Genomic DNA, 57,671 nt, shown 5'->3' with positions numbered 1-57,671 from the left:
CGGCTTGGACCACCTTGATGACATCGTCGAGCGATTTGTTCTGGATGTCCTCCTCGAGTTGATCCAGCGCTTCGCGGACCTCGCCGGAGACGTTGTCCTTCTGCGCGGTAATGGCGGGCAGCATGTCCAACGCCCGCTGCACGACATCGCGGACCTCGTCGTCGAACGCGCGAACCTGCAGCGCGGCTTCGAGCACTTCCCGTTCCGTCGGCGCTTGCCCCTTCGGGGTGGCGAGGTAGTGCACGACATGCAGCGGATATTGCATGAACGCCTGCATCACTTTGGTGTGCTCGGCGGCGGTGATCTCGGATTTCGCGGTGGTGACCGTCATGGCCTCTCCTTTGGTGGTGAACCGGCGACTTCGATGCTATTGACGTTGACTGCTGCGTTAAATAGGGGGTTTCCCGACATTTTGCAGGTCACGGGCGGCTGTGCTCGCGCGGTCGTGCGGAGGTGGTTGTCTGCGGCATGCCCGGCGCGCGCCGCCCCGCGCGCTTATCCTGGTAGTCGTTGGAGTGGCTGTCGGCTCAGTGAGGCGACGGGCCGAAGGAGTGGTCATGGCCGGTAAGTCGGGTAGCAAAATCAGCCCTGCGCTGCAGGAGCGTCTCGAATCGGTCGCACCCGACGAGGCGATGGAGGTGGTGGTGCAACTCGAGCCGCCACAGATTCCCACACAGGGATCGCGAGCCGAGCGTATCGACGCCACCAAGACCAAATTCGACCGCACCTTGACGGACTTGACGGGCAAGGTCTCCACAGCGGGCGGCAAGGTGCTTTCGGGGGCCTGGATCAACTCGACGGCACGGGTTCTGGCCACCCCCGACCAGATCAAGACTCTGGCAGGCGATGACCATATCCAGGCGATTGACTCGCCGGTCACGCTGCAACCCGACTGATCACGGCTGGTTACTTCAGCTGCAGCAGGCCGCGGCCCTGCTCGTTGGTGGTGAATCCCTTGAGCTTCTTCGTCGAGCCCAGCAGTTGATCGCGCACCTGATCCGGTGTGAGGTGGGGGTTCTGCTGCAGCAGTAGCGCGACCGCGCCGGTCACTTGCGGAGCGGCGTAACTCGTGCCGTAGCCGGCATCACCGAAGCCGCCGCCGACGAGGCAGCAGTCCAGTCGGGGCCCGTTGAGTTCGCCACCGGGTGCCACAAGGTGCGGACGGGTGCGCCGTAGCGCCGGTCCGCGACTGCTGTAGTCGCCGACCCGGGTGCCGTCGAGGGTGGTGCCGCCGACCACGATGATCCCTTCGGCTTCGGCGGGTGTGGTCATTGTCGAGGCGCGAGGTCCGTCGTTGCCCGCGCTCTTGATCACTACCATGCCCAGCGCCCACGCGTTGTCGACGGCGAGGGCTTCTCGGCTCTTGGTTTTGGAGACCGGTCCGGCTCCCCACGAGCAGTTCGCCACGGCCGCACCGTCTTCCAGGGCCTGCTGGATGGCCAGGGCGCCGGCGTGGTCGTCTGCGTGCAGCGCGCGGACGGTGGCCAGCACCTTGTAGTTGTAGATGGTTGCGCCGGGGGCGATGCCGCCGTTGGTGGGGTCGTCGCCGGCGATGAGGCCGCCGACGGCCGTTCCGTGAAAGTCCGGCGTTCCCCACGGCTCGGTGGTGTAGTTGCGCCGCTGCACGACGCGTCCCTGCAACGCGGGATGTTTGGCGGCGATTTCGGAGTCGATGACCGCCACCGTGATGCCGGCGCCGGTGAGGCCGGTTCTGGTGAGGTAGTCGGGTAGCCCGATGGCGACCTGGTTGACGGCGGCCGCTTCGGGCTGCAATTGGCGCGGCATGTCGATCGACGTCACCGCGGGGTCGGCTGTCACGTCGGCAAGGGCGTCGGGCCCCGCCCAGGTGCGCATGGTGCGGTTGAGCCAGCAGACTTGGGTGATCAGCGATTGGATCTGCGGCCAGCCCAGGAAGTCTGGTGAGAGCCCGACCGTCGTGGTCGACAGCCGCTCGATCTCGGTGTAGACCGACGACATCGCCTGGTAGCTGGCGGTGCGTACCCGGTTGACCGCGCTCGCGCGGTCGATGTGCTGCGGCTCTTTGGCCCGCGCGCCGCGGCCGCGGGATGCGGACCGCGCCGCGTCGGGCGTGTCGTCGAGCACCTTCAGCGTGGCGGGCGGATCGAATTCGACGACAGTGGCAAGCGGCTGCTTGCTGGGCGCCACGGCTGGCATCGCCTCCAGCGCCAGTCCACGCATGCCGGGACTGGGCTGTCCGGATGGTCGCCGGTAGACGGCCAAACAGAAAGCGTCGGAGGCCTTTTCGGCCAAGGCGCTGCCGTACAGCCGCTTGGTGTAGGCCCGCGCATCTTTGCGCTCTTCGGTGTCCGTCAGTGCCGTTGTCATTGGGGTGCTCCTTATCTCGCGGTCAGACTTCTCGGTAATCACCGGGTTCGACTTTGACGAATCCGCCGCCGCGCAGCGCCTCGGGTGCAATGGCCTCCGGTGTCACGTTGGTTCCGGTGAAGGTCTGATCGGGGCTTTTGAACGCGGTGCTCCAGTCGGTTTCGAAGATGGGCGTGAAGTATTCGGCGATGTCGGCGTCGGGCACCCACAGCCCGGCTTCCCTGTTCTTGGTGACCGCGAAGTCCGACCAGTTCTGGGAGCTGATCAGCACCGCGGCACGATCGACGATGACCATCTTGTTGTGGCAGTGGACGTATCGGTCGGTGTTGATGTAACGGATGTGTGTGCCCAGCCTGAGCCCGAAGTCATCGGCGAGCATTTCCAGGTTCTTGTGCTCGGCGTCCAAATCGCCCCTACTGAACACCCTGCCGAGCACGATGCGTACTTTCAGGCGTGGGTTGGCCTCGCGCGCGGTGGCGATGGCGCCCAGCAGTTCACGCACCTCTGGTTGCTTGGCCTTGATGTATTGCTGCTCGATGTCGATCGAGGTGGTGGCGGCTTCGAGCAGCGGGGGCATTACCGTCATGTAGTTGTCGGGGCTGGTCACCGGTTGCAGGCGCAGTGGGCCGCTGAGATTGAAGCGCTTGCTAGCGAACAGCTTTGCCGGCCGCTTGGTGGGGGCTGCCTCGAGCAGGATTGCCTCTGGGGGCGGCGCGGCTTCTGGCGCGAGGCCTCCCGCGGCGTCGGTGGCAGCAGCCATGTCCGCGCGCAGGATGTCGGTGAACAGTTTGGCCAGTGGCTTGGAGCGCACCGCCAGGCCGGTGTCGCGGTTACCGGTGCGAAAGTGGGGGCCGGCCACGCCGTCTTGTTCGTTGAGCGGGACGGAGTTCGCGCTGTAGTTGCCGCTTTGCACCAGGGTCCATTCGTCGTCGATGACGATGACCTTCTCGTGTGAGGATGCGAACAGGTGGATGTTGGGGTTCGCGCAGGATGGCGCCGAGACGGCGTCGACCCCGATGTCGGCCAGATCTGCGAAGAGTTTTTTCTCGTCCGCCCCGTCGATGTCGAGCATCAGCGCCACCTTCACTCCGCGGGCCAGCGCGTCGAGCACCAGCTGCTTGATGTATGCGGCGGTGAAGTCGTAGATGCCGATCAGGATGGATTTCTTCGCATTGTCGAAGAGCTGCTTGGTCACCGCGTACGTCGAGTCGGGTGAGGCGTAGGCGATGATGTCGCTTTGCACCGAGACGCTGGGAATCTTGCGCTTCTGGTATCCCCCGAGCTGACACTGCCGGGGCACCATCTCCAGCTCGATGAGCCCTTGTGCCTCTGGGTTGATCGCGCCATCGCGCGCGGTTGATTTGACGGCCCATGTCGGCATCGTGGTTATCCCCTGTGTCGGTGTCTGTTTCGGGTTGTGGCTAAGTGAAAGTGGTCAGGATCGCCGTCGCCGTGAGCGCGGCGGCCACTGGGCGCACGATGCGGTCGGGCCGCGACATGAACTTCTCCGCGACGATGGCCGCGGTCATCGGCAACATCAGCCACAAGGTGATCAGGTGACCGGCGACGAGCATCGCGCACATCAGCGCCCAGCAGGCGCCGATACACCATCGCGCGTGGGTCAGTCCGCGCGCCAGGCAGGCGACGTCGGCACGCCAGCCTTGCGGCGGCACCGGCCGCACGCGGTGGCATGCGCGCAGCGACCGCACCTTCCAGCCCGTCAGCTCCCACACTGCCGCCAGGACCAGTGCGATCGGCAGCAGCCACCGCGGCCAGTGGCCGACCTGCGACGCCACACCAATGGTCAAGGCCCCCAGCAAGATCCATGGTGCGAGGTATCCCGCAACGAACAGGGCCTGAGCGCGCTGGCGCCGGTGCCAGCGCGAGCCCAGTGCGATCGACCGTGCTGCGGGCAGGATCGTGGGCAGCATCATCGCGACCACCATCAGGGTCCAATGCGGCACCGATGGTGGTGCGATGGGTGTTTCCGGCCCGGATGGGAGCAGCACGCCATGGCCGTGGCCGGGCAAGTGTAAGGCGTGCTGGGCGAGATCGCCTGCACAGAGCGCGAACAGCGCCATCCACACCGCGACAGCGACCACGGCCAGCGGCCACTCGGGATATCGCCAGCGGGCATTGCGCGAGGCCACGATCAAATCGCGGCCAGCGGCGCGCAACGGGCTTTCTGTGGTCGTCATGGCGGCCGGGCTGCTATTGAAAGTGCACGCTGACCTGGCCGACGTCCACACTTCCCGGCCGCTGCTGGCCGCCCGGCGCCCGTCGATCAGCCTCCACCTCCACTGCCGGCGGGCGGACATATAGCGGTACGAACCGGACGCTGACGTGATCGCTCCACTGCCCCTTCGCTTTCAGGGCGCGGTAGAGGTCGGTGATGTCAAAGACCAGTTGCATGCCCTCCGGATGGTCGTGTCGCGGGTCGGGAAGCGCTTCGATGCCGAACGTGGAGGCCGTGCCGACGTAGTGGTCGTCGGGTGTCTCGGGGTCGTCGTCGGGGACGTTGAGATACACCGCGTAGGGCACGTGCGGAGTGTCTTTGCTGGTGAGGTCGCCGAGGCGCAGATAGACCCGGGTCGGCTCGGCTTCGGCCTCCAAAGGGCCTGACGGCGCGCCGATTCCGAAGCCGACGTCGACGGTGTCCCCGCTCAACTTCACCGATTTGTCGGTGGCGCCGACGAGTTGGGCGGGATGGTCGGGTTCGGGTTCCATGGCTTCCTCCCCCAGCGGCGCGGAGATGTCGTCATATTTGTAGTTCAGCTGTGTCGCGGGGTCGAGCACCTGAGACGCGGTCATCACGACGTCGTGGCCTGTCGCGTCGTGGAAGTGGAACTGCTGGCCGCCCAGCCAGTCTGGGTCGGTGGTGTTGGCCCGGCCCTGCCCCGATCCAAGCCACACCTGCCAGAGGCGGTCGATGTTCGCGTGGTGGAGCCAGAAGATCGGATCTGCGGGGGCGGTGTTGAGCTGGCTCATGTTCACCCCGACCGAGTTGTGCACCGAGCCGTGCGGGACCGCTTCCAGCGGGCCGGCACCGCGGGGCTGGTAATGCATGAATGCCGTCTTCGAGCCGCCGAAGCCGGGTGCGAAGTTGCTGGTTTGGAAGTGGCGGGGTCGAAGTGCCGTGTCAATGAGAACCGCTCTGGGGTCGAGGGTTTCGCCGTTGTTGAGGAATCGGGTGGCGTCGAACAACGGGTTGCGCTGGCCGTCTAGCTTCGGTTCGGCAAATGCGGGCGGCAGCGCCAGCGTTTGCTCGTCCTTGGAGTAGTTCCAATACGGCAGCGCCCAGCTCGCCTTCGTATCGGCGTCGATGGTCGCGTCCTGCGTGATCACCGCGCGCAGGATCGCCTCGTAGTGGAACAGGTACATCCGGTGCCACGGCAGAAAGAACCACGTGCCGTGCTGGCATTTGTTGAGGAAGTTGTCGTGTGCGGGAGCGCTGTCCTCCCAGTGGATGGCCCTCTGATAGCCCCACCTGGTCGGGTCGTTCTTGTGCGCCTGGTCTTTGTCGCGGGCTTGGAGCACACCGACGGCGCGTGCATAGGCGCGGATGACAGGATGCCAGACGTCCTGTTGCGACAGCGTCCAAATGTCCTGGCGAATGCGTGGCTTGGCCATGGGTTAGTCACCGTTCTGCATTGAGATACGGACGGCGAGGATCGTGGCTTGCGCGCAATTCAGTCGACGATGCCGAACGTTACTTCTGTTAAGCAACTTTCGAGGCCCCCTCGCCCGCAAGTGGATGCGGTCCCCTCCTACAGAGGATGACAGTGAAGGCGCGTGGGCACATGCGTATCCGACTACTTGTTTTTGGCCGCCGGCGTCATCGGCCAGTCAAAGGCGACTCGTCGGCCGGCCGTCGTCAGTACCGTCGCGTCTCATGAACGCCACCGCGGATCTCGCCGAGGGCGACCGACCGGCCGAGATGATCGAGTTGAAGGTGCACGGGGTGTCGGGAACCCCGGCGACCACACTGCTGGCCTACCCACCCGAACTCATCGAATGTGTCTACGGTGACCAGGACGCTGGTTTCCATCGGCGCAGAGAGCTTTTGGCCGAACCCCAAGTCGATGTCTCGGCGCAGCCTGGATTCGCCCCGTCCGGCCGACAGACTGAGGCGTTCTGCTGGGGCGGGTTGACATCTGGACCGGCGACCAGAGCACTTTGGCTGCTGTTCTTGCCCTTCATCTTCGTCAATCTGGCGCACTGGATGCTGCCGGCGACCGACCGCAAACGGTGCGCTCGATGGTCGGTACGGTTGTTGCGTCTGCTGGGCCTGACCTTGACGATGGCGCTGTCGCTGAGCCTGGTGTCGGTGGCCGTTGACATCGTGGGCTGGCAATGCGCGGGCCTACCGCAATGCGCGCAACGGTTGGGCCCGTTGACTTTTCTGTCATCCTGGCCAGCGGCGATTCGGCTGGCGGCGACGGCGGCTCCCGTGCTGGCAATGGCCGGGGTGCTGATGCTGATGCAGAAGCAGACTCCGCGCATCGGTGCGCCGCCACCGGACGCCTCCGACGTCTCACCCTCGAAGTCACCGCTGACCCAACCGCGCTTCTGGAACGGTGACCGATCGGTGACGCGGCTGCGTGACTGTCACCTGACCGTGTGGTTCTCGTTGGCCGCGGCACTGGTGCTGGCACCCGCGAGAACCATCGACGACGGTTCACCGAGGTGGCCGACTGCCGTGCTTCTCGCAGTGAACCTCGTATTTCTGATCACCAGCGTGGGGTTGACATTCTGCGACCAGGTGACCGCGCGAGGTGGCGACGGCCTACCCGGTGATCAAACCGACCGACCGTCGCAGGTGACACGATGGATGTGGGTGTCGTCGTTGATTGTGAGCCTCACCTCGCTGGGATGGGTAGCGGCAGGCGCGCTCTGGGCTGACCGCGCGCCCCAGGGCACGGCAATCCTCGGTGCCGGGTCGCTGCCCTACCTGGGTCCGGTCACCGAGTGGGTCATCGGGATCCAGGCGGTCCTGCTCGTGGCACTGCTGGCCACGACGTTGTTGTCCAAGCGGACCCCGGCGGCGCCTGAGCGCGGCTTTCGGCCCACGCTGCGAGGCCTGACCGCTCCGTGCGTCGCCCTGCTCGCATGGCTTATCAGCGGCGAAATGTCGGTAGCTCTTGGCTTTTGGGTTGCCCGGATACTCGGTGAGCCCGTGCAGTCAGCGCAAGCCACCGACGAGTTCACCCACCAGGCCGGGCAGCGGCTGCATGCCGCCGCCGACGCAATGCTCGCACTCGCGAGAACCGATGAGGGCAGCGGGTCTGCCCAAGCATCGTCGAAGGTACTCGGCGATTTCGTCGCCGCCGCCAATGGACCAGCACCGTTGCAACTGTTCGACACCTACTTCATCGGTTCCGCGGTCAACCTGGTGGTCATCGTCGTAGTGCTGTGTACCGCGTTATGCGTGGGCGTCATGACATGGCTGCGCGGACGCAAGCCCGACGCGGTGTCGAAGGTCTGGGACGACTACGGCGGACCCTCGGCGCAGACGCAGGCCGACCACGACGCACACTCCACGTCGACCACATCGACAGGGAAACGACGAAAAGCAATGGCGCTGATGGAGATATCTCGCGCCAAGGCGGTCGCTTCGACGCGAGCGTGGGCGGCGCTGACCGACCGCGGACCCCGCATCTTATTGTGGCTGATCATCGCCGCACTTGCCGCGACGGTGGTGTTCGTCATTTCCAGCGTGATCGCCACGTTGGTGAACCACGAACGACACGATCTGGCGTCATGGTTTGGCGGACACGATGATTCCGCATGGACAGCAGTCCTGGCGTTCGGGCAGGCGTTGACAGCGCTGGTCGCCTCCCTCGCAATCGGGTTGGCCTACCGTGCGTTCCGCGACCGTGAGACCCGGCGCCACGTCGCCGTGCTGTGGGATGTGGTGACGTTCTGGCCGCGGGCTTCTCACCCCCTGGGACCCCCCTGCTACGGCGAACGTGCCGTTCCGGACCTGTGGCTGCGGACATCGCTGCTGAGCACAAAGTCCAAAGTAGTCATTGCAGCGCACAGTCAAGGGACTGTCATTGCCGCCGCCGCACTCCTGATGAACAGCGATGCGCCAGACCCAGAGGCCCTCGGCGCAGATAAACGGCCACTGTTTTCCCGGCCCGTCGCCCTGCTCACATTCGGCTGCGTGCTGCGCCGGCTGTATGCGCGCAACTTTCCGGCATACTTCGGTTATCAGTCGCTGAATCTGCTGCGCGGCAAGGCTTCAGGGGATGGCGCGCTGGCGACGCGATGGATCGATTTGTGGTCGATGACCGATCCTCTCGGCGGCTGGGTCTTCGACGAGGATCTGTCCCCACCGGCCGGGATCCCCGTAGGACCGACCCTTGACCGCCGTCTTGCTGACGCCCGAGGACTGGGCCCTGAACCTGACACGGGACGATATCCGCCGATCTGTGGCCATTCGGGATTCTGGAGCCGGCCGGAATACGACGGCGCCCTGAGCGCACTGCAATCGCGGATCGAAGCGCAGCCGCGCTCACCGGTCGAACTCGAAACAACGCCGGGTGGACCCGACGAGGCCGGGCCACCGCTTGTTCCGTTGCGCTTTGCGGGCCCGTGCGAATAACTTGGCGGTGGCGCATGCAACCTCGGCCATGGGAGGTCGGACTGATTCGCCACTCGCGGCGCGCCAACATCGCGGGACCAATTCCCTCGCTCGGCCAACCGCTAACAGGCTCAAGTCGACAAAGCCAGATCCAAACCTGAGCTACTCCGTGAAGTCTGCAGGCGGCGGTTGGCGGCAAAGCATCGTAACCGCTGCGCCGCAAGCCGTTCGGGAAGCCAGACACCGGCTAAGGCTCGGCGAATATCACCATTACGCCGTGTGGGAGCCTTCTCGATCCGCCAGAGCAAGGACTCCCAGAGCAAGGGAACTGATTCGGCGGGGTGTCACGCACGCCACGTCATGCCCATACCTAGATTCGAGCGCCCAACTACGCGTTATAACGGATTGTTAGACAAGCACTTTCAGCTTGTCAACTAGATTGCATCTCGACAACGTTCGCGTTCGTTCTTCGCCGTAACACTTGTGAAAGCTCATCACCAGCATCATCAGCGCCGCCGCGCGATGACCGGCGGATCCGACCACCCGACCAGCACACCGTCGGTGCCGCGCCGGGTCCACAGCAAGCCCTTGCCGGGCCGCTGCGGCGCCGCGAACACCCCGGGCACGATCGCGCCGTAGGAGCGGTGGCCGTCCATGATCACCACCGGTGCCTGCATGTTCATCATCCGGCCCAGCACCCCGCCCTGGGACTGGTAGCTGAACGTGCGGATGTCGGCGGTGGCCACGATGTGCAGCCCCAGGTCGTCACCTTCGTCGACGTAGGCGATCAGTTTGGCCAGCGGGCTGTTGGCATGCGACCAGGAGGTGATGCCGTCGATTACGACGAAGAACTCGCGGCCCTCCCAGAACCGCTTGGTCGCCAGGTCGTGCTGGCTGGTTCCCGGCGGCGGGCGGCGCTTCTCCAGGATCGCGCACAGTTCGTCCACGACCGCGGTGACCGCGGTCGGGGTCTGCGCGTAGGCGCCCAGCCAGGTGTCCTCGGGCACCACCCCGACCGAGGTGCGGCGCGGGTCGATCAGGATGATCGTCGCGTCCTGGCTGCGGTAGGACGCCATGATGCCCTTCATCATCGCGCGCAGCCACGCCGTCAGCCCCGAACCGGCAAGCCCGGTGGCCACCACGTGCGGGTGATCGTGGAAGTCGATCGTCGCTGTGCCCAAAGTGGATTCGGCCAAACCGAACGGCACCATCCCGGGCTGCAGATCCAGCGCGCCCGCGAACACGTCGGCCAGCGGCACCGACTCGGGCAGCCGCACCACCGTGGTCGCCTTGTCCACCCCGGAGACCCGGCGCACGATTTCGCTCAGCGCATCACCCTCGACCGGGCCCCCGACCGGGCGGCCCTCGAGCTGCGGTGGTGTCGCCAGCACCGGTGCGCCGACCATCAGGTGATGGCCGTCGCGGGTCAACCCGCGACCGGGTAGATCGGGCACCTCACGCACCGGGTTGCGTTCGGGGTCGCGCGGGTCACGCTTGACCTCGGTGTCATGCTCGTTGACCAGCTTGAGCTCCAGGCGCTGACCGGTCTCGGCGCGCACCGCCGACTGCAGCCCCGACAAAGAGCTGGTGTGGGTGATGATCACCCGCACGCCGTAGTTGCGGGCCCGCTGCAACGCCAGCACCCGATCGACCAGCGCGGTGTGGCCCTCGGTGAAGTTCTTCCAGCCGTCGACGACGAGCACCACCTCACCGCCGGACACCCCGATGTCCACCGGGTTGGGTCCGAACTTGGCCGCACGCACCTTGCCCATGTCCAGGTTGCGGGTGGTGAACGCCTTATCGCGTTCCAGCACAATGTTTTCCAGCGTGGACACCATCCGCGACACGCCCTCGGCGTCGGAGACCGCGACCACCGACGCGACGTGGGGAAGGTCGGCGACCCGCGCCAGCTGCGGGCCGCTGGCCGCGATGCAGTAGAACTGGACCCGCTCCGGGCGATACAGCAGCGCACCGGTGGTCACCATCGTCATCACCGCCGTGGTGGCGCCCCGGCCCGGCGCGGCGACCACCAGCGCGTTGTCGTTGAGCATGTCGAGGCTGTACACCTCTTGGCGCGCGCCGCGCGGATAGTCGGCCAGCGCCACCGGCAGCACCAATCCCGGGTTGTTGCCGTAGTCCTCATACCAGGGCCGGCCGCGCCAGCGAGCCACCAATTCGTCTGCGGGCGTTGGGTCGCCGAGCACCGGAAGCCAGAGCGAGCGCGGCGGGCGCTCCTTGGCGGCCTGCAGCGAGTCGGTGATCGCGGTGGCCAGTTTGAACGGCGCCTCGACCGGGCGCACCGGCAGCGGGATCACCTCGGGTGCCGGCGGCGCGGTCAACCGGTTGTCGACGTCGCGCGCCTCGGCGGCGGTGAACACCCGCGGCGCGAACTCCGCACCGGAGCGCTGCGGAGCCGCCAGCACGCCGGCGTCGTCGGTCTTGGGCACGAAGTCCGCCGAGGTGTAGAAGTAGCGGAACTTGCGCGGTTCGCGCAGCGCCACCCGCAGATAGGCGGTGCCCTCCTCGCCTTCCGAGGCGATGTGGGCGGCGGCGTTGGAGCCGATCGCCGCGCGCGACTCCTCCTCGGTGCCGGTGCGTGCCGCGATGCTAAAACCCAAGAGCTTGTTGATATCCCGCAGGTTCTGGGTGTCCTTGGTCTGCCCGACCAGCTGCAGGAACACGTGCAGCGAGCGGCCCACCCGCGCGATGCGCAGATACAGCTTGCGGAACTTGGGGCCCCAGATCGGGTCGGCGAACACCTCGTTGTACTCGTCGGTGATCACCCACAGCGCCGGGATCGGCGGCAACGACGGATCCACCAGGCGGCGCTGGTTGTAGGTGGTGATGTCGGGGCAGTCCTCCAGGTCGGCGATGATCTTGCCGCGCCGGTCGATCTCGCCGTCCAGGGCGTCATAGAGCCGGCCCACCAGGTGGCGTTCCTCGGCCAGGTTGCTCACCGCGGCCACCACATGCGGGAAGCGCCCGATCATGCCCGCCGCCGACTTCAGCTTGAAGTCGGTGAACACGATGTTGAGCACCTCCGGCGAATGGGTCAGACACGCCCCGGCGACCGCGGTGATCAGGCCCTCGGACTTGCCGGCGCCGGTAGTCCCGATGAACAGCGAATGCATGCCCATGCCGCCCTGGGAGCCCTCGCGCAGATTGAACTCCGCGACCTCCCCGGTGTCGCTGTACACCCCGACGGGAAAGCGCATCCACGCCGGGCCCTGCGCGCGGGTGGCCGCCCACAGCCGGTCGGTGTCCAGCCGGCGCGGGTCACGAATTCCCAACACGTCCAACAACGTTCGTTCCTCGGCCGAGGAGGCGGAGATCGTCACGCTGGCCGACCCCGGGGCCCGGTAGCGGGCCAGGCTGCGGGCGAAGCGTTCGGCGTCATCGACGCTCATCGCGTCGGCGGTGGCGTAGAACGCGTCGTCGAGTTCGTCGCTGGCCGCGGCGCCCTCGTACAGGTTTTGTGCGACCCGCTGCCGCGGATCGGCGCTGACCTGTTTGCGCAGCACCCCGTCGCGCAGCCGGTAGGTGGTGTCGGGGGTGAAGCCGACCCAGAACCGGGCGCCGCCCGGCGCCGCGATGGACGGGCGCGGAGGCACGTCGGTGGCCAACCGGATGAAACATGTACTGGCGTAACCGGATGCGCCGGTCAGCCCGGCCCAGTCCTCGGGGCTGCCGCAGTGGTCGTCGATGACCACCCGCAGCGGCATCGCCGAAGTCAGGCCCGCGGTGACGCCGCTGGACGGGGGCGACCACGCCGGCCGGGCCTCGTCGACCTGCTCGTCGAAGAACGCCTCCAGGTCGGCGGGGGAGCCGAAGAGCATCCGGCGTTCGCCGCAGCCGTCGCGGCGGCTGTCGTGCTGCACGTGGGGCAGCCACTTCACCCAGTCCCACTGCTCGACATCCGAACTGACGACAATCAGCTGCAGATCGGCGGGACTGTGGAAGGCGGCCAGCTGACACATCACCGCCCGGGCCAGGCCGCGTGCCTCGTCGAGGTCGCCGACGAAGGACAGCCCCGGAAACCGTTGCAGCCAAATCACCTTCGGCATGTCGTCGACGTATTCCTGGGCGTTGAGGAACTTACGCAACGCGTGCCCGGTGGCGGGTTCGAGGTCGGCGGCCGGCGCGATCTCGGGCTTCTCCAGGGTCATGGCCAGCTTGACTTTGCCGACACCGACGCGCACGACTGCGAACATCGGCTCGCCGGGTTCGCGGTCCCACATCCGCTCCGAGCCGGCGACACCGAACAGATCGGTTGGGTCCCAATGGAAGTGGCGGCGATGCGCCCACTGCCGATGGCGTTGCACGTCGACCTCGTCGCGGATCTCGTCGAGGCGGGAGAACCACTTGCGCCGGCGGCCCAGCAGCTCGCCGAACGACATCTTGCGTCCGGCGCCGCGGTTGCGCACGAGCAGGCCGATGGCGCTGATGCCGGCCATGCCGCCGAACAGACCGAAGCCGCCGGCGAGCTGACGCTGCCCGGAGGCGTACATCACGACGATCAGGCCGACGATGCCGACCAGCAGGCCGATGGGCAGCACGATGCCCCAGATGCTGCGGGGGATGGGGATGGGCGCGACGATCGGCGCCTCGAGCTTGATCTTGCCGCCGCCGGTTTCCGGGTCGGGAACACGCTCACCAGGGCGCACGAAGCTCTGCGTGGTCACCGGACCACATTAACGTGGTGCAGCACACCACCTTTGCGCCAATTTCGGTGGTACGCCTAAGCAAACACGATGCCGCCGCCGACGACCGATGTACGAGGGACGATGGCGGTTTCGACGATTTCTAGACAGGTGCGCGGCCGGCCCCAGAGCCGCCGCCCGCCGCCCCGCCGGGGTCTAGCGGCACGTAGGGGGCGTGGAAGTGGCCGAACTCGTCTTCTTCCATGTCTCCGGTGATGCGGAACGGTTCGCGGGGATCGTCCCAGCCGTCGCTGACTTCCATGATCCCGCCGGTGGTTCTCCCGGAGCCGAGGCCGTCGAGGCCGCCGGTACCGGGGACGGCGCGATAACGCTCGGCGTTCTGCTCGTCGGTGGCTTCGGTCTGGGCGACACCGCTGGATGTGGTGGCTTGCAGGGCAGGGCCTTTCGAAGCGACCTGGGCGGTCATCTGAGTGACCTGCGTACCCATGGCGGCGGCGACGCTGGCAGCTGCGGTGTCCATCGGAGAGCCGGGCTTAGGAATGGGCGCGGCACCGGGATTGGATATAGCCCGCTCGGCGGTCGCTGCAACCGACGCACCGCCTTGCAGCATCTGCGAGGGATTGACCTTGATCGGCTCAGCAGGCATCACGCACTCCTAGGTCGCGCGATGCGGTGCGATACGGGAGCCATTCGTCCAGTTTACGGTTGCAGGCGAGCACGCCGGGTCACAATTTGTTTGCGGTGGATTTACTAATCCGCACCGCAATGGCTGCAGGATGGCTGGGGCGGCGTTAGGTAATTCGGGCTCTACCCGGCCGATGCAGCGCAGCGTCAACGTCGTCTGCGGTAATTGTCAACGAGCGAGACGGCCCACACCACTAACGCACTTCCCGCGGCGCCCAGCGCAATTGTCCAAAGAGTACTGCGCAGCCAATGCAGGAAATTCAAGTCAGTTGAGGCTAAGACAACGATGCTAGAAATCAAGGTCGCGAGAACCGCGGACGTTATTATTGTCTGGCGAGTATTCCGTCGTTCTTGTCTACGAATAAGTTCGGAAACACCGACTCCACCGGGGACATCCTGCTTCAGAGCCCTCAACAGCTCCGCCTTGCTCAAGCTCCCGTAATCGCGTGATGCCGCTGCAGGTTCCTGGTCGGCTCGGGGCGCCATTGCGCGCGCAAGTGCTTCGGCCACAGCATCGCCCGACGGAACTCCCCCGCGCACCTTGTTGAGGAGGTTGTCATTGCTCAGCGTACGCAGCACTTCGGCCGAGGGGGTTTCGGTTGCAGTTACGTGCTCAAGCTCTTCGCGCAGCGATGAAGTAGCGCCAGTTTTATAGGGAGCCTTTACGGCGCGTGCGAGCCGGAACACAAAAATCCGCGCGAGTGGCAACCCGGCCGGAAGCAGAACCGTCCGGTCTGATACATTTGTGATCGGCACAAAAAAATCATCACCGAAACCGGGGTCGACATAACTACTCGCAACCAAAAGCGATTCAGCGTAAAGTAGACCGCGCGGAATGGTGAAGGCCATATATCCCGGGTCTACTTCGAAACGCTCCAGAATGCTCACGAGTACCGTATCTCCCGGTGTCAATTTGACCTGAGCGTCTGGGTCTAACCGATGCCGCGTGTAGACTCGATGACCTTTTTCCGCCACACCTCCGTTGGAGTCGTTTTGCGGATAGTCGACGTATGGGCCCATGCGGAGTAAGTAACTGCATTGTTGCACACCCGATGGATCCCAGGTTCCGCGTCGGAAAATCCTCCCGGCATTGAGGGCTTCAAAAAGCTCTTCATCATTGAGGAGGCCAGCCGCCGCAAATCCGTTGCCCTCATTCATCCAGTCGGTCCCCCTGTCAGTCGACCTGCAGCTTTCGGCGTTCCCATGACTCTAGTTCGGGCAGGGTTAACCCGTTGCAGCTATGGACAAACTCAATCGCCTCGGTGTAGGACTTAAGCCTTCCACCGGGTGAGGCGTGAGGCGGCCCAAGGTCAGATCCGAAGTCAACGAGCACCGCGTTCGCTCCGTGCGACCTCAAATCGGGAAAAAGGGATACTGGCGCGAAACCAAGCGAATCAAGGGTCGTGCCTAATCGAATAGCATCGAGGGCGGCGCGAAACATGTCATCCCCGGGTCGGGAAAGTGCCTCCCTTAAGGTATACGGCACGAATTCCTCGAGGAGCGTCGCCTTGTGATGGCCGTAAAGCTTGGGTGTCCCAATTCCTCTATGCTCGAGAAGTCGTCTCCGTTCTAGCACTTCCTTGAATTTGTACTCCAGCCCGCCGACTGAGCCAACGAGGGATTTCAGGAGTAGCCGAAACGACTGTTGATTGTCCGAGACGTCGAAGACGTATACGTAGGACTCCCCTCCCGCCCGATACCAGTCTCGGACCGTTGTAAAGCAGAGCTCGTCTCCAACCTCAAGGCCGGCCGCACGGAACCCAGCCGACACGCTCTCGGCGCCGAGTATCGCTAATAGCTCATCAGTTAGATTCCACAGAGCCAATCGAGATCCCATGCCTTATAGAATTCAGAAACATAGAGGTGTCTATGTCCTCGAATAAATCGAATGCACGACCGCGACGATCGTCCAAGTCGATCACAGGATTGTCTGCCAACTGCACGATTAAGTCCGGACCGGCGATACGACTTACAGCGGCGCCCAAGCTAGATCTTAAAACACCCCGACCAACGCTCCCTGGCTCAGTCTCAAAAAGAAACCGCGAAATCTCAACCGCTCCTTCTAATGGCCCTGCGGACATATGGATCCCATTTCGTAGCGAAGATACCGGTCCTAAGCCGAGTTCCGAAGCGTTTGCGAGGAAAGCCTGTCGGAGGGAATTCGGCGCGGCTTTCGCGGGGTCTGTTGCACCAATTAGGTCGGAGCGCAGCACTGACCAGCCGGTTCTGGAGGTCGCCTGCAACAGCATTATCGAGGCAGATAAGTTCTCGAACTCCTCAACCTGCTCAGGGTGAAATCCATTTAGCAGCAGAATCTCTTCACCGGAATAATTTAACCGAACGCCATAGGTACCGCCCGATAACCGATGGATTTCACGGCCATCGAACATTGCGGTGAGTTCACTTGGAGTGATATTGGGAAAGCGGTCAATAAATTGATGGGCGCCGAGTATTTTCAGGCCTGGGGTCCGGTCCAGCAACTCTTGCGCAGAAAGTTCGGCTTGATTGTCGAAAGCGGCGAGACCCTTCTCGGAAACTTCGTTGATCGTGCCGTAATGTCTACGTATAGCTTTCGAGGCACGGAGCGCTCTGCCTGACAGGAGTCTAATGGATCCAAGTTTGACGTTGAATCTTTCCAAACTCTGCTCGATAAGGGACCGCAGCTTATCATTCCCAGCGGCGAGGGCGGCCAAGGCTGATGGCTTCAGGAAAAGCAAGAATTCATTGACATCCTGCTCTGGGGACTCGTACGGCGATAGCTCGACACCTTGAGTTACATCTAGACTCGCGGCGACTGCATCCTTTATGGTGAGTGTATCTGGCAGAGCCATTACAGAGGTCTCCTCAGCTTCCGATCATGGATAATCTTCAGTGCTTGGACGGCAGTTATCGCGATATCATCGTTTATGATTACAGAATTCTCGCTTTTGGACGCCCATGAACTGTTCGCGAGCGTTTCTGCGTACTCGAAGTTTTTCAGCGCCTCGTCAATACGGTCAGTGCGCCCGCTGTTGACGAGGCGGCTCAGCAGCGCTTCCTTGCTTGGCGGGAGAATTAACAGGTGATGAACAAATCCCGTAACGCCGGACGTGTGGTGTATCTCAGTCGGGCTAAAATCCAGCATATAGATTATTGAATTCACGATTGGCGCGACGGCAATATCCTCCATGGAAGTCCCGTATGACTCCCCGTACTGATATGTCTGCCAGGCGAACGCTCCAGCGAACGATACTGCGTCAAACTCCTCGGGTAAAAGGGAAACACGTCCCGATCTGGCTTGTTCCTCAGGCCGAATTTGACGTGTCGTGTAGGTCCGAACCCAAGAAGCTGCCGGCAGCTCATCGAGTAATCGGTTGCCGAGCAAGGTTTTACCCACTCCACTAGGTCCCACCAGCACCAAAAGTGTCATGTCGAACTAGGTGGGCCGAGCTTCCTGGGAAGGTACAGCTATGCGGTGCTGTCCGTGCTTACGAAGGACTGTAAATCCCCGTGTGCGCGCGCCGACCGAGACTAATGGGGTCTCACACATGTCGTATCCAAGCATGGCGGTTACCTCTCCGATTACCATGACGTGGTCACCGGATGGATGCACTGCAATGGTTTCCAATTCGATTGCCCCGAGCGAGCCTTTCAATGCTGGCACGTCAACGCTCTGCCCAGGGACTAAGTGAACACCGGAGGTGATGAGCTTGTCATATTCCCGGCCGGACCGTGTACCGAAATAAATAGTCTCGTCCACGAGCGAACGCCCTGGAATAGACAGCGATATCGGCGTGCCTTCCTTTACGAGGCCGTGCGAGAAATTGCTGTCCTGGATCGCTATGCCCATCATTCGAGGATTGTATGACGCCCAGGTCGTAAAGCACAGCGTAATGGGGTTATATCCCGATTCGTGGATAGGCGAAGGCAACAGTGCTATGACGATACGTGATGGTTGAAATAGCTCTCTGAAACGGCTCCTGCTCAATTCCACCGGTTCTTGCGCGGTGAACTGAGGTGACAGGAATTCTTCAGGATGGCTCATACCTGCGTCTCTGGATCGGGCGCCGCGATCCGACCACCCTGCCATTGACCTCGATACAGACTGGCTGCCTCAGACATCGCCATAAATATGATATGAATGAAACGCGCCTCCTGTTGAAGCCTAAACACTTTTGATCCGGCATTGAAAAGCCCGACCGTGATGGCTCCTTCGTATCCCGGAGCGACTAATCCTGCTGACATGATCAAGCCAGATCTGTATAGGGAAGAGCGTGCGATGACGAGAGCCGCCAGGTCCGACGGGGGCCTTACTTTTTCGATGGTTGTCGCGACGTAATAGCAACCCGGCATTAGCTCGTAGCATTCATCTGCGTCGCGTGAAAGCGGGATAGCTTCAGGCGTGTAGCGTTCTTCAATACCAAGAAACGAATCACCTTGAAGTTCGTGGACCGCACCAACGCGAAGGTCTAGGCCAGCGCCTTCTGGATTCGTTAAGTCCCTGGTGCCAAGGTCCAGAACAAAGCTGCCTTTGCTATCTCCTCGAAGAACGGCTTGCGGTGAGAGGATCATCTGATTTCCGTTCATCCTGTGCGCTAGCCGGATCTCGATCCGACGTCGCTGCCCTATTGCCGCCAACCGTTGCCGCACACCGCCCATAACCTGCGGCCTAAGTATGTGCCTCGGTCTTGATCAGACTACCGGGATGCGCTCGGAGGTCTCTCGATGCCCCGGTAACTTGCATAGTCCCTGATCCGCGTTGGGTAGGCGTTGTGCTCGGCGTTCGACCTGGTCCCAGAGCTGACTCTCGAGCTGCCGGAGTGCATAGGGCTTTCTAACACTCTATCCGAACTGCGCGCACCCTGTTACGCGCATGCCCACTAGATCGAAGGGCGGTTCGCCCTTCGATCTAGTGCTGCGATCTCGACGTGGGGATGTTTTAACCGCCTCGGCATGGAACGTTGCTGCCCCAGGCGATGCCATGGCCCATCGACTGACCACTCGCGGCGGCTTTGCGAGAGTCCGGCGACGGCCCTCATTAGAGACATCTAGGGAGCGCAGACTCTCGGTGCGGTGCTGACCGAGCACAGGCTTCGATGTCGCTGGGCGACCCGCGCCTCTGAGTGCTCCCTGGCGATGGACCCGGCCCAGCCCGACTTTCAACGATTCTCCACGCGGCGAGCTCGGTCGGAGCCGGTCGACCTCGTCCGATTCTTCGGTCCGTTGCCCCGTCAGTTCCGTGATTACCGGCGGGATTCTAGCGACGCGTGAACCCAGGGCCTTGAAGCGCGTTAGGTCCCCAATATGCTGAGTTGGTGCCCTCTGCCGATCCCAAGAGAGTCTTCGTGGTCCACGGCCGCAACGAAGCGGCCCGTCAATCGATGTTCACATTTCTTCGTGCCGTTGGTTTGAACCCAATCGAGTGGAGTCGCGCGTTGGCAGCAACCGGCTCGGCGAGTCCCTACATCGGTGAAGTACTCGACACGGCCTTCGACATGGCCCAAGCCATAGTGGTGCTTATGACGCCCGATGAGATGGCGTATCTCGTAGCTCACCATGCGAGCGGAGCTGATGATCCCGACACAAAACCAGGACCGCAGGCTCGCCCTAACGTGCTGTTCGAGGCCGGTATCGCCATGGGTCGAGATCCGAGGCGGACGATTCTTGTCGAATTGGGGACTCTCCGGCCATTCAGCGATGTTGCGGGGCGCCACGCCGTGCGGCTGAGCAACAGTCCAGAAAAGAGACTCGATCTTGCGAATCGGCTAAAGACCGCCGGCTGCGAAGTTGATACCAGCGGAACGGATTGGTTGAAGGCCGGTGACTTTGCAGCGCCGGAGGCGCGGGGCGAGACCCCCGTCCTGGGCGGGGAGCGATTACCAAGCGACGTCGCCCGCAGCAGGAAGCACCTGGATGCAAAATTCACCCGTGGCAGGTCGGGCAGCGATTTCATTCAGCTGCTCAATGTTGGCACAGAGGACCTCTATGAGGTGAGTTCTCCGAATGGGGCTAAGTTTCGCGGTCGCATCGACGGATTCCCTATCCGACGGCTTCCTGCCGGGAAGACGAAGAACCTGCCAACGCTCTTAGCGAGCGGCCACGACGACACATTCGACCTAATTGTTGAAGGACGTACCGAGAGCGGCGAGGCTGTCCACGAAGTCCTGTATATCGACTTAGACGGTTAGCCGCGGACAGTCATCACTGGCACCCGGCGCAAAATCAGGACGCCTCCATTGTGCGCATTTGCCCGATGGCCTCCGGCGCCGCGGCAACAAAGGCGATTCGAAACGCGCGCCAGACAGCTTCGAAATGACGCCCAAACGCACGAACGTCGTCGTCGTCGAAAGACATAGGTGCCCATAAGTCAAAACGCAGTTAGCCCTCCTGTCCTCGGTTGGAAAGGCCAGCGCTGGAGGGAACTTAACGGTCAGCTCACTGCCCGCCCCGCCTCGCCGACAAGCTAGCGAACGCCACGTACACCGACACGCCGCCTTTTAATGCGTGCGTTTGCCGGACCTGCGTGCGACTCTGTACGGCTGCCCAATGAACGGGGGCCACAGACAATGTGACAGTACGGGAGAAGGAAGAGACATGGAGGAAGAGCAGGAATCCATAGAGCAAGTGCGCGACTGGATCGGCCGGTTGGAGGCGTTCGCCGCCGCGTTGGACGACATCGAGGGCGACGACGCCACAGATTTCTGTGACGGCGCGCTCGATGCGTGGCAACACATAGGGTTGCCTAGCGTCACACACGCTGGGCCGCAGGCCTTGGTGATCTTCGAGGCCCTAAACGCGCTGGCCAAGGTCGGAACTGCTGCTGCTATGGATTGGGCTGACACGCCCGAAGTTCGGGACCGGTACACGCGGGATTCCGCTCAACAGCTTGTTTCATACGCCTTGGACGGCGTCCTATCTGAATGCAAGCGTTGGCTTTCCGAAGGCCTACCGCGGTCGGATGAAATCCAACAGAGGTTCACTGCCGTGGCGTGCGAGCTCAAGAAATCTATGGACGCATTGGGAGAGAAGAACGACGAGCTGGACGCTCAGGACGCCGAAGCGGAGGCAGACCAGTACGGCGCGATTTTGTTTCACCGCGACCCCAATCGGTCGGATGCCCCGATCTTCGAGAAAGTGTGTTCGTTCGCCGAAGAGGACAACTCCCGATACGTAGACGCGTACAACAGGATTCGGCGCATGCTGGATTGTGAACTGTTGCAGCACATCTCAGACGAAGGCGACCGCTTATGCGATGTGCTGATGTACGTGCTGCGCGAGCTTCAGGGAAACCAAGGGCTGCTACGTCATAGCGCCGCCATGGCTGAACGGCGACGTAAACTGCGTTCGGCATTGATTTCGTTCACCGCTGCTTTGCAGATCCACGAGTACCAAACAATTCGCAGCGCACGGCGAACCCTGGGCCTGGACCGCTCAGAGGTGGACAAGATCAAAGCGCTGTTCACCGAGCTCAAGGAGACGTCGTTTGATTACAGGTGGCTAGAGGCTCTACGAGATGCACTGCAGCATGGCGACATCGATGCTTTCAAGTGGAGCTTCAACATCAGCATCAATGCCGAGCCTGCGGTGGTCATCACCATGGACCGCGCGTTCATGCTGGAGTTCCACAACGACAACCGGACGAAGCCTTGGCTCAAGCGGAGCGAGCTGGAGAAGTTGGATTACGACCCGAACGTGCTGGACATGATCAATAACGTTCAGCCTCTAATGGGTTCGTTGCAGGAGAAGCTGGACAAGGTTCTCTACCCGAACGTGGCACAAGACGCCGCGACCGTGCGGGAAATGATCGGACGGTTCGATGGCAGGGAAGGCATGTACTTCCTGCAGACCGGTCCCGGGTTCACGCGGCGCAATCTAGCTCCGCCACAGATGCCGCTTCAGCCGAACGTGCTGAATTTCGCGTATACCTATGAGCCCCAAGAGGACTCGTACGGCGGCTCAACTGCTGTGGATGGTGAGGGTTACAGCCGTTCGGTGCTATGTGATTGACCAGTTTCGGCCAAGGCACGCCTCACTGCTGACCGCCTTGCTGCCGCGCTTGCGCTGCCTGCTGCGCTTGCGCGATGGCTGCGGGCGACTGGTAGACGTCGTTGAGGATCTCACCCATCAGGTGGATCACCAGCTTCGATTCCTCGGCGCTGATCGGGTCAACGAAATCGCCATGCGCCATCTCGTTGCCTAGCTCTCGCACCCCGTGGGCGGCGTCTTTAATCGTCGCCCGAATTAGGCCACCTGCTGCAAGCGCTTCAATCTTGCTGTAGAGAGTTCCGGTTGTGATGCCCTTGTCCTTCGCAGTTGCCTCGATTACGGCGCGGGCCAACATGATCGCTCCACGATAGTGCTCGCAGCTGTGGCACTCGTAAGCCTCGGTCGCGGCCTCTGCAACATGGTCGGGCACATCTCGATAATCGCGCGACTCGATAGCGGATGGGCGCCAACGTAATTCGTCGCCGCGCGCGCTCTCGAAAAACGCCTGCAGGGCGCGAATGCTGCCGTAGTCCGACGGAACTGAGCCAACTGCTATGGACTGGCCGTTGCAAATTGTGCAGCGGAAGGGAGCGCACGCCACCCGCTTGCCCGCCGCGTTTCGGCGCGCCACCTCAGGCCCGAGGAACGTGGGATCACCGCTCAAATCGTGTCCGGTGTTCGCCTTGCATAGCCAACAAACGTGGTTCGGCATCCGATAAACGTAGCCCCGGACCGCGACACCGTGACCCCGCAACGCCGCAAGTTCAGCTGTTGTAGATGGTGACAACGAGAGCGTCTAGCTTTTTGATGTCTACCTCGATCAGCCTGCCGACGCAGTAGCCGGCTCGCCGCCCGCAAATGTAGGTGCGGATGGTGCCCGAAGACACGTCATTGGGGCTGCCATGGTGGTCGAGATGAGTCGGCGCGAGGAAATATCCCCTGCTACGGCTTTGGATCATTGCGCGCCGGAACCGGTCTTAGACATGGGATAGACATCTGTTCCCGGTAGTAAGCAGACCAGCGAACCAGCGTGGCCTACGCGTTGGCGCTGATCAGGCGGTCTGGGCAAACCGTGCGAGGCCAGCGAATCCGACCGCGGCGGGATGCACCCGCAACCTCTTGAGCAGCGCAGGCGCAGCGAGATCAATAGCGGGTCGGTAGCAGACCGCATTTCGAGTGTTTCCGCTGATGGGTGCGTGCCCCCCGGCACGATTCGGACCTGCCAACCCTCTAAAACAACTCCGCCCGCATCTGATCCACCCCGTCCTCGCCGGCGGCGATCAATCGGTTGAGCCGGGCTTCGAGTTCGAGGTTGGTCATCACGTGCCCGATGGCGTCGGCGATCTTCAAGTCCAGCAGGCGCCCGTCGAAACCGAGGACGAACGAGATGTATCCGTCGGGGTCTTCCACGGTGGCCCGCAGTCCGTCCAGATCGGCGAGCAGCTTGTCGAGGCGGGCGAGGGTGGCCGCGGATTCTTCCTGGCTGAACTTGACCTTCTCCGCGTCGTCCATGTCGTCGAAGCCGGACGCGTCGAGGCTCATGTCGGCTCCTCGGGAGGCCGGGTGACGATGCGCCGCCGCACCACCTGTTCGGCCTTGCCCGGCGGGTCGTCGTCATCGGGGTCATCGGATGACCTCCCCCGGGTGGCAGCGGCCGCGGCCGCCAGCCGGTTGATGTCGACGCGTCCGGTGACGTCCTCGGTGTGCGGAATATCGCGCCCGGCAATCTTTTTCGGCCGACCCGCCTCACCCTTGTCGCCGCCGCCCTGACCGCCAGCACCGCCGAGGCCGCCCATCCCACCCATCGGCATGCCCATCGGCATGCCCGACGCACCGCCTTGAGTGGGCCCGAGCGCCGACGGCGGCCCGGATGCCCCGGCGGGCTCCACCGCCGGTGTCGACGGTGCACCCGTGGTCGGGGCGACCGACAACGGCCCCGCTCCGCCGGCCGGGCTGACACCCGCACCGCCACCGCCGGGGCCGCCGCCCATACCGCCTGCGCCGCCACTCATTTCGGGCATGACCGGCAGTTCACCGGCGGCATCCAGCTTCGGCTCCCCCACCCCTTTCATCGCCTGCGTTGCCTGCTGGGCTGCCTGAGATGCCGCCTGCATCAACGCTTCTGGCGCCTTGGTCACCGCGCCCAGCAGGCCGCCGGCCATGCCGCCGACCGCGCCGAGCACAGTGGGAATCATCTGCGCCATCTGCCCGGCCATCTGACCGGACTGATCCGCCGACCCCGCCGCAGCCGGATCCTTCCCCGAGCCCCCGACACCGGCACCCGCGCCCGCCGCGGCACCGGCCTGCTCGCCACCAGGGTCGCCGAGACCCGAGGCGCTCGTCGCCGCGTCGGTGTTCGCGTGGAACTCGCCGTAGCCGGTCGTCACCCGGGTGTTCAGCTGGGTCTTGGTGGCCACCGCCTGGGCAAGCGCGGCCGAGTGCCGGCCGCCCGATGCGATGTTGTTGGCCTGCATGATTCGCACGTTCTGGTCGGCGACGGCCAGCTGCTGCGGCGACGGGATCGCCTGGCGCGCGGCCACCTGATTCTCGGCATACGCGCTCGCCTGCGTCACCAGGGTGCGCGCCCGTTCGGCGTAGGTGTCCAACCCGGCGGCGAAGGCCAGCAGGTGAGCGCTCACCGCAGGCGTGGACACCTCTGCGTCCAGCGTGTCGGGTAGCGCCCCGACGGTCGCGCGGATCGTCTCGGCGCCGTCGTGCGCACTGCTCGCCACCTGCGACCACGCCGACGTGAACATCTCGCCCGCCGACGGGTCACCGGCGTGCGCGGCCGCCGAGATCGCTTCGGGCGGACCGGTCATCGGCGGCGGCATCGGCAACCGCACATCAGGGGGCACCGGCGGCGCCGGCGGCGCCCACACCCCAGGCGCCGGCGGCCCCGACGCGCGGCCACCGGTCAGCGCCAGCAGCGCCTTATTGAACTCGTCCATCGCCACGAACGCCGCCGCCGTCCCGGTCAACGCCTCGACGGTGCCGATCAGCGCGGCCACATGCGCGGCCAGCCCCGCCCCCAACTCCCCGCCCGCGGCACTCAACCGCGCCGCCGCACCCACCGAAGCCACATCCGCCGCCAACGGCGGATGCGGAACCTCGGCGCCGCCGACGGCGACGACCGCATCGAGCAGCCGCTGCGCGGCAGCCACCAGACCGGGCGCGTCGATCTTCACCGCAAGCTCCTCAACCGCGCCCGGGCTCGCTCGAGGTCGGCGGCCGTCGGCATCCAGCTGATCCCGTCGGCGGGTGCGCCGCGCTGCTCGAACTCGGCGCGCAGCGCGACCTGCCCCTCCAGGTAGGCGACGTCGGCGCAGGCCTGGATGGCCGCGGCGATCTCGCTGCCCGGCCTGCGCATCACTGGCGGCTCCAGCTGCACCCCCAGCACCCGGCCGCTGCCCAGCACCCGCACCCACACCATCTCATCGGGGGTGTGGGCGGAGTATTCCCGCTCGGCGGCGGGCACGGCGGCCGGGTCGTCGGTCACAGGTTCCGCAGGGTCGCCGCGTTCTCGTCGTCCATGTTGAGGAAGGTATGAACGGCGCGGTGCAGCTCGTCGCTGGCGGCGCGGTGGCGCGCACTGTGGTCGGCCAGGGCGGTGTCGCGTTCGGCCAGCAGGTCACCGACGGCCGCTTTCACCTGGTGCATGATCGGACCATAGCTGTCCACGGCGGCCGCGATGTCCGCGCCGGCCTCGCGTGCCGCATCGATGATGCGGGCCACGTCCTCGTGGTTGGCGGCGACCTCGCGCAGCACCGCGGGGTCGATGCGGATCGGTTCGGTCATCTACAGCTTCCTTTCCGTTGCAACTAATTGTGCGCTTCTCGCTAACCGGCCGGGACCGCTGATGCGGCGTCGGCGAGCGCCTCGGCGGCCGGGGTCGGCGGAGCGGTCGGCGGCGGTGGGGCTGGTTGGGGACGTGCCGCGGTGGCGGTCGGGTCGATCCAGCCCAGGAAGTCGGGGCTCGACGCGACCGAGCCCAGCGGCACGACCTGCCCGTTGGCCAGCGCCTTCACCGAGCTCAGCGCCACCACATAGTGATCTTTGAAGATGCCGACGTCCCCGCACGCCAGCTGGCTGGGATCAACGGGGTCGGTCACCGGGGTTCCCGGCGGCGGCAGCGCCAGGTTGTTCTTGCTGTAGGCGGCATCCACGGTGTCCCCGCCGAGATAGGCCGTCACGGCCTGGGCCGCCGCAGCGGTGCGGGCGTTGGCGCTGGACCCGTCGGGCAGCCGCACCGTGTCCGTCGGTGGCGGTGGCGGTGCGGGAGCCCCCAGCGGGGCAGGCGGGCCAGCGGCCGGCGCGGCGTCTGCATTGCTCGCGGCCTTGTCCACCGGGTCGGTTTTCTCGGTGGTATCGCGAGCGTCGTCGTGGTCCTTGGGTTCTGGGGTGTCGTCGGTCTTCTCGACGGCGTCTGGGGAGCGATCACTACCGTGGTCGCCGGCCTGTGACGCCAGCCCGGCCAGCGGCGCGATCGCCCCCGCCAGGCCGCCGAGGCCGTCCAGTGGTGTGCTCGGTGCCCCGCCCAGCGCGCCGAGGGCACCGGGCAGCGCGCCCAGCGACGACAATGGATCGGCACCCAGCCCGGTGTCCAGGGGGAGGCCGCCGAGCACATCGGACAACGACGGGTCGGGCAGCGGCTCCGCGAGGCCCAGTCCGGCATCCACCGGCTCCGCCTCCGGAGGCGGCGCAACGGGTGGCGTTGGCGCAGTTGAGGATTCGGCCGCGCCGGCACCGGTGTCGTCGACCGCGTAGAGCTTCGAGAGCGCCTGCGCCGTCTTGGCCTGGTCGTCGGCGGTCAGGCTGCCCGAGGTCACCAGGTCGTTGATCGCGCCGACCTGACTGTGCAGGAACGTCAGAAACGACCGCTCACCGGCGGGGGTGTCGATCGACATCGCCGGGTTGTTGACCGCGTCGATGATCTTGGTTTGGATCTCGCCCAGTCGCCGCTGTCCGGCGGCGCTGGCCGCGTGCGCGCTGAGCAGCACCTCCGATAGCTTCTCTTCGGCCTCGCTGATCGACGAATACTTCTTCTTGAGCTCATCCTGCAATTTGCCGACGGCGTCGGCGGCCTTGCCGGACTGCTGCTCGTCGGTGGCCAGACCTGCGTCCCGCGACGGCGATGCGCTGCCCTTGGTGTACTGGTCCTCGGTGATCGGGTGACCGTCCTTGTCGAAAAACGACTTCTTGCCGTCGGGCCCCAGCGTGTAGTAGGCGCCGTCGGCGTTCTTCGGGGTCAGCACCCCCGTCGCCGGATCTGTGTGAAAACCGTTGTTGCTACTGGGAATTCCGCTCAGCTGCGGTGCGATCTGCTGGCCGCGGGCGTCGATCGGGGCGTAGCCCGAGCCGACCATGCGATAGCCGGCCGGGGTGATCGGCGGCCCCGCCGTGCCGTCCGGACCGACGAGAGCGACTGTGCCGTCGTCGTTTTGGGCCCAGTTCTGCTTGGTCGACGAGTCGTGGTAGATGACAGTGGCGTCGGACGGCAGCGGGGTCTGATCGCCGAACACGAGGTGACGCTGCTGGCCGGCGTTGTCGGTGTCGTAGTGGATGTTGGGATCACCGTAGGTGTGGCGCGCGTTGTACAGCACCGCGACCCAGTAGGGATCGTCCTGGCCGATGTAGCGGGTGGGGTCCGAGGGCATCGCCCACCCCGGTGCCGCAAGGCCGTGGGTGCCGCGGGTGGAATCCCAGACGTCCCAGTGGGTCTGGCCGTCGAAGTGCTTCGGTCTGCTCATCGGCAGAAGTGTCCGCGGCCCAGATCGTCTTCGAGGTCTCGGCGGGGTGTGAACACCGGTGGATCAGCGGGTGGCGTGTCGCCGCCAAACAGCTTGTGCGCACGAGTGACAACGTTGAGCACGCGGTCGATTTCGCGTTCGATCCTGGGGTTCACCACGGTCCTTTCCTGCGCTGGGTTCTAGCCTAAGGCCGCCGCCGGACGGCCCGGTGCGCGAATTTTCACGCCTCGACCGCCGCGGGCACGGGCCTGCGGGCGATGAAGCGGGCCGGCATCGGGGCGATCCTCACGACGTCACCCGTCGTCGGCGCATGGACGACCTGCGTGCCGGAGATGGCGAGCTGCACGTGGCCGGGCCCGGAGCGACCACCCTCACCGAAGTTGTCCAGCGGAAAGATCAGGTCTCCGGCGCGCACCTGGTCGGGTGTCACTGGCACGCCTTGGGCGATCTGGCTGTAGGTGTCGCCGCCGAGGCTCACCCCGGCTTGGCGCCACGCCCACTGGGTCAGTCCGGAGCAGTCAAATGTGCTGGGCCCCTTGGCGCCCCACACGTAGGGGCGGCCCAGCCGGCTCAACGCCGCGTTAGCGGCGGCATCGCCCGGTGCGCCCGGAATGTCAGTCACCCGGTGCTCAGCCCGTCCCGCCAGCATGGTGCGCGGTCCGGCCATACCGGCCAGCGGCATCCCTGCGCCGCTACCACTCATCCCGCCTCCGCCCCCAAATGGTATGCCGGCCAACGGCATACCGCCGGACGCCGGTCGTTGACGGCCGTACGCCAGCGCGCGCACCACGGCGGCCAGCCGCGCGTCGCGGACCCGCTGGGCTTCGATGATGTGCTGTTGCTGGGCGACGCGGGCCCGCAGGGCCGTCACCAGGGCGCGCTGCCCTGCGGGCGTGCCGGCCACCGGTGACAGAACGGCCGTGTCGGAGGCGGCGCCGGTGCGCACAGCACCGGAGTCCGCGCGCCCTGACTGATCCGAAGCCGCCGCCGCTTGCAGTTGGCCGCCGAGCGCCTCGTCGGTGCCGGCCACGCCGTACAGCGTCGGTCCCGCACCTGCGGCGAACCGGCGGTAACGCGACGCCAGATCCCCTGAAAGGCCGCCGACACGAGCGTGACCCGTGCGCACCAGATCCCCCGCGGTCGCCAACCCCGCACCGGCATCTAAGGTCGCAGCACGCCCCTCCGGCGTCGGATCGCCGAATAATGCGTGCGCCCGGTCCAGCACGTCACCCACTTGCGCAACCAACGCGGCGATCGACACACACCAAGTATCAAGCTGCCAACACCTGGCCCCGGACACAAATTTTGGCTGGCGGCAACGTAAGCCTGGACATGTGCTGGCGTGCCAGATGCTGTCAGCGACCAAGTTGGCCTATCGACGACATCCCCAACGATGGCGGGTCACGGGGTCCTCGGCCGACGACAAGGCAGGTGCGCGACTATTCGCGGTCGTCATCACTGGGTGAGATGGGACCGGTCGACGAGAAGACTTTATTGAAAGCATCTGACAGATCCACGGTTTCAACGGCCGGGTCAGCCTTGAACCGTGCGGTTAGCACGATCTCTCGTCCGTTGACGTGGGGCTGGTGGCGGACCATCCTCTCGACATCGGCGCGCAACACCCGGTAACCGGTCGCCGAGGTAAACCCCTGGTCGAACTCGACAGCCAAGACCGAATCATAATGAGCGCCGCGGATTACGCCGAGCTTGTTGCGAGACGGCCTCGACTTCCACAAAGCCTTCACCTGGATCAGCTCGCCGTCATCGGTCTCGAGGTCGTAACCGGTTGTTGACGAGGTCGCCAGCGTGCCCCCGTAATGTTGCCGCGCGATGGCCTCGGCCAGCTCTCCGACCACGCTGTTGGTGCGAGTCAGCCCTCGACGTTGTAGCTCGGCCGCAACGCCCGACCATACGGCCAGCAGATCGCGAACGCTCATGTCCGCCAGGTCAATCGACATGAGGTGAGTTTATTGAGTCACTTACGCTAGAGGCGAGTTTTATTCGCCGTCGGTGATGCTGCGGTACATCTGCTCGGCGTGCCCGTGTTGACTCATGATTTCGGTGAGGTATTCGCGGCGACCGCGGCTGTAGGCCGCGTGTGCTGATGGGTCACCGGGGCGCTGTTGCAGCCAGAAGATCGACTTCCAGATGTCGGCAGAAGAGGGGCCGCCGTGGCGGTCAAGGCGGTCGAAGAACGCGGCGATCGCCAGGTTGGGATTGTCCCTGCCGGCGTAGCTAGAGTCCTGCTGAAAAATATTTCGCCACAATCCATTCGGACTGACAGCTTTCGGGTTGAGTCCGCTTTCCTGCATCGCACACGACAGGATCGCGATTGTCTGCTGTGGCGAGTATCCGCGCCGCCATGCCTCATGGATGATGGCCGCGGCCACTTCCCGCGGACTGGAGTCAGGGGTGAGTGCCCCCAGCGGGATGCCCACCGCTTTCTCCGCGCCGCTCAAACTGTTGGCGATCAACAAGTTTGGCGTTAGGTGCTCCAACCCCGACGCCGTCTGGATTCCCCGCATGCCGGCGTCACCGAGCGACGTGTCGCCCACGCCGAGAGCGCCACCTGCACTGCAGGGCCGGTAGGCCAACGACCGCAGCATCGCCGCCAGCCGGGCATCGCGAATCGCATAGGCGTTGATGACACGTTGCTGCTGGGCGATGCGGGCGCGCAGCGCCGCGACGAGGGTGCGCTGGCCCGCCGGTGTGCCGGATACCGGTGCCAGGGCGGCGATGTCTGCGCCCGCGCCGGTGAGCACGGTCCCGGAGCGGGCGCGCCCCGACCGGTCAGCAGCGGCCGCGGACTGCACCCTTCGGGTCAGCGCGGTGTCGGCGCCCGCGGCGGCGTCGAGCGCCGCATCCGCGTCCTCGGCGAAGTCGCCGTAGCTGCCTGCCAAGGCGCCCGACAGCGGTGCCGCGCGGATTCGGCTGGTGCGCACCACGTCCCGTGCGGCGGCCCACCCGGCAGTCAGCGCCTCGGCCCGACCGTCGGGCGCCGGATCGCCGAATAGGGCGTGTCCCCGGCGCAGCACCTGATTCACCCGGGCGGCCAACGCAGCGATCGACACACACCCAGTATCAAGGTCCCCGGGTGCGGCCCCGGACACGAATTCCCGTCGGGCACAGCTTCAGTCGCAGCCGACGTGTACATGATCAGCGCGGGCGAGTCGTTGGGGATGTCGACAACCGGGGCCCGGCCGACCCGTCGCCGCGCGATCAGGCCCGGTTGAGGCTGTCGATCAGCGCCTCGATCTTCTGCGCGTCGGCGCGGCTCACACCGTGTTCGCTCTCCGCCGCGCTGATCACCTCCGGCGCCAGGTCGGCGATCCCCGCCGTCTCGGCCACACTCAGCGCCGCCCGGTTGCGGGCCACATACAGCCGCTGACCGAGGGTGGCGCCGGGCGATGCTGCAGACCGGGCCATCAGGTCGTCATAGCGAGTGCGCACCAGCCGCAGTGCCTTGATGACCTCGGGGGCGCCCTGGCTGCTGCGCACCGCGCGCGCCGTGATCGCCTCGAGCTTGCGCAGGTCAGCCAGCACGGCATGCGCGCGCGGTGCGAACGCCGGGTCGTCGTCGCTGGGCAGGGCGTCGATCGCGGCGACGACATTGCCCATCGCCAGCAGCACCGCGTCGGTGACAAGGGTCGCCGACTCAGACCCGGCGTGAGCCGCAGCAGAATCAGTGCTTGCGTTCGCCGCGACACCGTCACGCAGCTTCGCCAACGTGCCCGGTGGCCACCGCGCGACCTGCTCGAGCTTGGCCCTCGTCTTCTCCCGAGGCCAGGCTCTTCCCTTTTCAAAGGCGACCAGCGCTGGCTGCCCCATGATTTTCATACCGGCGATATCACGTTGTGTCAGACCTAATTCCACGCGACGGTCAGCAAAAGCCGACCCCGCGCGAAGCACGCTGGGATCGACCGCAACCTCCGCCATCGCGCCAGTCTATCGGCATGACCACCCCGTCGACCCGCACCAGATGCGTTGCCCGGGGTGGTTCGGCGCTTTGCTTCACCGCGGCGAACTAGACCGATATTCGATTTTGTTCCATCTCCGCTGATTCTGTTTAGTGCTTGTGTTGATTCTGTTTGTGCGCTACGGTTGGTTGCATCGCGACGCGAGCAGCGCTGTGGGAGGAGTGATCGTGACCGTGATGTTCGACAGCCCCGTGGCGGTAACTGTGACGCCGTGCATGGCAGACCCGGACCGCTGGGACGTCGGTGGTGACGACCCCGAACTCAAAGCGCTGTGCCGAGGCTGCCCACGGCGGTTTCTGTGCGCCAAGGACGCAGTGCATTCCCCTGGCATCGAGGGGATGGTCGCCGGAGTGCACATCCCTGCTGAAGGCAGAGGACGCACCTTCGCACTGCGCCAACTGCAATCGCTGGCAGCCTACGGCGGCTACGGATGCCAACCCGAGATCCCGTGACGAACGGGCTCCACACGACATCGAAAGTCGCTTGCAGCCGCATCCGCAGTGCATGCGCCCCAACTGCGCGAACGCGATCTCACCGGTCGGCGGCCGCGGGCCGCGTCTGTGCACTACGCCAGGAGATCCTCCGCGCACGAAGCGACACGCAGCCTGCCGCATGGACGTTCACCGTTCCGATATCGAGATGATCGAACGCCCTGCGTAGCACCGTTTTCACGAGCATCACAACTACGGCCTCCGCGTGCAGACAGCACGTGGCGGCCGCACCGACACCGCAAACGTCGGAACGCTAGTCGAATATAGGGCCGGCACCCGACGAGACACCGGCCAGGTGGTTGTCTAGCCACGAAATTCGCATTACCCTCGGTATCGGTTGAGCTCCCAGCCAGCCAGACGCGCCGGGCGCACCCCATCGGGATCGCCACTGCGACGCCGTCCGAGCTGCACAACAATCCGCGCACGAGACGAGCTGGGGGGACCATGCCATCTGTTGGTACCACCGCCACCCACCGCAAGACCATTGCTGACACCCGCGAGTGCGGGCGGGCCAGGTTTGAGACGCGCCGGCTATCGGCCAGCCGGCTGGCGATCGCGGTGACCGGGGAGGTCGACGCAGTCAACGCCCGCCAGTTGGGCCGCTACGTCGAGGCCCACACCGGGATCTCGCGGCAGCTGGTGCTGGATCTGCGCGCCGTCGAGTTCTTCGGTAGCCAAGGCTTCACCGCGCTCTACTACGTCAGCGTCCACTGCGCGCGCGCCGATGTGGACTGGGTCATTCTCGGCAGCCCGCCGGTGCGGCGACTGCTGTCGATCTGTGACCCCGATGGCGAACTCCCGCTCGCCGACGATTTGTCCGGCGGGCTGGCCCGCCTCGATCGCCTGGCCCAATGTGGCCAGCACGTGATGGGCACCAGATAGCGGCGAAACACGGCGCGGCGCAACCTATTTGCCCGGCATTGTCGTCGACGGGCGCGTCAGATATTGTCGTCCCGACGTTGCTCGAGCAGCGGGCAGGGTCGGTGAAATCTGGTTCGCACGACCAGGAGCCGCGGCCGATGAGGCGGCATCAACCGTGCACCGCCACAGCGACAGCAGACTGTGGCGGTGCCGCGCGCAGATCGGGCCACCGCGCCAGCCCGGATACCCAGCCTCTTAACCCTCCGTGATCGGCATGATCTTGTCTGGGTCGACGCCGTCGGCCCTGGGCGCCGCGGCGACGACCGGGGCCCAGACCGGTAGCGCGCAACGCGAACCGCTTCGCTGCCGCCCGAACAAGCGGAGTCCGCGGCACACGTTCGCCGGTGGCGTCGCCGGCGCTCACCCACCCAGCGCGGTCGGTACAGCGCTAAACGATAGCGGATCGCTTTCATATTGCTATCGTATGCGGTGCTCGATTCCTGACCGCATGACTGCCGCAGCGCCGTTTAATCGCCCTTACCTGGCTGTTTCGTCCGAGCGATCCATATCGCCCTGCGCCGGCCGCGCTACGCTTGCGCTATCGCAACGCTATTATTATTCTTAATCTAACGATAGCAATACGATAGCGCCATCGCGGCGTCCTCGACCCTCAGGGACGGCAATGAACGCAGCACGCGGCACCGCTCACGGCATCCCGGCCGACCTACCGTGGCCGTGCGCAGCCGACCCCGACCGGTGGTTGGAGGCCGGTGACGACCCCGAACTCAAGGCGTTGTGCCGCGCCTGCCCGCGGCGCTTCCCGTGCGCCAAGGATGCACTGAACACGCCTGCGGCCGTGGGCATGTGGTCGGCGGTGTACCTGCCGCCCGACGGCCGGGCCCGCCAGTTCGCGCTGCGCCAGCTGCGCTCACTGGTCGCGCACGCCGAAGCCACCGGATGACCCCGCCCGAACCGATGGCCGGCAGCCAACGACGCGAGCGCGGCTACTGTGCGCTGCCCGCCGGCCAGCCGGGAAACGCCGGCAGAGTGGGGTAATCCGACCGCGGATGCACGCCGGCGGACAGGAACAGCCGATGCTCGCGCGTGTCGGGCGCCTTCGCCTGGCACTGGTTCGTGTCGTCGACCATCGTCGGCCACTGCGGCGGCGGCCCGTGGAGGTAGGCGGCGGCCGCCATCGACTCGGTGATTTTCCAGCCGCCGAACACGTCGTCGACCGGAGCGGGTGCCGGCCCTTTCTGCGGCGGCAGCGGTGCTGACCCAGGCGGTGGCGGGGTCAACGCGAGCCGGAATACGCCGACGGTATCGGTGGGTCGTCGGTTGGGATCGTCGGTTCCATACCTGCCGTCGCCGAGATCGTCGGCGACGCCGTAGAACCAACCGCAGTACACCGCAACCAGATTGGCGCCCGACGGCTCGATGCGCAGGATGTGGTAGCGGTCGGTGCCGACCAGCGGGTGAATATTGGCCCGAGGGTTGTGGGGATAGTGCGGGGCCGGCGGCGGGGTGCCCGGCGGCGGCAGCACGTGCGCGTAGCCCGGATAGAGGAAGTCCTCGCTGCCCCCGAACGTCACACCCGTGCCGGACTCCTGGAAGGCGCGCACCACCACCGCCGGCCCGGTCAGCAGATCGACGCCGGGCTCAGCGCTCCACACCACCCGCACCTGCGCCATCGTTCCGGTCCAGGGTCCGCTCGGCGGTGGCGGCGGCGCCGGCTGCCCGGGGGTCCCCGAATGACAGCCCGCGACAACGGCAACCGCGCAACTTGCGGCCACCGTGCGCAGCAGGCGGCGCCCCCGTTGACCGCACGTCACCTGTGACCCGCTTTCCACGGCTGCGGGTCTTTGATCACGTTGTTGTAGTCGCCGGTGACATGGGTGTCGATCAGTCCGGCGTTGTCGGCGCCGACGAACGGCGCCAGCGCGTTGTGCAGGAAGTCGCGGTAATCCTCCGGACCATGCCACTGCATGTGCTCCCTGAGGGGTTGGGGAAGCTGGTCCCAGCCGGCCACCTCCCACCCCCTGCTGGGATCGGCGGGATCGACCGGCCGCAAGAAGGTGTCGGGAGTGAACCCGTCGATCGGGTGGGTGGCCACGATCCCGGTCAGCGCCTCGCGGTAGGGCGCCTCCCCGGGCATGTCAGGCATCACCGTCGAGGCGCCGACTTTCGGCTCCGGGCCAAGGATGACGTCTTTGAGCGCGGTGCCCGCGACGTCGGTGGCCAGTCCGCCGGCCGGCCCACCCACCACACCGGCTCCGGTGCCCGCGAACTTCGTCGCATATTCGTAGGCCGACTTCTTCAGGTTGTAGGCGTCGATCGCCTGTTCGGCGGCGTTGACGTGATTGGCGTCCACCGCGTTGTGGGTGCCGATGTCCATCAGCGCCTGCAGCTTGGCGGCCCGGGCGAGGTCGGCGGTGTTCGACGCCATCGACGGGTCGGCGGCCACCATCTGGGCGTAGTGCTGCTGGTCGGCGGCGATGTCGCCAATGACCGCACCGTTGAACACATTTGACGCGTCCTTATCGGTGGACAGCACCGAGAACACCCCCTTGGCGATCGGCAGCGTCGACTGGTCGATGTCGTGGGCGGTGTCGGGTGGATAGAAGTTCTCCAGCCCCGGCACGTTCTCCTCCCCGGCGATCGCCGGGGCGTACGGCGCCAGACCCTGGGCGAAGCCCTGTGTCAGCGCGGGGTTGAGCTGCCCCAGAGTCTGATGGCCCGGCAGGTCCAGCAGCGGCCCGGCGTTCTCGCCAAGGTATTTCGAGTACGCGTCGGCGGTCTGGCCCGCCATCACCGCCTCCGGGCCGGTGGTCTGGTTGGTCCAGTTGAACAGCCCCGCCGCGGCCTGGCCGTGGTCGTCCCACGGGTGGCGGGTGACCGCGTCGAGGAACTGACTGGTGGTCATGTTCGGCAGGTACTCGCTGTTGCTGGAGCCGGTGATGATCCCGCGGTCGACCATGTGGTCGCGGCCCGCGCCGGAGAAGATGGTCTTGATCGTGTCGTCGGCGCTGTGGTCTCCGCCCGACATCCCGGGCCAACCGCGGTTGCCCTCTTCGCCGGCCAGCATTTCCGCGCCGCGGCCCATCAGCGCGTTGTCGATGTCGCTGTCGTGCTGCAGCGCCGGGCTGCCCTGCTTGACGATGCCGCCGATGACGCCAAGGGCGTCCTTGTTCGGGAAGTCGTTCATCGCCAGCCCCGAGTTCGGATCGATCTTCATCACCGCGCCCGGCTGCGTCAGCGGTCCCTGCATGCTGCGCGGCAACTGGGTCAGCCCGCCGGTGGCGCGGCTGGTGGAGTCCTGGGTGGCGCCCACCTTCAGCGGGGTTTTCGGGAACGACACGTTGCGGTTGCTCATCAGCTGCCAGGAGTCGCCGATCAGCCGGCTGTCCGGGCCCAGCCTGTCCTGCGCACGCTTGAGGTCCTGCAGCGACATTCCGTTCTGCTGGGCCTGCAGCTGAGAAAGCACCGAGGCCTGCTCGGGGGTCAGCGGGGCCTTGCCGGCCAGCTGGTCGGGGGTGACGCTTTCCAGCACCCCCTGCACCCGGTTGGCGGCGTTCTTGTCGCCGCCCAGCGCGTTGTGGACGTCGTGTTCGGCCTGTTCAGGTGTCTCGACGCCGTGGCTGGCCAGCTCGTCGTCGAGCGCCTGGGCCGACTCGTCGCCGGCGGCGGTCTTGATCGCCTCGGCCAGCTCCTCATCAGCGATGCTGGCACGGGCATGCAGCGCCTGGATGCGGCGCTCGAGCTCGGCGATCTCGTTGTGCAGGCGCACCCGCGAGTCACGGTCGGCGGGTTCGACGTAGCTGAACGTCTCGGTCTCCGGATCGATCGTGATGCCGTGGCCGGCAGCCTCGGCCTTGATCGCCTCCCAGTCGGCCTTGATGGCACGCACTTGTGTTTCGGCGGCGCTGGCCGCGCGCCCGACAGCCTCGGCGTCGGCGGCGTGATTGTTCAGATCCTGGCGGATTCGGTCGTGGGCGCCCATCGCGGCATCGTGGGCGGCGCCGTCCCAGGGCACCGCGCGCATCACGTCGCCGAAGTTGTCGGCCGCCGCGCGGGTGCCCTGGGCACGCGAAATGCACGCCTGAAACACCGTGTGGATGTCGTCGGGATTCCAGCGTTCGATGTCAGCCAGCGTTAGCCCAGACACCCCTCACCTCTTGTTCGCCTTTTCAAAGAGAATCTACCGGCCCCCAACGATGCTCCCGACGGCAATTTGTGCAGCGCTCAGCCGGAGCGACGGCGTTGACTGGTTTGCCCGTGGGGCGACTCGTGGTCTGGTTGACTGATTCGCCATGGGGGCTTTCAGGGGCGGGAACGATATGTCGGACAACGGGATTGCCGTCGGGACGGCGGTGCGGGTGTATCCGGACACCGACCGCGAACGGCTCGGAACTGTCGTTGAGGACTTCGGTGAGAGCGCCGGGCAGCCGGTCGACGTGGGTGGGCACACCATTGCCGGGGCGGCGCGGCGCTGGGGTGTGCAGCTCGGCGACGGCGACCTGGTGTTCGTCGACAGCGCCGATCTCGCGCTCGGCTGACCGGACCCGCTCGCGTAGCATTCTGCTACACTCGTTACATATTGCTACACGAGGAGGAGTGGTGGCCGAAACCGCCGACCGGGTGACCCGCTTCGCCGCCGACCTGCTCGACGCGGCGGCCGCCGAGGGCGCGCGCCAGAGCCGCTCGGCCAAACAACAGCTCGACCACTGGGCCCGGGTGGGCCGCGCGGTCTCGGCCGGGCAGACCGCGGCGCGCCGGCGCGTGGAGGCCGCGCTGGCCGGCGACCTCGAGCTGGCAGAGCTGAGCGAGGAGGAGGGCGTGGTGTTCAACGCCGAGATCTCCGCATCGATCGAGGAGCAGCTGAGCTCAGGCGACTACGGCCGGGTGCTGGCCGGGCGCGGCGTCACCACCGTCGCCCTCAACGACAAGGGCGAGATCGTCGAGCACCGTCCCGACGGCACCTCGGCCGTGGTGAGCGGCCGGTGAACCCGGCCCCAAGGAAGATCAACGCCGCAGCCACGCCGTGAACCGGCTCGACCTCGTCGCCGGACCCAACGGCGCCGGTAAGTCGACCTTCGTCGAACTGACCCTGGCGCCGCTGCTGAAAGGCAGCGTGTTCGTCAACGCCGACGAGATCGCCAAAGCGCGCTGGCCCGACGACCCATCGGCCCACGCCTATGAGGCGGCGCTGATCGCCGCCGAGACCCGCGAGAAGCTGATTGAGCTGGGCCGCTCGTTCATCGCCGAGACAGTGTTCTCCCATCCGTCCAAGCTGGAGCTCATCGACACCGCCCAAGCCGCCGGCTACACGGTCGTGCTGCATGTGCTGCTGATTCCCGAGGAGCTGGCGGTGGCCCGCGTGGACTACCGGGTGCGCGCCGGCGGACACCCGGTGGCGCAGAACAAGATTCGCGAGCGCTACCACCGGCTCTGGCCGCTGGTCGCCGAGGCGATCACCCGCTGCGAACAAGCCACCGTCTACGACAACAGCGCCATCAAAGGGCCACGGATCGCGGCACAGTTCAACCGCGGCTTCGTCGTCGGCTCTCCCACGTGGCCGGCCTGGACGCCGCCGGCGTTGCAATCGCGTTGGCCCGACTGACAATCCGACACTGCGACGGCCGTCTGAACGGAGCGCTGCGATGCCACGAGCGCACCTGTGCGTCCGCTAATCGGCGGGACGACGGCTGTCCAAATAGAGCGGAAAGAAGAACTCCCACAACAGTAGGCAGGCGAGAAACCACTTGACTGGTGTGTCGACATCGAATGTGTGGATCGAGAACACGGCGAGGTTCCGATGCTTCGCCTGCTGCTTCGCATCGCCATACACCCACAGCGCCGTGCCCGGCACCATGACGACAATGACGGCCAGCACGATGGCCGCGCCTGCTGCATTGGCCGGGGGAATGTGAACGTGCACCGCGTCTCTTTCCTCATGACGGCTCTAGATCGCCGGAGATCGCAGCATCATCGCCGTGCCGGGGCCCGCGCGCAACTGGCCCACTCAACGGACAGCAGCTGATCACCCCTTCCTGGTGTCAGAAGCCCGGCGGATACTCGGCGCCATGAACGCATCGGCTCCCCTGGCCAACCTGATCACACTTGGCGCCCGCGACCTGCCCAGGCTCAAAGAGTTCTACCGCGCCCTGGGCTGGCCGCAGATCATCGACGACGGCGAGTTCGTGGCGTTCGAGCTTCGCGGCATCGTCCTGGCACTGTTTCCCCTGGTGCAGCTGGCCCGCGACGGGCACACCGAGCCCGAGCCAGTCTCGAGGGGCATCGGCTTCACGATCGGCATCAACGTCGACACCGCCGAGGAGGTCGACCGGCTGACCCAGCGCATGCGTAGCGCCGGCGCGCGCGTCACCAAGGAACCCGTCGATGCGGAGTTCTTCACCGGCCGCTCGGCCTATCTGTGCGACCCGGAGGGCAACTACTTCGAAATCGTTTGGGCCCAACCAGATAACCCCGTGCTGGCCGCAGTTCGCCGCGCCGCCTGTGGGGCCGCCGCCACGCCCGAGAGCTCCGAATAGGCGCCTCCGCTCGGCGCCCAATACAGCAAGCTGCGCGCGCAGCCCCCTCGGCGCAACCGCAAGTGCCCCATGGCCGGCTTCCCCCACCGGTTATTCGGCGACGTAGGGGCGCTGTTCGGCGCGGCGTGGGCCAGCCTGCATTGACCGAATCCGTTGGGCCCCAGTCATCTACAACACACCGGTGCACCGTGCCGGCGCATCGCGACATCTCTGACCTGCAGCCGCTCCGCCAATGATCCACACGCAGAGGCCTACGCTGCTGACTTGTGAGTGATTACACCGAAGCACCAATCGACAACTGGCTGGCATCGTTTGACGGCCGCGTGCTCGAGATCTTCACTCCGTATCGGGAAGGCTCGATGCGCTACCACGCCGCCCTGATGGTGGACTGCCGCATTGACGGCACGACACTGACGGTGGACTTTGCGCGCCGCGAGGCGGGGCTGTGGCCGTTTAGACCCGAACAGCTCCAACAAGTCAGTGCTCTCGTCGATGCGATCCATGCGGCGCGCCGAGCCTGGTGGCCGTCGTAATCCGCGCATCACACCGCGGGGCCGCATGGCGGTGTCCTCATCGCCCTTACCAAATGCCCGGGACCAGCCGACGCGTATGAGCCATGTACTGCGCGTACTGCTCGCCCAAACCGTCAAGCAGGGCTCGCTCTTCAACCCTGATGCGGAACAGCACCGCAATCACAATCAGCGCATCAACGACCACGATGGCCGCAACGTTAGCCAGCGGCAGCGTCAACCCGAACAGCGCCACCACCAGCCCGGTATATGCCGGATGACGCAAGACCCGATATGGTCCGGTGCGCACAATCTGATGGCCTTCCTGGATGTGCACGATGGGGCGGAAAAACCGGCCCAACGTCGCCACCGACCACAGCCGCAACGCGATGCCGCACCAAGCGATTACGAGTGCCAGCACGATTCCTTGCGCACTGTGCAGCCAGGGAATGCCCAGGGCGGTCAAGTGCACGGCCAGCTGTCCCGCGAGCACGCCCCCCAGGACCGCACATAGCCAAATCACGATCAGACTGCGCCACTCGCGGCTGACCGTGCGTCCACGATTGCGTCGCTGCCGTAACCGCAGAACCAGCTCGCAGGCAACCCACAGCAGAGTGCTAATCGGAATCAAGTGATACACGACTCCATGGTAAGAGTCCCTACCTTTCGCGACAGTGAACAAGCGTGAATTCACGCGCCACACAGACTCTTTCGCCGCGGACACGGCAATGCCAGCCCGATCACCTGGGACTACGACGGCGGCCAAGACCTCGTACTCCGGTGAGATCACGTATCCCCGCGGCCGGCGGCATTCAACGGTCACCGACTCGACACCATCGAAGTTCTCGAATGCGTCGGCGGGAAACCGACCTCGCCAGCGACATCGTCCCGATCACCTTCGGCATCACCCGCGACCGCAGCACTCAAGCGTTTACGGCCGCGGCGCCTCGCGGTCGAATCAGGACTCGGCGGCTTCAGGCAGCCGGGCGTGGGCGGCGGCCTGGGTGCGGTTACCAACGCCGAGTTTGGCCAGGATGGATGCGACGTGGTGGCCCACGGTTTTTCGGCTCAGCGACAGTTTGGTGGCGATGTCAGCGTCGCTGTGACCTTCGGCGATCAGGCGCAGTACTTCGCGTTCGCGCCGGCTGAGTCCATCGGGGTCGGCGAGGATATCGGCGCGGCGACTGCGCTGGGTGCGGCCACGAAGCGCGGTGAGCCGCGTGCGGGCGCGGCGCGCCGCGGCCCGCGCCCCCAGACGGCGAAACGTCGCCAACGCCGATTCGACCGCGGCGATATCACCGCCGAGTTGGGCGATGGCAGCCTCATAGGGACAGCCGCGGCGAATCCAAGCGTCGGCCGCACCCCGCCAATCACCGCTGAGCTCGAGCTGGAATGGGTTGTTCGGGTTATCCACTACGACAGCCGTCGGTGCATCGCCGGGAAGGTACGCCCACCGGCGCAGCTGCCAACTAAGCCATGGATCTCCGTGGGCGCCGATAGCGGCCAGCCCCGTCTGCGCCTCGGCGCGGGCCGTGTCATCGTCGCCGGCTAGCCAGGCGGCTTCTGCGCGCGTGGCCGACACCGGAAAGAGCCGCAACTGGACAGCCTCTGGGGTAGCCGGGATCCCGTCCAGCAGCGCGGTGGCCGATTGCTCGCCGCGGCGGGCACGAATCAAGGTCAGAGTCAGCCGCGCCATCATCTGATGCACGATGAGCAGCCCGGGGCGGGTGAGCAGGTCCTCGGCGCGCGCGCTCGCGTGAGCCCAGTGGCCACGATGCAGGCTCACCATCGCCTCGACGCCGAGGTTGAACGCCTCAAACATGAACAGGTTGCGGTCGCGGCTGTACTCGAGAGCGCCGGCGTTGTAGCGATCGGCGCGGTCGAGGTCGAAATGCAAAGTGGCGACCCAGCAGACGAAGTCGCCGAGCAGTCCGGCGTGTTCGCCGCGGCGATCGATGTTCATCGCGTCGCGCCAGGCGGCTTCCAGCTCCTCCCACCCCGTGTCGGAACTCTGCACCGAAGCCAGGGCCCCGTACCCGCGGGCGCGAATCACCACGGCGTCGTCGCCGAGTTGGGTGCCCACCTCGATCGCTTCAGCGGCGTAGTCGGCAGCGCCGGGACCGAAGCCGAACACCGCCTGTTCGGCCAAGTTCACCAAGGACCAGGCCAGCTGAGGGGACGGCCCACCGTCTTGAACCAAACGCAGCGCGGCGGTGGCCGTCTCGGCGGCCTCAGCGACCCGGCCTAGCCCGAACAACTCGTGTGAGAGCCAGCGCAGATTCTCGCTCTCAGCCAGCGTGTCGCCCAGCGCGCGGCGCACCGCGATCGCTTCTCGCCAAGACGCCACCGCGGCCTGCCCGAGCCCGCATAAATAGCTGGCCAACGCGTGCGCCTCAAGCCATTGCACCCTCTGATCGGCGGGTGTGCCCGCGGCGTGACGCAGCGCCAGTGCGTACAGCTCGGCGGCCTCGCTGTGAGCCCCTAGCAGGGTGGCGCGCTGGGCGGCCGCCGGTCCGTAGCGGACAACCGCCTGCCGATCGCCGGCTTGGTCAGCGTGAAACGCCAACTCCGCCAAGGTATTCGGGTCGATTGGCGGTTCGGCCAGCGCGGCCATTGCGCGGGCGTGCAAAGCCTTTCGCTGGTCGGCGGGGATCGCCTCCAGTGTTGCGCGGCGGGCCAGCTCATGGCGAAACCCGATCGCGTCACCGTCGGCGATCAGCACCCCCGCCTCGAGGCATTCGGTCAATCCCGTGCTCGCCGCGGCGCACACTGCCCCTACCGCCGCTAGGTCGGCCCGCGGGCCACAGACTGCGACTGCCTGTGCGGTCTCGCGACCGGCCGTCGATAGCCGGCCTAGCCTGCCCCACACAGCCTCAGAAACGTTGCGCGGCAACTCATTTTGGTGCAGGGCGGTCACACCGCCAGCCAGCACTTCGGTCACATAGAACGGGTTTCCGCCGGTGAGGTGGTGCAGCTGGTCGGTGTTGACGCCGCTGCCAGCGGCCAGCACAGCCACGGCCTCGCGGCTCAGCGGTTGCAGCCCGATGCGAGAAACAGCTGCACAGGTTGCCACGTCACCGAGCGCCACGGTCAAGGGGTGGCGTCGGTCAAGCTCTTCACCGCGATAGGACACCACCATCAGCAATGGAAGCGAGCCGACCCGGCGGGCCACAAAACGCAGCAGATCCAGGGTGGCGCCATCCGCCCAATGTGCATCCTCGATCACCCACACCCAACGGTGCCCGTCGCGCAGCACCGCCAACAGCCGTCGATACAGCGCGCCGATGTCGCCGGATTCGATTGCCGCCCCTATTGCGCCCGCTGCTGGGCCCACACCGGCCAACGCGTCGAGCAACGGACCGAGCGGACGCGGTGCCGCGTGCGGATCACACCAGCCTCGCAGCACCCGCGTCGTGGCTTCCAGGCCGTCGGCGAAGCGGTCGAGTACCGCGGTCTTGCCCACCCCGGCCTCACCTCGCAGCAACACCACCCGGCCCGCACCGCCGACCGCTCGCCGGGCGAGCGCGTCGAGCTCGGCCAGCACCGCCTCGCGCTCCAGCAACCCCTCCACTAGATGGCAGCGCCCTTTCTTGCCCGCGTCAGCCGCCCCCAACCCCGCGGGTGCCGACCAACAGAACCTGTTGTCCCCCAACTCGGTTTCCGGTGAACAGCACATCACACCGGCAAGCGCCCCAGCGCGCTACGCCTGACTGCAACTCCATCCGGAAAGCTGGAAAGTCACTGTAAACCCTCTGCTCCCAGGCGCTGTCGCCAATTAACCCGGCTTCCAGCTAACTCACAGGAAAAGGGGTTGACGGCGCTAACGCAGCCTGCCCGCGCAGCAAAGCTATTCGCAGCGCGTATCACTGCGCGGTGCGATTGCTTATGAAAGTGCTACCGGGCTCTCAATGGCGCGACACCCGTGGCCTTTGTTCGCCGTTGTGCGACAATGATATTGAGGACATCGGCAGAGATCGCGCATCTCCGCGAGGTCGTTGTCGAACCATTTCGTTCGCCTGCCAAGGCGTAGCGGACCACGACAGACATGGCGACCGATCTACGACCGAACCGACCAGGCCCGAGCAGTACTGACTGCTGTCTCAAATCAGACGGGTTCCGAGAGTCTCGAGTGTCGGTCGCGGTTGGCCGCCCCAGTGCCTGACCCATCGTCGGTGCCGGTGCCCTCGCGGCACGACCTATTCATTCCCTGGACCAGCGGATCTCCGATACAGGACCAAATGAAGAACTCCGCACCGCAGTAGTTGTTCGTTAAGGGGTCCGCAAAGTGCAGTAGCCGACTACTGACAGCCGGGCCCTGACATTGCACAAGCATTGGAAACGTCATGTCGCGCTATAACGAAGGAGCAGGCCATGCCAGGAAACAAAGTTGTTCTCCAGCACGGAAAAGGGCAGGACAAAGTCCCAAGGCGCGATATGGGGCATGTCATCGATATAGCGCAGACGGACGATTTCCAGCTGTATGCCGACAGGCACAAGTGGATCGGCAATCCGGTCGGCGATCGCGTCGATTACCCGGACGGCGGGTCGATGCAGGGCTACCAGAACGCGACCGTGTATCGGCGACCCGGTGTAAATAACTTCGAGCACCTGAACGTAGTGTTCGGAGCGATCCGTGAGCGGTACAACACCGTCGGCGGCCCGACGAGCTGGTTGGGTTACCCAGTCAGCGATGAGTTCGACTTCGAGGGCGGACGGGCCTCGGCATTCGAACGCGGCGCGATCTATTGGTGGCCCGATACTGGAGCCATCGACATCAATCAGGTCGTGATCTCCTACGCCGGGTTGCTGTGTTTCGGTGAAACCGACTGGGACGGCTTCTCGCCCGCGGACGAGCCGTACGTCACGATCGGGGTAGCCGCACCCAACAGCTCGGGTGAAGTAGCGACCTTCCAGTCGCAGGTGTATGGGGGCGTCGACGACCACGAAGGTCGCCGCGACACAATCGAGTTGTACCGGGGCTCCCCGACCAACGTCCTCTTGGATGTGACCGTGAGGGAGCACGACCTAGACGACCCCAACAAGTACCGGGCAGCCGTGCAGAGTTCGCTGGAAGCTGCCGCCAATGCCGCCGGGGCCGTGCTGAAGGCCATACCCCTTGTCGGAACTGTGCTTTCGGCGATTGGCACCCCGATACTGGGTGCGCTGGCCGACGCGGCGTCGGACCCGATCTACGAGGCCCTGGACTTGGGCGACGATCTGATCGGTCGGGACCAGATCGTCATCACGGCCAAACAGTCGATCCTCCTCGCGGCGCAGTCCGTTGACCACACAGCCTTCGGTGTACCAATGAAATTCGAGTCAAAAACGCTCACAGGCGACGGGTCGACCTACAAGGTCGCCTTTGGCGCCTGGAAGGCCTAGCCGAGGACAACCGGGCCGTGGGACGTGCCGTTCGGCCATTCTGGCGTGAGGCGTCTCCTCAATCATGTCTGGGAGGCGCTTCCTTAATCGGTATCATGCACGGCACGACTGACGGCGAACCCGCCGTGCAGTTCTTTTTCCGGCACGACGACGTTCCCACTAGGGCGGCGCTGGCTGGCCTTCTTATGATTTGGCGTCATCTGACAGTGTGCCCTGACCCGTCACCGTCTCAAATCAGCCCATATTTGAGACATCTCGAACCGGTTATCCCCGCTCAGTTCAGCCAGGTCGGTCCGTCTCAAAAGTTGGTCTCAGACCGTGCCGTCCGACTAGCCACTGACCGGACCCCGTGAACTAATCCACGGCGAACGAGAGTCGTTGATAGCTGGTGCAGGTGGCAGCCCACGTGGCTCGGGTTTGGTAGCCCAACTCCCTCGTCGTTATCGCACATGCTCGCGCTCGGCGACCTTCACCAACCGGCGTGCGTAGAACCGGACGACCCCGCGGTAGGCAGCGCGCACCAACGGACCCGTCCCAGGAACCTTTTCGACGAACGACCCGCTCCAACGGATATCGGTGCCGCCTGCGGCATTTGGCGAGAGCATCACTTCGCCCACGTAGTTCTCGACGGGAGCGGGTTCATTGAGCTTGTAAGCAAAACAGCGATCTTGGTCGTAACGGATGGTCTCTTCTAGCCCGAACAGGGGCCACGCCCCCACCTTGCGGACGGCCCCAATGCCCCACGGCGCGGGATCACCTTCGCGCACCCAAGTTGATTGCATGATGATCGGCTTGGCCCACTTCGAATAGTTCGCACCGTCGGCCACGATGCGGAATAACGTTGCCGCCGATGCGCTAGAGCTCTTGTTGACCTCGTACGAGAATCTCCGACCCGACATCCCCGACCCCGCTAACAGGTGAAACGACAGTAGATTCGGACTTGCACGTAGCTGCCTTCCTGAACGGAACCCGTGATTGGTCCATGGCGAACACTCGTCATTCATTGGTGAGTACAGATGCAGCGTAGCGAGCTCGGTTGGTAGCCCAGCGATGATTGTCGGCGGTGGTGGTTGTAGTCGTGTTTCCAGTCGGCGAGGATTAACCGGGCCCGGGCCAGGGACCAGAAGCTGTTGATGTTGAGGCACTCGTCGCGGATGCGGGAGTTGAAGGATTCGACGTAACCGTGCGCCATGGGTCGCCGGGCGAGGTTGAGGTGCGAGCCGATCCGACCGCGACCCAGTCGGCCATTGCGCTGCAAGCTAATTCAGGGTCGTTGTCACACCGCAGCACCGTCGGGTAACTCGGCCAGCAGCCGATCGGAGGCCGTCAATCCATATGGTGGTGGCCTGACTTCGATCGGTCGTCCATGGCGCAAGCCCGCGCCCGAACCGTGGGACTACGCGTGCTGTTGGGGATCAGCGGATTCGGCCCGCCGAGCGCGTGCTGCCGCTTGGGTGCGATTGTCGACGCCGAGTTTGCCCAGGATCGCACTGACGTGGTTACCGACGGTCTTGCGACTGATCGACAGGCTGGCGGCGATCTCCGCATCACTGCGGCCGGCGGCGATCAAGGCCAGCACTTCGCGTTCGCGCCGACTCAGTCCATCAGGATCGGCGCGGACGTCGGCCCGCCGACGTCGCGGAGCGCGGCCACGCAGCTGCGCGAGACGTCGCTGGGCACGGCGCGCTGCCGCGCTCGCACCCAGCTGGCGAAACGTGGCCAGCGCCGATTCGACCGCGCCGATGTCGCCGCCGATCTGGGCGATCGCGGCGTCATACGGGCAACCGAGCCGTGTCCACTCGGTGGCCGCGGTCTGCCAGTCACCGCGGATTTCGAATCGGTAGGGCGTGACGGCGTCGGGCGTCGACGCGTCGTCGAACGGGCCGCCGGCCAAGTGTGCCCACCGGCGCAGGTGACTGACCAGCCACGGGTCGGCGTGTTCGGTGGCCGCCGCCAATCCGGCTTGTGCTTCGGCGCGGGCGCTGTCGTTGTCGTCGGCCAGCCAGGCCGCTTCGGCGCGGGCAGCCCAGACCACGCCCAGGCGAGACAGGTCATCGGGATCGGCGGCGCGCAGGGCCTCGTCCAACAGCGCGCCGACGGGTTGCTCGCCGCGGCGCGCGTGGATCAACGCCACGGTGATCAGCGGCAAGATTCGCTGCGGTATGCCCAACCCCGGCCGGGTCAGCACGTCCTCGGCGGACGCCGAAGCGCTCGCCCAGTCTCCGCGGTGCAACGACACCACAGCGGCCGCGCCGGTGGTGATCGCCTGGTACATCTCCAGGTCGTGGTCCGCGCAGAAATCGGAAGTCTCGTTGATGTAGCGCTGTGCGCGCTCGAGGTCGTGCTTCACGGCGGCATACCAGGAGATCAGTGATCCATTCAGGCCGGCCATTTCGGACAGCCCCTCGGCGGCCATGGCGTCGCGCCAGGCGGACTCCACCTCATCCCAGCCGGTGTCACCGCTCAGGACGGGGGCCAGCGCGGCAAAGAAGCGAGCCCGCAATACCACGACAGGATCCCCGAGCCCGGTGCCCAGGCTGATGGCGCGGGCCGCATACTGCGCGCACGCCGGGTCGAAACCGAACGCAGCCAGCCCGGCCATCGTGGACAGTGAAAAGGCCAGCTGCGGGTGCGCCCCCGCATCCTCGAGCAGCCGCACCGAGGCCACACCGGCCTCGCTGGCCTCACGGGTCTTGCCGAGCGCATACAACTGGTGGGATAACCAGCACAGATCCTGCCCTTCGCCGAGCCGGTCGCCCATCGCGCGGCGCACTGCGATCGCCTCACGCCAGGACGACACCGCCGACTCGGCGAGCCCGCTCAAGAAGCAGCTAAACGCGTGCTGCTCAAGCCATGTCACCTTCTGTTCGGCCGCGACGGTGCCGGCGTGACGCAGTGTCAGGGCATACAGCTCGGCGGCTTCCCGGTTGGCGGCCAGCCTCAAGGCTCGCTCGGCGGCGGCGGGTCCGTAAGCGATGACCGCGTCGTAGTCCTTGCCCTGCTCCGCGTGAACGGTCAACGCCGCCAAGGTATCCGGCTCGATCGGCGGTTCGGCGAGCACCGCCAGGGCCCGCTTGTGCAGCAGTTGACATTGATGGGCGGGGATTTCGTCGAGCGCGACGCGACGCGCCAGCTCATGGCGGAACCTCAGAGTTTGCGCATCGGCGACCAACACGGCGGCACTCAGGCATTCCGCCAGCCCCGTCGCCGCGGCAGGACACACCTCGCGCACCAACGCCAGGTCGGCCCGCGGGCCGCACACCGCTGTGGCATACGCCGTCTCACGCCCAGCCGCCGACAGCCGAGCCAGCCGGCCCAACACGGCGTCGGACACGCTGCGCGGCAAGGTTTCCCGCCTCAACACGTCAGGGCCGGCGGCCAACACCTCAGTGACATAGAACGGATTACCACCGGTGAGTCGGTACAACGCGTCGGCGTTGAGCCCGCTACCTGCGGCCAGCTCGGCGACCGCCCGCACGCTCAGCGCAGCCAGCGCGATCCGGCTTACCGTGGCCGAATTCGTCAGCTCAGCGAGCAGCGCGGCTAGTGGGTGTTGGTCGTCAATCTCCTCGTCGCGGCACGACACCACCAGCAGCAGCGGCAGCGAGGCGATGCGCCTGGCCAGGAAGCGCAGCAGGTCCAGGGTGGCGCCGTCGGCCCAATGCGCATCCTCGATCACCCACACCCAGCGGTGCCCGTCGCGCAACACCGTCAGCAGCCGCCGGTGAAGCGCGCCGCTGTCACCGGACTCGATCGCCAAGTCCAGCGCTGCGGCCGCCGAGGGCTCCATGCCGGCCAGCGCATCCAGCAGCGGGCCCAACGGACGCGGCGCGTCCAGCGGTTCACACCAGCCCCGCAACACCCGCAGATCGGGTGCTAGCCCAGCAGCAAAGCGGGTCAGCACCGCGGTCTTGCCGATCCCGGCCTCCCCGGACAGCAACACCACCCGGCCCGCGCCGCGCTGCGCGGAGCGCGCCAGCGCGTTGAGCTCAGCTAGCGCCGCGTCGCGCTCCAGCAGGGACTCCATCAGCTGCCGCCTCGCCTGACCTGAGTTATGGATGGCATCCGTTGACGGTGCCGCAAAAATTAGGGAATTTTCCCCATCAACGAAACCGACCCGCCTGCGCACACTACATAGCAAGCGCTCCAGAAGGCCAGACACCGCTCACAGCAACCGATCAGGCGCGCTGATACCGGCAGCTGAAGCGGTCTCTGGCCCCGGAATGCGTCGACACGACATCGGCACGGGAGGAAACAGATGCACCGCGCACGGGCGAGGAATGGCCATGACTAGATCCGTTTTTCCACTTATCAGCGCCGGCTTCGTCATCGCGGGAGCCAGCGCCTGGTTGGCCACAGCGCACAGCGTGCCGGCGTCGCCGCTTTCGCCAGCGGTGGAACTGACCTCGATCGAGGCGACACTGGCTCCGCCGCTGTCGCCGGCGCCGATGGGCGGGTGCACCGACCCATTGTGCCTGGCGCTGTTGGGATCTGGCCCTTCCACCCCGACGCCACCGAAGCTGCTGTCGCCACTGAAGGCGCCGCCGAACCCGATCATGCCCACAGCCTCGCCGCTGGATCCGATCACCACATTGATCGGAGTCTTCATCTCCAACGGCACCGCCAACCATCCGGATGCGGGCTTGTTGTTCGGCAACGGCTATCAGGGCGCCCCGGGTCAATCCGGTGGCCGCGGTGGACTGCTGATCGGAAACGGCGGTGCCGGCGGAGCCGGGATAGCCGGGGTCAACAACGGCACCGGCGGCACCGGCGGCAACGGTGGGCTGGTATTCGGCAGCGGCGGCGCAGGAGGCAGGGGCGCCGATGCCACCGCCACCGACGCCGCGGGCGCGGGCGGCAACGGCGGCAACGCGGGGTGGCTGTTCGGTAACGGCGGCAGAGGCGGCCAAGGCGGGTCGGGACTAACCGGCGCCGCAGGCGCTAATCCGTTGACGCCCACCAGTACCGCTGCAAAAGGCACCGACGTGGGAAACAACAACGGGTTCAACGGGATCCCGAATCCACCGGTGAACGCCGGTGATGGCTCCCCGGGCGGGCCCGGCCAGAACGGCGGGGCCGGCGGCAACATCGGCTTCAGCAACGGTGAGGGCTTCCCGGGCACCGGCGTCGGCGGGAACGCCGGCAACGGCGGCGACGGCGGAAGTGGCGGCGGCGCCGGAGGCGCGGGCGGAAACATCGGTCAAAGCAACGGCTTTGGAGCCAACGGGGGCACCGGCCACGGCGGTGACGCCGGCAACGGCGGTGATGGCGGAGCAGGCGGCGGGGCCGGAGGGGCAGGCGGCAACATCGGCAGCTTCAACGGCGAAGCAGAAGGTGCCGGCAGCACCGGTCACGGCGGTGACGCAGGCAACGGCGGAACCGGCGGCGTCGGCGTCGACGGCCCAGCCGGAACCGCCGGCGGCGCGGGCGGAGCCGGCGGCGCTGGAGCGCTGCTGTTCGGCTCCGGCGGGCGTGGCGGCACGGGCGGCTCCGGCGGGGACGGCGGAAACGGCGCGACGGGTGGACCGGGTGGTGCCGGCGGCAACATCACGCTCGCCAACGGTGTCGGTTATCTCAAGGGCACCGGATACGGCGGGAATGCCGGCACCGGCGGAACGGGGGGTAGCGGCGGCACAGGAGGCGCGGGCGGAGACGGCGGCCCTGGCGGACCGGGCGGATCGGCAGGCCTGCTCGGCGTCGGCGGCGCGGGCGGGACCGGCGGCACCGCCGGCACGGGTGGCACCGGCGGCAGCGGCGGCACCGGCGGAGCCGGCGGCACGATCGGTGCGAACAACGGCGGCAGCGTCAGCGGGGGCACCGGCCACCCGGGATTGACCGGCGCCGGCGGGGCTGGCGGCACGGGCGGAACGGGCGGCAGCGCGGGCACCCCCGGTGCGGGAGGCACCGCAGGCGCCGGCGGACTGGGCACCGGCGACACCGGCACCACCGGGGCCAGCGGCAGCACCGGGTCCACCGGCGCCGCGGGCAACGATGGCGCACACGGCTAGGCGCGCAACGCTTCTCACTCGGTACGCGCATCGCAGGCCGAGGGGCCCCTGAGGTGACGAAGGGAACCGTCGAATGTCGACTCAATACTCGAAAGGAACACCATGAAACACATTTCGGAATCCCGCGACCGCCACATCGGCCGTGCGGGCGCGCTAGCGGTCGCTGTCGGCATCGGGGCGGCACTGGCCGCCGCACCCTGGGCCGCATCGGCCACGCCACCGTCATCGAGCACATCGGATACATCGACATCGGATGCATCGAGTTCCGCAGTGCGCACAGGCCCGAATATCAGCGTGGCGACCAACGGCGTCACCCGAGTCCAGAAAGGCACCGCCACGGCCACCTCGGTCGGCAAGGGCTCCATCGCGATCGCCCACGGCATCGACAGCACCGCCACCGCCGGCAGCACGCGGTGCGAGGTGTGCACGGTTACTGGCCACAACAAGGCAATCGTCAACGGCGACAACAGCACTGCCACGATAATCGGCGGCAGCTACGACACCGCCATAGTCCACGGCGACAACAGCAGCGCCAGCGTCGCATACGGCAGTAACGACACCGCGACCGTCATCGGCAACAACAGTCACGCCAGCACGGGTCGCGGCGATAACAACACCGCCACCGTCATCGGCAATGACAGCGCGGCCGGCGCCGCTTTCGGAAGTAACAACACCGCCACCGTCAACGGCGACAACAGCGGTGCCTTCACCAGCAGCGGCAGCAACAACATCGCCAAGGTCGACGGCGACAACAGCAACGCCGTTGCGGCCCTCGGCGACAACAACACCGCCACCGTCCAAGGCGACAGCAGCACCGCGATCGCCGGCGGTGGCTACGACACAGTCACACAAACGAACGTGTCCGGCAGCAACGACACCGCTACCGCCACAGGGCCCAACAGCAGTGCCACGGCCGGTCCCGGTGACGGTTACACCGCCACCGCCGGCCCCAACCAAACAGTCACTAGTCCCTAACTGCGACAACACACATCGAGGTCGACCGATCACAGAGGAGCTGAACCCCATGAAACGTTTTGCCCGCAAGGCACGCCACGCCCTGCAAATGCTGTCAGCCGTCGGATTCAGTCTCACCCAGAACTGATGCGGTCCCGATTTCACCCGACACCGTCTGGGTCTCGGCACACCAAGAGGAGGTGAACCCACATGAAGCACCTAGCTCGCAAGGCACGGCACGCACTGCGCATGCTGTCGGCCGTCGGCTTCGGCCTCACCATCAACTGATGACGCCGTGCTTGGTGGGGGCCGTCCGCGTAGCGGCTCCCACCATCGCCTGCGCTGGTTGCAGTTCTGATTTTTAGTGAGTGAGGTACCCGATGATGTCGTCGACGGCGGCGCAGTTGCGTTACGCGATTGCACTGGCACGAGGCCGCGCATTTCCTGATTGGGTGTTGCGATCGCTGGTGCGCGCCGCATCGAACACGCACGCCCACCGTGGCCTAACCGCGTCGTCGACCGATGCGCTCCTGAGCGACCACGACCCTGAGCTGTGGGCCGATCACGTCCGCCGATGCTTCGCCCGGCAGGTGCGCTACGCGAAGTCACGCACCCGCGCCTACCGGGATGTGCCCGACGCATTCACCTCGACGAAAGGGATGACGGGCGGACTGCCCGACTTCGCGGCGTTGCCGGTGACCACCAAGACCGATTACATCGCCGACCCCGACGGTTACCTCGCCGCCGGCGTGCCCGGCGCGGCGATCTTCTACACCTCGGGGTCCACCGGAACGCGTGTGGGTGTGAGGTTTTCGGCGGCGGAGTTGAAGACGATGTGGGCGCTGTCGGCAATCGGAAACTTGGTGCACTCACTGATCACCCCCGGCGATCGTGTGCTGGTCGCCACGTGGGCGCGCGCGGCGCTGGGCAATTCGTCGATCGCCGCCTCAACGGCGATGGTGGGTGCCGAAGCCGCCATGGCCGGGCAGCTCGCCCCGGCCGAGATGGTCAAGCTTCTCGCGGCTAGCCCTTTTGTTCCGTTTTCGGTGCTATCGGCCTATCCCTCGTATCTGGGATCACTGATCACTGAGGCATGTCGGCAAGGATTGGGACCCAACGATTTTGCGTTGCGCACCATCATGGTCGGCGGCGAAGTCGTCACCGACGCCCTGCTGGATCGGGCGCATGCCGTGTTCGGCGATCACGTCCGCTTCGTGCAGACCTACGGCATGACCGAAACGGCCCCGGCCGCGGGCTCGGTCTGTGAGGACGGGCACCTACACTTCGAGCCCTCCAAGGCAGTCATCGAGACCCGCGCGCTCGGCACCACGCGGCATGCGCGGCCCGGCGAACTCGCCACCCTGGTCATCACCCCGCTGATTCCGTTTCGACAGGCCAGCGTCTTCATTCGGTACGACACAGGCGATGTCGTCACTGCCCTACCCGGACGATTGACATGCTCGATGGCCGCCATGCCCGCCACCTCGGTCCCGCACGGCAAACTGTCATTCACGGTGCACCGCCCCGGCTTGACAATCACACCGAGGCAGCTGCTCGAGGTGGTGGAGGCCAACCCCGATGTCGCTTTGCCCGCGCGAATCTCCTACCGAGACACCGGCGAAGCGACATTGGATGTGACCGTGCAAGTGAGCGACCCGGATCCACCGGCCGAAACCAGCCTGCGGGAAGGCTTCGCACGCGCGCATGTTCCGGTCCGCGACATCACTCTGGTTCGCGACCTCGCCACGACCGGCGAGCGGGCCTACCCCCTGCGCGGGGTGATCATCGACGCACCACCCGCGGATGCGGCGTTGACCCCCACCGCCGCTAGAACTGATGCGGCGTGGACGTGCTTGTGATCGCCGTTTTCGGCGCCATCGTCATGGCCGTTAGTTGCGTCTACGACGCGTACTGGCAGCTGCCGCTCCCCGGCCTGGGAGTGTTCGACTACAGCGATGTCACCGTACTGGCGATCGTTGTGATGCTGTATCCGTTTGTGGCGGTGGTCGAGCCGCCGTGGCTGGCTGCGGTCATCGCCGGCGCTGTGATTGTCAACGCCGCCGCCGATCTGACCGCGCCGGTGTTGAAAAACCGTGCGCTGCACAGGTTCTCGCTAGTGTTCATCGTCACCGCGATCGTTTTACTGGTGACCTCGCATACCGGGCCGATTCCTCGCTGGGCTCTGACTGATCTGCTGCTGGTCGTAGTCGTCGTCGCTGTGGCGGTCGCGTGGGCGCAACTCGGCGCGACCCCGGCCCATCTGGCCGCACTGGCTGCATTCCTGACGGTGTACGACATCATCGCGACCACGTTGACCGGTTTCATGACGACACTGATGGGCACGCTCAGTCATCAACCAATCGGCTTCCTATTCACCTTTCCCGCGGGCGGCACTGCTTGTCTGGGTGTGGGTGACGTACTCGTGCTCGCTCTGGTTCCCGTCACCGTCCGCCGACGACTGGACCCCCGCGCCGCGCTTTCCGCCGCGGCGGTCATGTACGGCGCGTACCTGGCCGGGATCGCCATCTCGATCTTCAACCCCGCCTGCACCATCCCTTTGATGATCACCCTTGGGCCGGCGACTCTCACGGTCTGCGGGTACACCACATTCCAACCCCGGCGAGCACAGCTCCGCGAAGTCGACATGCTCGACGCAACCGCGTGCTCCATGAAGCCGTCCGCACTTCAACGGGTTCCGTACCGAGCATCAAACTTGACGGCCTGAACAACGACGGTTCTGACCTAGGACTGACACGCCGAGAGTTGCTTTTGCCTTCTGGCCTTCCGATTGTGGCCGGCGCGCCGCTGCGCGCAAGGCACCGGCCTTCGCTGCGCTACGGGCCCCAAGGGGCTCGCGGAGTTCTTTTCCAACGCCGGGCTCCTGCGGATCGGGCGAAAAGAACTCCGCGCCCGGGCCATTGCGCTTTCGCGTCGCCTGCCGGCCGGGATCTCCAGTGCCAGAAGGCAAACAAAAACGGGCGGCCCACGCCCACGACCCGAAAGGGAGATCATGACCGGAACCCTGGAGCACCTCGATCCCACGACGCTGGTGATCGGGGATAACGTGCGCGACGACGCCGCACTGGACCCGCACTTCCTCGCCAGCGTGGCTGAACACGGTGTGCTGCAACCCATCACCGCGGTACGCACCGAGGCTGGCGTCGAAGTTCGCGACGGGCAGCGCCGCACATTAGCCGCGCGCCAAGCCAAGCTGCTCGCCATCCCGGTGTATGTCCTCGACGCGCAGCTGACCGACGACAAGGCCGCCACCGCCGAACGCATCGCCCAGCAGATCGTCACCAACGACCAACGTACGGCCCTGACCGACGCCCAACGCGCCAAAGGCATCAACCAGATGCTGCTGGCCGGCGTCTCCGCCGCCAAGGTCGCCAAGAAGCTGGCCGTCGATCGCGACACCGTCACCGCCGCCGCCACCGTGGCCGACTCCCCCGCCGCGCTCGCCGCACTCCAAGACCGCCAGTTGTCGCTCACCGAAGCCGCCGCGCTCACCGAATTCGACGGCGACCAGGACGCCATCAACGCCTTGCTCGCCGCGGCAGGAACACCGGCGTTTCACCACCGCGTCGCCCAAGTGCGCCAGGACCGCCTCGCCGAACGCGCGCGCCGCGAAGCCGAAACCGGCTACGCCGAACAAGGATTCACCATCCTGGCCGACCGACCGGCGTGGCGCGACACCAGCGCGGTGCTGCTGCGCAACCTGCGCACCGCCGACGATCAGGAGGCCACCGAGGCAGCCGTCACCGACGCCGCACAGTGGGCGGTGTGGATGGTCGAGGACACCGAGCTGGTCGACGCCACCACCGGAGAGCCGGCCGACGAGGCCGACGTCGACTGGTCCACGGAACACCAACCCGAGCGACAGCCCGCCGAGGGCACCCGCCACGCCGACTCGGTCATCGAAAAGACCATCTGGACCCCGGAGTACTACTGCCTGGATCCGCAAGGGGCCGGACTGACCCTCGCCGAGTTCCTCACCCACGCCAAGCCCATCGTGTGCGGGCAAGGTGACACCGACGACGCTGAGGCCCGCGCCGAAGCCCAACGCGTCCAGCGGCGAAAAGTCCTGGTGCTCAACAAGCTCGGGCAAGCCGCCGCGGAGGTTCGCCGCGCGTGGGTCCGCGAGCACCTGCTGGCCCGCAAGACACCCGTCAAAGGGGCGATGGTGTTCGTGGCGACCTGCCTGGAACGAGGGCCCGGTCTGCTGGTCGACCACGCCGCGCGCCCCATCGTCGCCGAACTGCTGGGCGCCGCCGACACCTCCCTACACGAGGCGGTCGCCAAGCTTGCCCCCGCTGGCGACGGCCGCGCCCAGGTGCTGCTGCTGGGGATGGTGCTAGCAGCGCTGGAAGGCCGCACGCCCAAAGACGCGTGGCGCGACGCGGCAAGCTCCTACAAACCGCAACCCGGCAGCGCGCAGTACCTGCGGTTCCTGGCCGCCAATGGCTATGCGCTCGCCGCCATCGAGGAGGTTCTGATCGGCCAGCGCGACGCCGATGAGCTGTACCGCGAGCTGGCACACGACGCGTGATGCGCTCCGCCCGCCGGCCTCCTCAGCGGGCCGGCGGGCGGCTGCCAGCCCGAAAAGCAAAAAGCGACACAATGATATCCGCGTTGTCGGAGCCATTCGCTACAACAAATCATGCCTATTTCGCGTTCGGCCGTGGATATCCGCGCCAATCCGTCGCAGCGCGCCGCACGCGGATTCGCCTGTCACGCGCGGATATCCAGCACCAACGATGACAACGCGGATATCACCGCCGAAACTCACACCGGCGACCTTTGTGGACAAATTGTCATCGTGTGGATAGCAAGAAAATAACGTAACTGGGTTGCTCCCAACGCATTTAGAATAGAAATACGAAGCATCACGTCGAAAAGGCCTCACATGCAACACATCACCGTCTATACCAAGCCCGGATGTCCGCAAT

At 65.8% G+C, this 57,671-nt stretch carries 50 protein-coding genes and 1 pseudogene (2 of these 51 cut by a window edge); 19 read left to right on the top strand and 32 right to left on the bottom strand.

Annotated elements, in window-relative coordinates; translation table 11 throughout:
• Positions 1 to 331, bottom strand: the 5' portion of a protein-coding gene (locus J3E61_RS32975; protein WP_210086870.1) for a hypothetical protein. Its footprint begins 257 nt before the window's first position; 331 of the gene's 588 nt are visible here — the first part of the coding sequence; its start codon is at positions 329 to 331; its stop codon lies off the left edge, out of view.
• A 226-nt stretch (positions 332 to 557) separates the two neighbouring features.
• On the opposite strand from J3E61_RS32975, the gene J3E61_RS32970 reads away from it, so the two are divergent.
• The gene (locus tag J3E61_RS32970; protein ID WP_192726084.1) at positions 558 to 896 is read left to right on the top strand and encodes a hypothetical protein; all 339 of its coding nucleotides are present in this window, start codon (positions 558 to 560) and stop codon (positions 894 to 896) included.
• 10 nt (positions 897 to 906) lie between these two features.
• On the opposite strand, the gene J3E61_RS32965 is transcribed toward J3E61_RS32970, so the two are convergent.
• From J3E61_RS32965 to J3E61_RS32950, 4 genes are read right to left on the bottom strand one after another with little or no spacing between them, the layout of a single operon-like run.
• Positions 907 to 2,346, bottom strand: a complete 1,440-nt coding sequence (locus J3E61_RS32965) for a S8 family serine peptidase (protein WP_210086869.1) — start codon at positions 2,344 to 2,346, stop codon at positions 907 to 909.
• A 22-nt stretch (positions 2,347 to 2,368) separates the two neighbouring features.
• On the bottom strand, positions 2,369 to 3,727 hold the full coding sequence (locus J3E61_RS32960; protein WP_210086868.1) for a hypothetical protein: 1,359 nt from the start codon (positions 3,725 to 3,727) through the stop codon (positions 2,369 to 2,371).
• Positions 3,728 to 3,767: 40 nt separating this feature from the next.
• A complete protein-coding gene (locus J3E61_RS32955) occupies positions 3,768 to 4,544 on the bottom strand; it encodes a DUF2182 domain-containing protein (RefSeq protein ID WP_210086867.1) in 777 nt (258 codons plus the stop codon).
• Between the two features lie 13 nt (positions 4,545 to 4,557).
• Positions 4,558 to 5,976 (bottom strand): tyrosinase family protein, encoded by a 1,419-nt coding sequence (locus tag J3E61_RS32950; RefSeq protein ID WP_210086866.1) that lies wholly within the window; start codon positions 5,974 to 5,976, stop codon positions 4,558 to 4,560.
• Positions 5,977 to 6,238: 262 nt separating this feature from the next.
• Here J3E61_RS32950 and J3E61_RS32945 point away from each other — a divergent pair, with 262 nt between their 5' ends.
• A complete protein-coding gene (locus tag J3E61_RS32945) occupies positions 6,239 to 8,953 on the top strand; it encodes a hypothetical protein (RefSeq protein ID WP_210086865.1) in 2,715 nt (904 codons plus the stop codon).
• A gap of 485 nt (positions 8,954 to 9,438) precedes the next feature.
• Here J3E61_RS32945 and eccCa read toward each other — a convergent pair whose 3' ends face one another.
• From eccCa to J3E61_RS32905, 8 genes are all read right to left on the bottom strand, one after another.
• Positions 9,439 to 13,614 carry a type VII secretion protein EccCa gene (gene eccCa / locus J3E61_RS32940; RefSeq protein ID WP_210086864.1) on the bottom strand — a complete coding sequence of 1,392 codons (4,176 nt, stop codon included), beginning with the start codon at positions 13,612 to 13,614 and terminating at the stop codon, positions 9,439 to 9,441.
• 121 nt (positions 13,615 to 13,735) lie between these two features.
• A complete protein-coding gene (locus tag J3E61_RS32935; RefSeq protein WP_210086863.1) occupies positions 13,736 to 14,239 on the bottom strand; it encodes a hypothetical protein in 504 nt (167 codons plus the stop codon).
• 185 nt (positions 14,240 to 14,424) lie between these two features.
• On the bottom strand, positions 14,425 to 15,435 hold the full coding sequence (locus tag J3E61_RS32930) for a hypothetical protein (RefSeq protein ID WP_210086862.1): 1,011 nt from the start codon (positions 15,433 to 15,435) through the stop codon (positions 14,425 to 14,427).
• A gap of 16 nt (positions 15,436 to 15,451) precedes the next feature.
• Complete coding sequence (locus J3E61_RS32925; RefSeq protein ID WP_210086861.1) at positions 15,452 to 16,102, bottom strand: hypothetical protein; 651 nt, start codon at positions 16,100 to 16,102, stop codon at positions 15,452 to 15,454.
• A complete protein-coding gene (locus J3E61_RS32920; RefSeq protein ID WP_210086860.1) occupies positions 16,080 to 17,108 on the bottom strand; it encodes a hypothetical protein in 1,029 nt (342 codons plus the stop codon). The genes J3E61_RS32925 and J3E61_RS32920 overlap by 23 nt, the downstream gene beginning before the upstream one ends.
• On the bottom strand, positions 17,108 to 17,686 hold the full coding sequence (locus J3E61_RS32915) for a hypothetical protein (RefSeq protein ID WP_210086859.1): 579 nt from the start codon (positions 17,684 to 17,686) through the stop codon (positions 17,108 to 17,110). The genes J3E61_RS32920 and J3E61_RS32915 overlap by 1 nt, the downstream gene beginning before the upstream one ends.
• Before the next feature lie 6 nt (positions 17,687 to 17,692).
• Entirely contained in the window at positions 17,693 to 18,301 is a 609-nt protein-coding gene (locus J3E61_RS32910) for a flavin reductase family protein (protein WP_210086858.1), read from the bottom strand.
• Complete coding sequence (locus J3E61_RS32905) at positions 18,298 to 18,843, bottom strand: hypothetical protein (protein ID WP_210086857.1); 546 nt, start codon at positions 18,841 to 18,843, stop codon at positions 18,298 to 18,300. Before J3E61_RS32905 ends, J3E61_RS32910 begins: the two co-directional genes overlap by 4 nt.
• Positions 18,844 to 19,571: 728 nt before the next feature.
• Between J3E61_RS32905 and J3E61_RS32900 the strand changes: the two genes are divergently transcribed.
• On the top strand, positions 19,572 to 20,444 hold the full coding sequence (locus J3E61_RS32900; protein ID WP_210086856.1) for a nucleotide-binding protein: 873 nt from the start codon (positions 19,572 to 19,574) through the stop codon (positions 20,442 to 20,444).
• 406 nt (positions 20,445 to 20,850) lie between these two features.
• The gene (locus J3E61_RS32895) at positions 20,851 to 22,263 is read left to right on the top strand and encodes a hypothetical protein (protein WP_210086855.1); all 1,413 of its coding nucleotides are present in this window, start codon (positions 20,851 to 20,853) and stop codon (positions 22,261 to 22,263) included.
• 22 nt (positions 22,264 to 22,285) lie between these two features.
• Here the strand turns inward: J3E61_RS32895 and J3E61_RS32890 are convergent, their stop codons facing one another.
• The 11 genes from J3E61_RS32890 to J3E61_RS32840 form a co-directional block, all read right to left on the bottom strand.
• Positions 22,286 to 22,753, bottom strand: a complete 468-nt coding sequence (locus J3E61_RS32890) for a DUF4145 domain-containing protein (RefSeq protein WP_210086996.1) — start codon at positions 22,751 to 22,753, stop codon at positions 22,286 to 22,288.
• A 719-nt stretch (positions 22,754 to 23,472) separates the two neighbouring features.
• The gene (locus tag J3E61_RS32885; RefSeq protein WP_210086854.1) at positions 23,473 to 23,784 is read right to left on the bottom strand and encodes a hypothetical protein; all 312 of its coding nucleotides are present in this window, start codon (positions 23,782 to 23,784) and stop codon (positions 23,473 to 23,475) included.
• Positions 23,781 to 25,427 (bottom strand): hypothetical protein, encoded by a 1,647-nt coding sequence (locus tag J3E61_RS32880; RefSeq protein ID WP_210086853.1) that lies wholly within the window; start codon positions 25,425 to 25,427, stop codon positions 23,781 to 23,783. Before J3E61_RS32880 ends, J3E61_RS32885 begins: the two co-directional genes overlap by 4 nt.
• Positions 25,424 to 25,738, bottom strand: a complete 315-nt coding sequence (locus tag J3E61_RS32875) for a hypothetical protein (protein ID WP_210086852.1) — start codon at positions 25,736 to 25,738, stop codon at positions 25,424 to 25,426. The genes J3E61_RS32880 and J3E61_RS32875 overlap by 4 nt, the downstream gene beginning before the upstream one ends.
• Complete coding sequence (locus tag J3E61_RS32870) at positions 25,735 to 26,037, bottom strand: hypothetical protein (protein ID WP_210086851.1); 303 nt, start codon at positions 26,035 to 26,037, stop codon at positions 25,735 to 25,737. Before J3E61_RS32870 ends, J3E61_RS32875 begins: the two co-directional genes overlap by 4 nt.
• A 41-nt stretch (positions 26,038 to 26,078) precedes the next feature.
• A complete protein-coding gene (locus J3E61_RS32865; protein WP_210086850.1) occupies positions 26,079 to 27,989 on the bottom strand; it encodes a DUF4226 domain-containing protein in 1,911 nt (636 codons plus the stop codon).
• Positions 27,986 to 28,147, bottom strand: a complete 162-nt coding sequence (locus tag J3E61_RS32860) for a hypothetical protein (RefSeq protein WP_210086849.1) — start codon at positions 28,145 to 28,147, stop codon at positions 27,986 to 27,988. The genes J3E61_RS32865 and J3E61_RS32860 overlap by 4 nt, the downstream gene beginning before the upstream one ends.
• A gap of 62 nt (positions 28,148 to 28,209) precedes the next feature.
• Positions 28,210 to 29,289: a C40 family peptidase gene (locus J3E61_RS32855; protein WP_210086848.1), complete on the bottom strand. Its 1,080-nt coding sequence runs from the start codon at positions 29,287 to 29,289 to the stop codon at positions 28,210 to 28,212.
• 139 nt (positions 29,290 to 29,428) lie between these two features.
• Positions 29,429 to 29,947, bottom strand: coding sequence for a hypothetical protein (locus J3E61_RS32850; RefSeq protein WP_210086847.1), 519 nt, complete (start codon positions 29,945 to 29,947; stop codon positions 29,429 to 29,431).
• A gap of 39 nt (positions 29,948 to 29,986) precedes the next feature.
• On the bottom strand, positions 29,987 to 31,054 hold the full coding sequence (locus J3E61_RS32845; protein ID WP_210086995.1) for a hypothetical protein: 1,068 nt from the start codon (positions 31,052 to 31,054) through the stop codon (positions 29,987 to 29,989).
• Between the two features lie 154 nt (positions 31,055 to 31,208).
• Positions 31,209 to 31,925, bottom strand: a complete 717-nt coding sequence (locus J3E61_RS32840; RefSeq protein WP_210086846.1) for a helix-turn-helix transcriptional regulator — start codon at positions 31,923 to 31,925, stop codon at positions 31,209 to 31,211.
• A gap of 202 nt (positions 31,926 to 32,127) precedes the next feature.
• On the opposite strand from J3E61_RS32840, the gene J3E61_RS32835 reads away from it, so the two are divergent.
• The 3 genes from J3E61_RS32835 to J3E61_RS32825 all read left to right on the top strand — a co-directional run bounded on the left by J3E61_RS32835 (position 32,128) and on the right by J3E61_RS32825 (position 34,279).
• A complete protein-coding gene (locus J3E61_RS32835; RefSeq protein WP_210086994.1) occupies positions 32,128 to 32,418 on the top strand; it encodes a transcription factor WhiB in 291 nt (96 codons plus the stop codon).
• 483 nt (positions 32,419 to 32,901) lie between these two features.
• On the top strand, positions 32,902 to 33,339 hold the full coding sequence (locus tag J3E61_RS32830; protein WP_210086845.1) for an STAS domain-containing protein: 438 nt from the start codon (positions 32,902 to 32,904) through the stop codon (positions 33,337 to 33,339).
• 661 nt (positions 33,340 to 34,000) lie between these two features.
• Entirely contained in the window at positions 34,001 to 34,279 is a 279-nt protein-coding gene (locus J3E61_RS32825) for a WhiB family transcriptional regulator (protein ID WP_210086844.1), read from the top strand.
• 43 nt (positions 34,280 to 34,322) lie between these two features.
• Here J3E61_RS32825 and J3E61_RS32820 read toward each other — a convergent pair whose 3' ends face one another.
• Both J3E61_RS32820 and J3E61_RS32815 read right to left on the bottom strand, forming a co-directional pair.
• On the bottom strand, positions 34,323 to 35,150 hold the full coding sequence (locus J3E61_RS32820) for a hypothetical protein (RefSeq protein ID WP_210086843.1): 828 nt from the start codon (positions 35,148 to 35,150) through the stop codon (positions 34,323 to 34,325).
• Positions 35,147 to 35,347: a hypothetical protein gene (locus J3E61_RS32815; RefSeq protein WP_210086993.1), complete on the bottom strand. Its 201-nt coding sequence runs from the start codon at positions 35,345 to 35,347 to the stop codon at positions 35,147 to 35,149. The genes J3E61_RS32820 and J3E61_RS32815 overlap by 4 nt, the downstream gene beginning before the upstream one ends.
• A 2,281-nt stretch (positions 35,348 to 37,628) precedes the next feature.
• Here J3E61_RS32815 and J3E61_RS32810 point away from each other — a divergent pair.
• The 3 genes from J3E61_RS32810 (at position 37,629) to J3E61_RS32800 (ending at position 38,938) form a co-directional block, all read left to right on the top strand.
• Positions 37,629 to 37,874, top strand: a complete 246-nt coding sequence (locus J3E61_RS32810; protein WP_210086842.1) for a hypothetical protein — start codon at positions 37,629 to 37,631, stop codon at positions 37,872 to 37,874.
• Between the two features lie 61 nt (positions 37,875 to 37,935).
• On the top strand, positions 37,936 to 38,322 hold the full coding sequence (locus J3E61_RS32805) for a hypothetical protein (protein ID WP_210086841.1): 387 nt from the start codon (positions 37,936 to 37,938) through the stop codon (positions 38,320 to 38,322).
• A gap of 37 nt (positions 38,323 to 38,359) precedes the next feature.
• Entirely contained in the window at positions 38,360 to 38,938 is a 579-nt protein-coding gene (locus J3E61_RS32800) for a zeta toxin family protein (protein ID WP_210086840.1), read from the top strand.
• 66 nt (positions 38,939 to 39,004) lie between these two features.
• On the opposite strand, the gene J3E61_RS32795 is transcribed toward J3E61_RS32800, so the two are convergent.
• Entirely contained in the window at positions 39,005 to 39,256 is a 252-nt protein-coding gene (locus tag J3E61_RS32795) for a hypothetical protein (protein WP_210086839.1), read from the bottom strand.
• Positions 39,257 to 39,401: 145 nt separating this feature from the next.
• Between J3E61_RS32795 and J3E61_RS32790 the strand changes: the two genes are divergently transcribed.
• Both J3E61_RS32790 and J3E61_RS32785 read left to right on the top strand, forming a co-directional pair.
• Entirely contained in the window at positions 39,402 to 39,869 is a 468-nt protein-coding gene (locus J3E61_RS32790) for a VOC family protein (protein ID WP_210086838.1), read from the top strand.
• Positions 39,870 to 40,135: 266 nt separating this feature from the next.
• Positions 40,136 to 40,402 (top strand): hypothetical protein, encoded by a 267-nt coding sequence (locus tag J3E61_RS32785; RefSeq protein WP_210086837.1) that lies wholly within the window; start codon positions 40,136 to 40,138, stop codon positions 40,400 to 40,402.
• Positions 40,403 to 40,448: 46 nt separating this feature from the next.
• On the opposite strand, the gene J3E61_RS32780 is transcribed toward J3E61_RS32785, so the two are convergent.
• Entirely contained in the window at positions 40,449 to 41,018 is a 570-nt protein-coding gene (locus J3E61_RS32780) for an isoprenylcysteine carboxylmethyltransferase family protein (RefSeq protein ID WP_210086836.1), read from the bottom strand.
• A gap of 318 nt (positions 41,019 to 41,336) precedes the next feature.
• A complete protein-coding gene (locus J3E61_RS32775) occupies positions 41,337 to 43,949 on the bottom strand; it encodes an AAA family ATPase (RefSeq protein ID WP_210086835.1) in 2,613 nt (870 codons plus the stop codon).
• Positions 43,950 to 44,749: 800 nt separating this feature from the next.
• Between J3E61_RS32775 and J3E61_RS32770 the strand changes: the two genes are divergently transcribed.
• A complete protein-coding gene (locus J3E61_RS32770; protein WP_210086834.1) occupies positions 44,750 to 45,760 on the top strand; it encodes a hypothetical protein in 1,011 nt (336 codons plus the stop codon).
• A gap of 440 nt (positions 45,761 to 46,200) precedes the next feature.
• Here J3E61_RS32770 and J3E61_RS32765 read toward each other — a convergent pair whose 3' ends face one another.
• The 3 genes and pseudogenes from J3E61_RS32765 to J3E61_RS32755 all read right to left on the bottom strand — a co-directional run bounded on the left by J3E61_RS32765 (position 46,201) and on the right by J3E61_RS32755 (position 49,787).
• Positions 46,201 to 46,659 carry an SRPBCC family protein gene (locus J3E61_RS32765; RefSeq protein ID WP_210086833.1) on the bottom strand — a complete coding sequence of 153 codons (459 nt, stop codon included), beginning with the start codon at positions 46,657 to 46,659 and terminating at the stop codon, positions 46,201 to 46,203.
• A gap of 101 nt (positions 46,660 to 46,760) precedes the next feature.
• A pseudogene (locus J3E61_RS32760) lies at positions 46,761 to 47,062 on the bottom strand (integrase core domain-containing protein); the annotation flags it as partial.
• 94 nt (positions 47,063 to 47,156) lie between these two features.
• Entirely contained in the window at positions 47,157 to 49,787 is a 2,631-nt protein-coding gene (locus J3E61_RS32755; protein WP_210086832.1) for an AAA family ATPase, read from the bottom strand.
• Positions 49,788 to 50,046: 259 nt separating this feature from the next.
• Here J3E61_RS32755 and J3E61_RS32750 point away from each other — a divergent pair, with 259 nt between their 5' ends.
• The 6 genes from J3E61_RS32750 to nrdH form a co-directional block, all read left to right on the top strand.
• Complete coding sequence (locus tag J3E61_RS32750) at positions 50,047 to 51,768, top strand: hypothetical protein (protein WP_210086831.1); 1,722 nt, start codon at positions 50,047 to 50,049, stop codon at positions 51,766 to 51,768.
• A 102-nt stretch (positions 51,769 to 51,870) separates the two neighbouring features.
• Positions 51,871 to 52,743, top strand: a complete 873-nt coding sequence (locus J3E61_RS32745; protein ID WP_210086830.1) for a hypothetical protein — start codon at positions 51,871 to 51,873, stop codon at positions 52,741 to 52,743.
• Between the two features lie 347 nt (positions 52,744 to 53,090).
• Positions 53,091 to 54,581: an AMP-binding protein gene (locus tag J3E61_RS32740; RefSeq protein WP_210086829.1), complete on the top strand. Its 1,491-nt coding sequence runs from the start codon at positions 53,091 to 53,093 to the stop codon at positions 54,579 to 54,581.
• Positions 54,566 to 55,447, top strand: a complete 882-nt coding sequence (locus tag J3E61_RS32735) for a hypothetical protein (protein WP_210086828.1) — start codon at positions 54,566 to 54,568, stop codon at positions 55,445 to 55,447. Before J3E61_RS32740 ends, J3E61_RS32735 begins: the two co-directional genes overlap by 16 nt.
• A 285-nt stretch (positions 55,448 to 55,732) precedes the next feature.
• Positions 55,733 to 57,271, top strand: coding sequence for a ParB N-terminal domain-containing protein (locus tag J3E61_RS32730; RefSeq protein WP_210086827.1), 1,539 nt, complete (start codon positions 55,733 to 55,735; stop codon positions 57,269 to 57,271).
• A gap of 357 nt (positions 57,272 to 57,628) precedes the next feature.
• Positions 57,629 to 57,671, top strand: partial view of a glutaredoxin-like protein NrdH gene (gene nrdH / locus J3E61_RS32725; RefSeq protein WP_192726123.1) — the 5' end (the start) only. It continues 194 nt past the right edge of the window; the window shows 43 of its 237 coding nt (coding positions 1-43); the start codon lies at positions 57,629 to 57,631; its stop codon lies beyond the right edge, outside the window.

It is taken from the genome of Mycobacterium sp. OAE908, from assembly GCF_017872775.1.
Classification (GTDB): Bacteria; Actinomycetota; Actinomycetes; order Mycobacteriales; family Mycobacteriaceae; genus Mycobacterium.
The sequence above is the reverse complement of the archived record's forward strand: the minus strand, read 5'-3'. Positions and strand labels throughout refer to the sequence as shown.

Excerpts from the sequence above, each read along its gene's own strand:
- J3E61_RS32970 (WP_192726084.1), top strand. The coding sequence starts at position 558 with ATGGCCGGTAAGTCGGGTAGCAAAATCAGCCCTGCGCTGCAGGAGCGT.
- J3E61_RS32965 (WP_210086869.1), bottom strand. The coding sequence starts at position 2,346 with ATGACAACGGCACTGACGGACACCGAAGAGCGCAAAGATGCGCGGGCC.
- J3E61_RS32960 (WP_210086868.1), bottom strand. The coding sequence starts at position 3,727 with ATGCCGACATGGGCCGTCAAATCAACCGCGCGCGATGGCGCGATCAAC.
- J3E61_RS32955 (WP_210086867.1), bottom strand. The coding sequence starts at position 4,544 with ATGACGACCACAGAAAGCCCGTTGCGCGCCGCTGGCCGCGATTTGATC.
- J3E61_RS32950 (WP_210086866.1), bottom strand. The coding sequence starts at position 5,976 with ATGGCCAAGCCACGCATTCGCCAGGACATTTGGACGCTGTCGCAACAG.
- J3E61_RS32945 (WP_210086865.1), top strand. The coding sequence starts at position 6,239 with ATGAACGCCACCGCGGATCTCGCCGAGGGCGACCGACCGGCCGAGATG.
- J3E61_RS32935 (WP_210086863.1), bottom strand. The coding sequence starts at position 14,239 with ATGCCTGCTGAGCCGATCAAGGTCAATCCCTCGCAGATGCTGCAAGGC.
- J3E61_RS32930 (WP_210086862.1), bottom strand. The coding sequence starts at position 15,435 with ATGAATGAGGGCAACGGATTTGCGGCGGCTGGCCTCCTCAATGATGAA.
- J3E61_RS32920 (WP_210086860.1), bottom strand. The coding sequence starts at position 17,108 with ATGGCTCTGCCAGATACACTCACCATAAAGGATGCAGTCGCCGCGAGT.
- J3E61_RS32915 (WP_210086859.1), bottom strand. The coding sequence starts at position 17,686 with ATGACACTTTTGGTGCTGGTGGGACCTAGTGGAGTGGGTAAAACCTTG.
- J3E61_RS32910 (WP_210086858.1), bottom strand. The coding sequence starts at position 18,301 with ATGAGCCATCCTGAAGAATTCCTGTCACCTCAGTTCACCGCGCAAGAA.
- J3E61_RS32905 (WP_210086857.1), bottom strand. The coding sequence starts at position 18,843 with ATGAACGGAAATCAGATGATCCTCTCACCGCAAGCCGTTCTTCGAGGA.
- J3E61_RS32895 (WP_210086855.1), top strand. The coding sequence starts at position 20,851 with ATGGAGGAAGAGCAGGAATCCATAGAGCAAGTGCGCGACTGGATCGGC.
- J3E61_RS32885 (WP_210086854.1), bottom strand. The coding sequence starts at position 23,784 with ATGAGCCTCGACGCGTCCGGCTTCGACGACATGGACGACGCGGAGAAG.
- J3E61_RS32870 (WP_210086851.1), bottom strand. The coding sequence starts at position 26,037 with ATGACCGAACCGATCCGCATCGACCCCGCGGTGCTGCGCGAGGTCGCC.
- J3E61_RS32865 (WP_210086850.1), bottom strand. The coding sequence starts at position 27,989 with ATGAGCAGACCGAAGCACTTCGACGGCCAGACCCACTGGGACGTCTGG.
- J3E61_RS32850 (WP_210086847.1), bottom strand. The coding sequence starts at position 29,947 with ATGTCGATTGACCTGGCGGACATGAGCGTTCGCGATCTGCTGGCCGTA.
- J3E61_RS32840 (WP_210086846.1), bottom strand. The coding sequence starts at position 31,925 with ATGGCGGAGGTTGCGGTCGATCCCAGCGTGCTTCGCGCGGGGTCGGCT.
- J3E61_RS32830 (WP_210086845.1), top strand. The coding sequence starts at position 32,902 with ATGCCATCTGTTGGTACCACCGCCACCCACCGCAAGACCATTGCTGAC.
- J3E61_RS32825 (WP_210086844.1), top strand. The coding sequence starts at position 34,001 with ATGAACGCAGCACGCGGCACCGCTCACGGCATCCCGGCCGACCTACCG.
- J3E61_RS32810 (WP_210086842.1), top strand. The coding sequence starts at position 37,629 with ATGGGGGCTTTCAGGGGCGGGAACGATATGTCGGACAACGGGATTGCC.
- J3E61_RS32790 (WP_210086838.1), top strand. The coding sequence starts at position 39,402 with ATGAACGCATCGGCTCCCCTGGCCAACCTGATCACACTTGGCGCCCGC.
- J3E61_RS32770 (WP_210086834.1), top strand. The coding sequence starts at position 44,750 with ATGCCAGGAAACAAAGTTGTTCTCCAGCACGGAAAAGGGCAGGACAAA.
- J3E61_RS32765 (WP_210086833.1), bottom strand. The coding sequence starts at position 46,659 with ATGTCGGGTCGGAGATTCTCGTACGAGGTCAACAAGAGCTCTAGCGCA.
- J3E61_RS32755 (WP_210086832.1), bottom strand. The coding sequence starts at position 49,787 with ATGGAGTCCCTGCTGGAGCGCGACGCGGCGCTAGCTGAGCTCAACGCG.
- J3E61_RS32750 (WP_210086831.1), top strand. The coding sequence starts at position 50,047 with ATGACTAGATCCGTTTTTCCACTTATCAGCGCCGGCTTCGTCATCGCG.
- J3E61_RS32745 (WP_210086830.1), top strand. The coding sequence starts at position 51,871 with ATGAAACACATTTCGGAATCCCGCGACCGCCACATCGGCCGTGCGGGC.
- J3E61_RS32730 (WP_210086827.1), top strand. The coding sequence starts at position 55,733 with ATGACCGGAACCCTGGAGCACCTCGATCCCACGACGCTGGTGATCGGG.